The 56,986-nt window shown below is 63.5% G+C and carries 52 protein-coding genes, 1 tRNA gene and 1 pseudogene (2 of these 54 cut by a window edge); 16 read left to right on the forward strand and 38 right to left on the reverse strand.

Annotated features, from left to right (window positions below):
- A protein-coding gene (locus GTP41_RS11840) for a VPLPA-CTERM sorting domain-containing protein (RefSeq protein WP_161025784.1) crosses the window boundary here: on the reverse strand, positions 1-276 show its start. Its footprint begins 378 nt before the window's first position; only the first 276 of its 654 coding nucleotides appear in the window; its start codon is at positions 274-276; its stop codon lies beyond the left edge, outside the window.
- A 174-nt stretch (positions 277-450) separates the two neighbouring features.
- Positions 451-1,542, reverse strand: a complete 1,092-nt coding sequence (gene ychF, locus GTP41_RS11845; protein ID WP_161025785.1) for a redox-regulated ATPase YchF — start codon at positions 1,540-1,542, stop codon at positions 451-453.
- Positions 1,543-1,612: 70 nt separating this feature from the next.
- Between ychF and GTP41_RS11850 the strand changes: the two are divergent.
- From GTP41_RS11850 to GTP41_RS11860, 3 genes and pseudogenes are all read left to right on the forward strand, one after another.
- A pseudogene (locus GTP41_RS11850) lies at positions 1,613-2,152 on the forward strand (DinB family protein).
- Positions 2,153-2,265: 113 nt separating this feature from the next.
- Positions 2,266-5,514, forward strand: coding sequence for a DUF2339 domain-containing protein (locus GTP41_RS11855; RefSeq protein WP_161025786.1), 3,249 nt, complete (start codon positions 2,266-2,268; stop codon positions 5,512-5,514).
- Positions 5,511-6,902, forward strand: a complete 1,392-nt coding sequence (locus GTP41_RS11860) for a DUF3999 family protein (RefSeq protein ID WP_161025787.1) — start codon at positions 5,511-5,513, stop codon at positions 6,900-6,902. The genes GTP41_RS11855 and GTP41_RS11860 overlap by 4 nt, the downstream gene beginning before the upstream one ends.
- On the opposite strand, the gene pth is transcribed toward GTP41_RS11860, so the two are convergent.
- A complete protein-coding gene (gene pth / locus GTP41_RS11865) occupies positions 6,899-7,483 on the reverse strand; it encodes an aminoacyl-tRNA hydrolase (RefSeq protein ID WP_161025788.1) in 585 nt (194 codons plus the stop codon). The two genes, GTP41_RS11860 and pth, sit on opposite strands and share 4 nt — an antisense overlap.
- 193 nt (positions 7,484-7,676) lie before the next feature.
- On the opposite strand from pth, the gene GTP41_RS11870 reads away from it, so the two are divergent.
- Genes GTP41_RS11870 through GTP41_RS11885 form a run of 4 tightly spaced genes read left to right on the forward strand, consistent with a single transcriptional unit; the run spans position 7,677 to position 8,953 of the window.
- The gene (locus GTP41_RS11870) at positions 7,677-7,946 is read left to right on the forward strand and encodes a hypothetical protein (protein ID WP_161025789.1); all 270 of its coding nucleotides are present in this window, start codon (positions 7,677-7,679) and stop codon (positions 7,944-7,946) included.
- A 5-nt stretch (positions 7,947-7,951) separates the two neighbouring features.
- Positions 7,952-8,254 (forward strand): ArsR/SmtB family transcription factor, encoded by a 303-nt coding sequence (locus tag GTP41_RS11875; RefSeq protein WP_161025790.1) that lies wholly within the window; start codon positions 7,952-7,954, stop codon positions 8,252-8,254.
- A gap of 4 nt (positions 8,255-8,258) precedes the next feature.
- A complete protein-coding gene (locus GTP41_RS11880; RefSeq protein WP_161025791.1) occupies positions 8,259-8,516 on the forward strand; it encodes a hypothetical protein in 258 nt (85 codons plus the stop codon).
- Positions 8,516-8,953, forward strand: a complete 438-nt coding sequence (locus GTP41_RS11885; RefSeq protein ID WP_161025792.1) for a hypothetical protein — start codon at positions 8,516-8,518, stop codon at positions 8,951-8,953. Before GTP41_RS11880 ends, GTP41_RS11885 begins: the two co-directional genes overlap by 1 nt.
- A gap of 195 nt (positions 8,954-9,148) precedes the next feature.
- Here GTP41_RS11885 and GTP41_RS11890 read toward each other — a convergent pair whose 3' ends face one another.
- The 6 genes from GTP41_RS11890 to GTP41_RS11915 all read right to left on the reverse strand — a co-directional run bounded on the left by GTP41_RS11890 (position 9,149) and on the right by GTP41_RS11915 (position 14,334).
- Positions 9,149-9,736 carry a 50S ribosomal protein L25/general stress protein Ctc gene (locus tag GTP41_RS11890; protein WP_161025793.1) on the reverse strand — a complete coding sequence of 196 codons (588 nt, stop codon included), beginning with the start codon at positions 9,734-9,736 and terminating at the stop codon, positions 9,149-9,151.
- Positions 9,737-9,847: 111 nt separating this feature from the next.
- Positions 9,848-10,798 (reverse strand): ribose-phosphate pyrophosphokinase, encoded by a 951-nt coding sequence (locus GTP41_RS11895; RefSeq protein ID WP_161025794.1) that lies wholly within the window; start codon positions 10,796-10,798, stop codon positions 9,848-9,850.
- 111 nt (positions 10,799-10,909) lie between these two features.
- Positions 10,910-10,986, reverse strand: a tRNA-Gln gene (locus GTP41_RS11900).
- A gap of 77 nt (positions 10,987-11,063) precedes the next feature.
- The gene (ispE, locus tag GTP41_RS11905) at positions 11,064-11,942 is read right to left on the reverse strand and encodes a 4-(cytidine 5'-diphospho)-2-C-methyl-D-erythritol kinase (protein ID WP_161025795.1); all 879 of its coding nucleotides are present in this window, start codon (positions 11,940-11,942) and stop codon (positions 11,064-11,066) included.
- 2 nt (positions 11,943-11,944) lie between these two features.
- A complete protein-coding gene (locus GTP41_RS11910; protein WP_161025796.1) occupies positions 11,945-12,553 on the reverse strand; it encodes an outer membrane lipoprotein LolB in 609 nt (202 codons plus the stop codon).
- Complete coding sequence (locus tag GTP41_RS11915) at positions 12,553-14,334, reverse strand: tetratricopeptide repeat protein (protein ID WP_161025797.1); 1,782 nt, start codon at positions 14,332-14,334, stop codon at positions 12,553-12,555. Before GTP41_RS11915 ends, GTP41_RS11910 begins: the two co-directional genes overlap by 1 nt.
- Before the next feature lie 63 nt (positions 14,335-14,397).
- Here GTP41_RS11915 and mutM point away from each other — a divergent pair, with 63 nt between their 5' ends.
- Genes mutM through mutY form a run of 3 tightly spaced genes read left to right on the forward strand, consistent with a single transcriptional unit; the run spans position 14,398 to position 18,312 of the window.
- Positions 14,398-15,231, forward strand: coding sequence for a bifunctional DNA-formamidopyrimidine glycosylase/DNA-(apurinic or apyrimidinic site) lyase (gene mutM / locus GTP41_RS11920; RefSeq protein ID WP_161025798.1), 834 nt, complete (start codon positions 14,398-14,400; stop codon positions 15,229-15,231).
- Between the two features lie 15 nt (positions 15,232-15,246).
- Positions 15,247-17,175 (forward strand): dynamin family protein, encoded by a 1,929-nt coding sequence (locus GTP41_RS11925; protein WP_161025799.1) that lies wholly within the window; start codon positions 15,247-15,249, stop codon positions 17,173-17,175.
- On the forward strand, positions 17,176-18,312 hold the full coding sequence (gene mutY / locus GTP41_RS11930) for an A/G-specific adenine glycosylase (RefSeq protein ID WP_161025800.1): 1,137 nt from the start codon (positions 17,176-17,178) through the stop codon (positions 18,310-18,312).
- Between the two features lie 257 nt (positions 18,313-18,569).
- On the opposite strand, the gene GTP41_RS11935 is transcribed toward mutY, so the two are convergent.
- Genes GTP41_RS11935 through GTP41_RS11970 form a run of 8 tightly spaced genes read right to left on the reverse strand, consistent with a single transcriptional unit; the run spans position 18,570 to position 28,725 of the window.
- Positions 18,570-19,700 carry a deoxyguanosinetriphosphate triphosphohydrolase gene (locus GTP41_RS11935; protein WP_202419708.1) on the reverse strand — a complete coding sequence of 377 codons (1,131 nt, stop codon included), beginning with the start codon at positions 19,698-19,700 and terminating at the stop codon, positions 18,570-18,572.
- A gap of 3 nt (positions 19,701-19,703) precedes the next feature.
- Entirely contained in the window at positions 19,704-21,323 is a 1,620-nt protein-coding gene (aroKB, locus tag GTP41_RS11940; protein ID WP_371867349.1) for a bifunctional shikimate kinase/3-dehydroquinate synthase AroKB, read from the reverse strand.
- 41 nt (positions 21,324-21,364) lie between these two features.
- Complete coding sequence (locus GTP41_RS11945) at positions 21,365-23,599, reverse strand: Ig-like domain-containing protein (RefSeq protein ID WP_161025802.1); 2,235 nt, start codon at positions 23,597-23,599, stop codon at positions 21,365-21,367.
- Positions 23,600-23,636: 37 nt separating this feature from the next.
- Positions 23,637-25,793, reverse strand: coding sequence for a type IV pilus secretin PilQ (locus GTP41_RS11950; RefSeq protein ID WP_161025803.1), 2,157 nt, complete (start codon positions 25,791-25,793; stop codon positions 23,637-23,639).
- Positions 25,790-26,317, reverse strand: a complete 528-nt coding sequence (locus GTP41_RS11955) for a pilus assembly protein PilP (protein WP_161025804.1) — start codon at positions 26,315-26,317, stop codon at positions 25,790-25,792. The genes GTP41_RS11950 and GTP41_RS11955 overlap by 4 nt, the downstream gene beginning before the upstream one ends.
- The gene (locus tag GTP41_RS11960; RefSeq protein ID WP_161025805.1) at positions 26,314-27,000 is read right to left on the reverse strand and encodes a type IV pilus inner membrane component PilO; all 687 of its coding nucleotides are present in this window, start codon (positions 26,998-27,000) and stop codon (positions 26,314-26,316) included. The genes GTP41_RS11955 and GTP41_RS11960 overlap by 4 nt, the downstream gene beginning before the upstream one ends.
- 10 nt (positions 27,001-27,010) lie before the next feature.
- Positions 27,011-27,646, reverse strand: a complete 636-nt coding sequence (locus GTP41_RS11965; protein WP_161025806.1) for a PilN domain-containing protein — start codon at positions 27,644-27,646, stop codon at positions 27,011-27,013.
- Positions 27,646-28,725 (reverse strand): pilus assembly protein PilM, encoded by a 1,080-nt coding sequence (locus GTP41_RS11970; RefSeq protein ID WP_161025807.1) that lies wholly within the window; start codon positions 28,723-28,725, stop codon positions 27,646-27,648. The genes GTP41_RS11965 and GTP41_RS11970 overlap by 1 nt, the downstream gene beginning before the upstream one ends.
- Before the next feature lie 349 nt (positions 28,726-29,074).
- On the opposite strand from GTP41_RS11970, the gene GTP41_RS11975 reads away from it, so the two are divergent.
- Entirely contained in the window at positions 29,075-31,342 is a 2,268-nt protein-coding gene (locus tag GTP41_RS11975; protein ID WP_202419716.1) for a penicillin-binding protein 1A, read from the forward strand.
- Between the two features lie 63 nt (positions 31,343-31,405).
- Here GTP41_RS11975 and cyaY read toward each other — a convergent pair whose 3' ends face one another.
- Positions 31,406-31,738, reverse strand: coding sequence for an iron donor protein CyaY (gene cyaY / locus GTP41_RS11980; RefSeq protein ID WP_161025809.1), 333 nt, complete (start codon positions 31,736-31,738; stop codon positions 31,406-31,408).
- Positions 31,739-31,777: 39 nt separating this feature from the next.
- Between cyaY and lptM the strand changes: the two genes are divergently transcribed.
- Both lptM and lysA read left to right on the forward strand, forming a co-directional pair.
- Positions 31,778-31,954: an LPS translocon maturation chaperone LptM gene (gene lptM / locus GTP41_RS27985; protein ID WP_371867346.1), complete on the forward strand. Its 177-nt coding sequence runs from the start codon at positions 31,778-31,780 to the stop codon at positions 31,952-31,954.
- 6 nt (positions 31,955-31,960) lie between these two features.
- A complete protein-coding gene (gene lysA, locus GTP41_RS11990) occupies positions 31,961-33,229 on the forward strand; it encodes a diaminopimelate decarboxylase (RefSeq protein ID WP_161025810.1) in 1,269 nt (422 codons plus the stop codon).
- A gap of 29 nt (positions 33,230-33,258) precedes the next feature.
- Here the strand turns inward: lysA and msrQ are convergent, their stop codons facing one another.
- The 5 genes from msrQ to GTP41_RS12015 form a co-directional block, all read right to left on the reverse strand.
- Complete coding sequence (gene msrQ, locus GTP41_RS11995) at positions 33,259-33,894, reverse strand: protein-methionine-sulfoxide reductase heme-binding subunit MsrQ (protein ID WP_161025811.1); 636 nt, start codon at positions 33,892-33,894, stop codon at positions 33,259-33,261.
- Positions 33,894-34,823 carry a protein-methionine-sulfoxide reductase catalytic subunit MsrP gene (gene msrP / locus GTP41_RS12000; protein WP_161025812.1) on the reverse strand — a complete coding sequence of 310 codons (930 nt, stop codon included), beginning with the start codon at positions 34,821-34,823 and terminating at the stop codon, positions 33,894-33,896. Before msrP ends, msrQ begins: the two co-directional genes overlap by 1 nt.
- A 62-nt stretch (positions 34,824-34,885) precedes the next feature.
- Positions 34,886-36,205 (reverse strand): c-type cytochrome biogenesis protein CcsB, encoded by a 1,320-nt coding sequence (gene ccsB / locus GTP41_RS12005; RefSeq protein WP_161025813.1) that lies wholly within the window; start codon positions 36,203-36,205, stop codon positions 34,886-34,888.
- 28 nt (positions 36,206-36,233) lie between these two features.
- Positions 36,234-38,333, reverse strand: coding sequence for a cytochrome c biogenesis protein ResB (locus GTP41_RS12010; RefSeq protein ID WP_161025814.1), 2,100 nt, complete (start codon positions 38,331-38,333; stop codon positions 36,234-36,236).
- Between the two features lie 103 nt (positions 38,334-38,436).
- The gene (locus GTP41_RS12015) at positions 38,437-39,096 is read right to left on the reverse strand and encodes a c-type cytochrome (protein WP_161025815.1); all 660 of its coding nucleotides are present in this window, start codon (positions 39,094-39,096) and stop codon (positions 38,437-38,439) included.
- A gap of 148 nt (positions 39,097-39,244) precedes the next feature.
- Here GTP41_RS12015 and yihA point away from each other — a divergent pair, with 148 nt between their 5' ends.
- Together yihA and hemB are read left to right on the forward strand one after the other, a co-directional pair.
- The gene (gene yihA / locus GTP41_RS12020; RefSeq protein WP_161025816.1) at positions 39,245-39,949 is read left to right on the forward strand and encodes a ribosome biogenesis GTP-binding protein YihA/YsxC; all 705 of its coding nucleotides are present in this window, start codon (positions 39,245-39,247) and stop codon (positions 39,947-39,949) included.
- Positions 39,946-40,950, forward strand: coding sequence for a porphobilinogen synthase (hemB, locus tag GTP41_RS12025; protein ID WP_161025817.1), 1,005 nt, complete (start codon positions 39,946-39,948; stop codon positions 40,948-40,950). Before yihA ends, hemB begins: the two co-directional genes overlap by 4 nt.
- Positions 40,951-41,029: 79 nt before the next feature.
- Here hemB and GTP41_RS12030 read toward each other — a convergent pair whose 3' ends face one another.
- The 6 genes from GTP41_RS12030 to GTP41_RS12055 form a co-directional block, all read right to left on the reverse strand.
- Entirely contained in the window at positions 41,030-42,463 is a 1,434-nt protein-coding gene (locus tag GTP41_RS12030; RefSeq protein ID WP_161025818.1) for a high affinity choline transporter 1, read from the reverse strand.
- Between the two features lie 117 nt (positions 42,464-42,580).
- On the reverse strand, positions 42,581-43,477 hold the full coding sequence (locus GTP41_RS12035; protein ID WP_229502829.1) for a hypothetical protein: 897 nt from the start codon (positions 43,475-43,477) through the stop codon (positions 42,581-42,583).
- Positions 43,478-43,571: 94 nt separating this feature from the next.
- A complete protein-coding gene (locus GTP41_RS12040) occupies positions 43,572-46,709 on the reverse strand; it encodes an efflux RND transporter permease subunit (RefSeq protein ID WP_161025819.1) in 3,138 nt (1,045 codons plus the stop codon).
- Positions 46,706-47,878: an efflux RND transporter periplasmic adaptor subunit gene (locus tag GTP41_RS12045; RefSeq protein WP_161025820.1), complete on the reverse strand. Its 1,173-nt coding sequence runs from the start codon at positions 47,876-47,878 to the stop codon at positions 46,706-46,708. The genes GTP41_RS12040 and GTP41_RS12045 overlap by 4 nt, the downstream gene beginning before the upstream one ends.
- 9 nt (positions 47,879-47,887) lie before the next feature.
- Entirely contained in the window at positions 47,888-49,258 is a 1,371-nt protein-coding gene (locus GTP41_RS12050; RefSeq protein WP_161025821.1) for an ATP-binding protein, read from the reverse strand.
- Entirely contained in the window at positions 49,258-49,980 is a 723-nt protein-coding gene (locus GTP41_RS12055; RefSeq protein ID WP_161025822.1) for a response regulator, read from the reverse strand. The genes GTP41_RS12050 and GTP41_RS12055 overlap by 1 nt, the downstream gene beginning before the upstream one ends.
- Before the next feature lie 243 nt (positions 49,981-50,223).
- Between GTP41_RS12055 and GTP41_RS12060 the strand changes: the two genes are divergently transcribed.
- Positions 50,224-50,706 carry a Spy/CpxP family protein refolding chaperone gene (locus GTP41_RS12060; protein ID WP_161025823.1) on the forward strand — a complete coding sequence of 161 codons (483 nt, stop codon included), beginning with the start codon at positions 50,224-50,226 and terminating at the stop codon, positions 50,704-50,706.
- A gap of 275 nt (positions 50,707-50,981) precedes the next feature.
- Here the strand turns inward: GTP41_RS12060 and dsbD are convergent, their stop codons facing one another.
- The 9 genes from dsbD to secY all read right to left on the reverse strand — a co-directional run.
- Entirely contained in the window at positions 50,982-52,868 is a 1,887-nt protein-coding gene (gene dsbD, locus GTP41_RS12065; RefSeq protein WP_161025824.1) for a protein-disulfide reductase DsbD, read from the reverse strand.
- 178 nt (positions 52,869-53,046) lie between these two features.
- Positions 53,047-53,442 (reverse strand): 50S ribosomal protein L17, encoded by a 396-nt coding sequence (gene rplQ / locus GTP41_RS12070; RefSeq protein ID WP_161025825.1) that lies wholly within the window; start codon positions 53,440-53,442, stop codon positions 53,047-53,049.
- Between the two features lie 123 nt (positions 53,443-53,565).
- On the reverse strand, positions 53,566-54,543 hold the full coding sequence (locus tag GTP41_RS12075; protein WP_161025826.1) for a DNA-directed RNA polymerase subunit alpha: 978 nt from the start codon (positions 54,541-54,543) through the stop codon (positions 53,566-53,568).
- Positions 54,544-54,645: 102 nt separating this feature from the next.
- The gene (rpsD, locus tag GTP41_RS12080) at positions 54,646-55,269 is read right to left on the reverse strand and encodes a 30S ribosomal protein S4 (RefSeq protein WP_161025827.1); all 624 of its coding nucleotides are present in this window, start codon (positions 55,267-55,269) and stop codon (positions 54,646-54,648) included.
- A gap of 237 nt (positions 55,270-55,506) precedes the next feature.
- Entirely contained in the window at positions 55,507-55,911 is a 405-nt protein-coding gene (rpsK, locus tag GTP41_RS12085; RefSeq protein WP_028101645.1) for a 30S ribosomal protein S11, read from the reverse strand.
- Between the two features lie 14 nt (positions 55,912-55,925).
- On the reverse strand, positions 55,926-56,291 hold the full coding sequence (rpsM, locus tag GTP41_RS12090; protein WP_161025828.1) for a 30S ribosomal protein S13: 366 nt from the start codon (positions 56,289-56,291) through the stop codon (positions 55,926-55,928).
- Between the two features lie 15 nt (positions 56,292-56,306).
- Complete coding sequence (rpmJ, locus tag GTP41_RS12095) at positions 56,307-56,420, reverse strand: 50S ribosomal protein L36 (RefSeq protein WP_082507582.1); 114 nt, start codon at positions 56,418-56,420, stop codon at positions 56,307-56,309.
- Positions 56,421-56,455: 35 nt separating this feature from the next.
- Entirely contained in the window at positions 56,456-56,674 is a 219-nt protein-coding gene (gene infA, locus GTP41_RS12100; protein WP_005663428.1) for a translation initiation factor IF-1, read from the reverse strand.
- Positions 56,675-56,986, reverse strand: partial view of a preprotein translocase subunit SecY gene (gene secY, locus GTP41_RS12105; protein WP_161025829.1) — the 3' portion only. The gene runs 1,023 nt beyond the window's last position; the window shows 312 of its 1,335 coding nt (coding positions 1,024-1,335); its start codon lies beyond the right edge, outside the window; the stop codon is at positions 56,675-56,677. It lies immediately after the preceding gene.

Consider the following 56,986-nt stretch of genomic DNA (forward strand, 5'->3'; position numbering starts at 1 on the left):
GCTGCTGTACAAGGCGTTGCCGGTCGCATGCAGGCCGTTCCATTCGTAGACATACGCCTTGAAATGCACTGGAGCGAATACTTCCCCGGTCAGGTAGAGGGAGAATGCGTTGAGCACATGGTTGCCCGCCAACGAAAAGGTCTGGCCATAGGTCGCGGTATGGGGTTCGCCGAAACTGCCCACGGTGCCGGGGTGGCCGGTGCTGTCGATCACGCCAGCGTGTGCGGTGGCGGCGGCGCTGAGGAGGGCACTGGCCAGCAAGGTTGCAATTTTCATCGTTACTCCTGGGAATTTGAAATTCCCCACAGCAGCAATGTTCGTGCCAGTTATGCAAGTTGTTGATTTAGCTACTACAACCGCTGGGTATCGTTCATAGATGTAAAAGTTATCGACAGCAATAGCAACAAAAAAGCCGCGACATGCGCGGCTTTTTCTGGAACAAAGGTTCGATCAGACGTTGAACAGGAAGTTCAACACGTCGCCATCCTTGACCACGTATTCCTTGCCTTCAGCGCGCATCTTGCCCGCTTCCTTGGCGCCGGACTCGCCCTTGAAGGCGATGTAGTCGTCGAAGGAAATGGTCTGGGCGCGGATGAAGCCGCGTTCGAAGTCGGTGTGGATCACGCCCGCCGCTTGCGGCGCGGTGTCGCCAACGTGAATGGTCCAGGCGCGCACTTCCTTCACGCCGGCGGTGAAGTAGGTTTGCAGGCCAAGCAGCTTGAAGCCGGCGCGGATCAGGCGGTCCAGGCCCGGCTCTTCCATGCCCATGTCGGACAGGAAGGCGGCCTTGTCGGCGTCGTCCAGTTCAGCGATTTCCGCTTCGATCGCGGCGCAGATGGCGACGATCGGCGCGTTCTGCGCTTCCGCGTACTTGGTCAGCTGGTCCAGCAGCGGGTTGTTGGTAAAGCCGCTGTCGGACACGTTGGCCACATACATGGCCGGCTTGGCGGTGATCAGGCACAGCGGCTTGATCAGGGCCATGTCTTCGACGCTCAGGCCCAGGGCGCGCACCGGCTTGGCTTCGTTCAGCTGCGGTACCAGTTTTTCCAGCAGGGCGACCAGCTTGGCGGCATCCTTGTCGCCGGAGCGGGCTTTCTTCTGCTCGCGGTGGATGGCTTTTTCCACGGTGCCCAGGTCGGCCAGCGCCAGCTCGGTCTGGATCACTTCGATGTCGTCCAGCGGCGAGACGCGGCCGGCAACGTGAATCACGTTGTCATCTTCGAAGCAGCGCACCACGTTGACGATGGCGTCGGTTTCGCGGATGTGCGACAGGAACTGGTTGCCCAGGCCTTCACCTTTGGAGGCGCCAGCCACCAGGCCGGCGATGTCGACGAATTCCACGATGGCGGGCACGACGCGCTCCGGCTTGACGATCTCGGACAGCTGCTTCAGGCGCGGATCAGGCACTTCCACCACACCCACGTTCGGCTCGATGGTGCAGAACGGGTAGTTCTCGGCGGCGATGCCAGCCTTGGTCAGTGCATTGAAGAGAGTGGACTTGCCGACGTTAGGCAGGCCGACGATGCCGCATTTCAGACTCATGGAAAACCTTTAAATGATATTGTTCTGCTACGGCATTCGCCGCAAATAGACCGAGATTGTACCCCAGAACATGTCACGAACTGCCCATTTCACCCTGCTGGCCCGCTACAACGAATGGATGAACCACAAGCTGTACGCGGCGGCGGCGGAGCTGCCGCCCGGGGCGTTGGCGGCGGACCGGGGCGCCTTCTTCGGCTCCCTGCAGGCGACGCTCAACCATATAGCGGTGGCCGACACGATCTGGCTCAAACGGATTGCTGCCCATCCGCAGTTTGCGGCCGCCCTGGCGCCGCTGGCGGGCGTGTCCATGCCCGCGGCCCTGGACCAGCCGCTGTTCGACTCGTTCGAGGCGCTGCGGGCGCAACGCGCCTGGCTGGACCGGCTGATCCTGGACTAGACCGCAGGGCTGGTTGAGGCCGACCTGGACGCCGTGATCAGCTACCGCCGCATGAACGGCGAAGCCAACCACCGGCAATTGGGCCTGCTGCTGCTGCACGTCTTCAACCACCAGACCCACCATCGCGGCCAGGCCAGCACGCTACTGTCCCAGGCCGGGGTCGATATCGGCGTGACCGACTTGCTGGTCCTGGTGCCGGACGCGGAAATTTGAGCGGCATCAAATCCCGCTACCCCTGAACACGGTTGACGATACGAGTATCGGCAACCCTTGTGCTATTGTTGCGCATTGCAAATAATGCTTTTAAAACAATACAGGGAGTCCTCATGGAATTGCTATGGTTTATCGCGCTCTGCGTGATTGCCCGCTGGGCCTGGCTGGCCCGGCGCGACGCGCGCCTGGCGAACCATCATGCGCGCCAGCTGGAAAGCGAGCTGATCGCGCTGCGCGAGCAGGTCGGCAGCCTGCAAGGCGAGCTGGCGGGCGGCTTTGGTGCACCGGCGCAGCCGGTAGTCCAGACCGAGGCCGGAGCGCAAGTTGCCGCGAGCACCGTCGAACCCGAACCGCTGGTCGAGCACGACATTGCGCCGGAGCCGGCCCCGCTGCAAGCGCGTGACGCCGCCGCCAGCGTCCCGCTCGCCGACGAGGCGCTCACGCAACTGGCCGCGACAGCGCCAGCAGCAGCGCAGGAAGCCGCCGCGCCGGAGCCGGCGCTTGAGGCGGCACTTGAGCCGGCACCTGAGTCCCTACCTGAGCCCGCACTTCAGTCCGCACCTGAACGCGCGCCTGAGTTCGCGCGCGCCGCCGCGCCCAAAGCACCAGCGCGCGCACCGGCCTCGCCCCCGGCCGCACCACCCGCCTGGCTCACCGCCGCGCGCAACTGGCTGTTCGAAGGCAACCTGGTGGCCAAGATTGGCCTGCTGATCCTCTTCATCGGCGTCAGCTTCCTGCTCAAATACGCCGCCGCCCGCGTTACCATACCAATCGAACTGCGCCTGGCCGGCATCGTGCTGGCCGATGTGGCCGCGCTGGCCTGGGCCTGGCGCATCCGCAACAGCCACCGCGGCGTCAGCCTGCCGCTGCAGGGCACCTGCATGGCCGTGCTGATGCTGGTGGTGTTCGGCGCCTTCCGCATGTACCAGCTGATCCCGAGCGGCATGGCCTTTGCCATGCTCTTCCTGCTGACCATCGGCACTTGCATGCTGGCCGTGCTGCAGAACGCCCAGTGGCTCGCCATCTTCGGCATTGCCGGCGGCTTCGCCGCACCGATCATGACCTCCACCGGCCAGGGCAGCCACATCGCCCTGTTCAGCTACTACACCCTGCTCAACGCCGGCATCCTGGCCATTGCGCTGAAGCGCTCCTGGCGCGTGCTCAACCTGCTCGGCTTCGCCTTCACCTTCGGCATCGGCACCGCCTGGGGCGTGCTGCGCTACACGCCGCAGGACTACCTGTCGGCACAAGCCTTCCTGCTCCTGTTCTTCCTGTACTACGTCGGCATCGCCATCGTCTACGCCCACAAGGAAGCGCCCAAGCTGAAAAGCTATGTCGACGGCACCCTGGTGTTCGGCGCACCGATGCTGGCCGCCAGCCTGCAATACGGCCTGGTGAAAGACTTCGAATTCGGCATGGCCTACTCCTCCCTGGCGCTCGGCCTGTTCTACGGCGTGCTGGCCACCGTGCTGGCCAAGCGCCGCGCCACCTACGGCCTGTTGCTGGACGCCTTCACCGCGCTCGCCGTGGTCTTCGGCACCCTGGCCATTCCGATGGCGCTGGACGGGCGCTGGACCTCCGCCGCCTGGGCGCTGGAAGGCGCCGGCATCGTCTGGATCGGCCTGCGCCAGCGCCAGCCGCTGGCCTGGGGCTTCGGCCTGCTGGTGCAACTGGGCGCGTGGGTCAGCTTCATCGGCTCGGTCAGCGGGCTGGATAAGTCGGCGGCCGTCAACTCCAACCTGTGGCTCGGCTTCCTGCTGCTGGCCGTCAGCGCCTGCATCATGGCCATGCGCTTCCGCAGCCATGCCAGCGAAGAAGGCCGGAGCCGCCTCGGCATCCCGGCCGCCATCTTCCTGGTCGGCGCTGCCGTCTGGCTGGTGGGCGGCGCCTGGGCCGAGATCCTGCTGCGCGCCAGCGGCAACCTGCTGGCCAACCTGCTGGTCGCCAGCGCCCTCGGCGTGGCCGTCGTCATGGCCCTGATCGCGCGTCGCCTGGACTGGCCGATGGCGCGCGGGCTGGCCCTGGCAGCGCAATTGCTGGCCGGCGTGGTGCTGGCCTTCCTGCTGCTCATGGAAGCGCAGGTCGCGCCGGTTTCCACCGATTTGTTCGCCACCCCGTTCCTCGGCAGCCTGATGATCCTGGCCGGCGCCATGTTCAGCGCCTATGTCCTGATGCGCAATAGCGCCCAGGTCCCCGCCCTGCTGCCGAATATCGCACTGGCCTATGGCGGCATGTGGTGGCTGGTGGTGGTTGCGCCGACGCTGGCCAACTGGCTGCTCGCGTTCTACGAACCCAATATCCACTTGCGCGCCAGCGCCTATATGCTGCTGATCGCCGTCACTACGCCGCTCATCATGCAGCTGGCGCAGCGCCTGGCCTGGCCGGCCCTGCGTGCAGCGGCGGTACCGGCCTGGCTGCTGTTCGGCCTGGCCACCGTCGGCATACTCGTCAGCCTGTATGCCGATGCCCGCATGCCGGACAGCGAGGTATGGGTCGCCTTCGGCGCGCTGTGGCTGGCCTCCGAATGGCTCATGCGCAGCACCAAGCTGCCGCAAGCCGCACTGATTCTCCTGCACACCCTGCGCAGCACCGGGCCGTGGCTGATGATCTGGCCGGTCGGCGCCTGGTGGATTGCGCGCGGGCTGGAAGGCAGCGGCGCCGATCCCGCCTGGGCCAACTTCCTGCCAGCCTGGCTGATGATGGCCGGCCTGGCATGGGTCATGCGCCGCGTGCGCGCCGACGGCTGGCCGGTCAAGCCGGTCGCCGGCTGGTACCGCGACGTCCTGCTGCCGCTGGGGTGCGCCTGGTCGCTGCTGCTGGTCGCGGTGTGGAACCTGTCGCAGGATGGCGCCATGGCGCCCCTGCCCTACGTGCCGCTGGCCAACCCGCTCGACCTGACCAGCATCTTCGCCCTGCTGCTGTGCGTGGCCGGCTACCGCATGCGCCAGGAGAAGCTGGCGCCGTACCGCCCGCAGCTGCTGGGCATCGGCGCGTTGGCCGCCTACGCCTGGTTCAACCTGGCGCTGCTGCGCACCGTCTCGCACTACGTCGGCGTGCCGTATGAATTCGACGCCATGTTCGCATCGCAGTTCGTGCAAGCCATGCTGTCCTTGGTGTGGAGCGTGACCGCCCTGCTGCTGATGCGCTACGCCGCGCGCAAAGCCGACCGCAAGCTGTGGATCGTGGGCGCCGTGCTGCTCGGCGTCGTTGTGGCCAAGCTGTTCCTGGTCGATTTGTCCAATGTTGGCGGTGTAGAACGCATTGTTTCCTTCCTCGGCGTTGGTGCGCTGATGGTGGGCATCGGCTATCTCGCGCCTTATCCGTCATCGCGCGATGACGCAACCCAGAAGGAAGCCGCATGAGTGCATTGCTGCTGGCCGCCGCAGTCGCGGCCACCGCCCCCACCGATACCCCGCTCGACTACACGCACGTCATCCCGCTGACGGTGCAAGGCAAACCGGGCGTGGTGCAGCTGCAGTTGCCGCGCGACGCCTACCTGAACGCGCGCACCGCAGGCTTGCACGACGTGCGCGTCTTCGACGCCAACGGCACGGCGCAGCCCTTTGCGCTGCGCCAGCCGCAAGCCACCGCCAAGACCTCGCAGCGCACTTTGCCGGTGCGCGTCTTCCCGCTCATGGCGGAACGCGCGGACGCGCCCTTGGCCGGCCTGGAAGTCAGCACCGCCACCGATGGCCGCGTGGTCTCGGTGCGTCTGCCCGGCGCGCCAAAGCAAACGGCGGCGCAAGCTGGCAGCCGCGAACGCCTGGCCGGACTGGTGCTCGACCTGCGCCAGGAAGGCGCCGCCGAGCCGCCGCTGGTCAATGCGCTGCAGTTCACCCTGCCCTCCGGACGCAGCACCTACACCGGCCAGGTCTGGCTGGAAGCCAGCGACGACTTGAAGCAGTGGGAAGCGGTGGGCGTGGCGGAATTGAGCTGGCTGTCCAACGCCAGCGACGAAACGCTGGCCAACGACAAGCTGGAATTCCCGGCGCGTCCCATGCGCTACGCGCGCCTGAGCTGGCGCGCCGGCGATCCCCTGCAATTCGCCGCCATCACTGCCCAATCGCCGGTGCATGGCCTGGTCACGCCGGCGACCGAATCGCTGCTGCTGCAAGCGCAGCCCGGACGCGAAGCGCGCGACCTGCAATACAGCAAACCGATCGGCATCACACCGACCCGGCTTGGCTTGCAGCTCAGTGGCGGCAACGTCGTGCTGCCAGCGACGCTGGGCAGCTACAGGCAGCAACAGCGCCGCAGCGATCAATACCGCTTCGACCCCGCCGTGCACACCACCTTCTACCGGCTGGAGCAAGACGGCAAAGCGCGCGAATCGGGCGACATCACTGTGCCGGGCTGGCTGGGCGAGCAATGGGTGCTGCGCTTCGAGCAGCCGCCCAGCATCAAGCCGGCCATGCGCATCAGTTGGGAACCGGCGACCCTGGTGTTCGTCGCCGGCGGCACGCCGCCCTACACGCTGGCGGTGGGGCGCGCCAAAGCCGCCCCGGCGGCCCGCGATATCGGCGACGTGGCGCCCGGCTTCACGCCCGCCGAACTACACAGCCTGCAGCGCGCAACGCCCGGCGCCGCGCGCGAACAGGTCGCCGCACTGGCCGATGCCGCCAAACGCAGCAGCGCCGACAGCGCCGCGGCACAGCGCCGCCTGATGCTGCTGTGGGGCGTGCTGCTGCTGGGCGTGGCGGTGGTGGCGGCGATGGTGTGGCGCCTGCTGCGCCAGCCGGAGCAAGCTTAAGGCGTGTGCAGTTCCATCGTCGCCTTGGTGAAGTCGCCGGCGACGGCGGTCGGGATGATGCGCAAGGCCTTCTCGATCGCCTCATCGATCAGCAATTGCTCTTCGCGGCGCGGACGGTGCAGCACAAAGTCCGCCACCGGCTGGTTCAGGTTCAGGGTGCGCGGATGGCCGATGCCGATGCGCAGGCGCCAATAGTCCTGCGTGCCAAGGGCGGCGGAGATGTCCTTCAAGCCGTTATGGCCGCCGGAGGAGCCGCCCTTTTTCAGCTTGGCCGTGCCAGGCAGCAGATCCAGTTCATCGTGCACCACCAGCACCTCGTCCGGATTGATCTTGTAGAAGCGCGCGATGGCGCCGACCGACTGGCCGGAGCGGTTCATATACGTTTGCGGCTCGAGCAGCCAAAGCTGGTTGCCGCCGATGGTGGTTTTCGCCACCATGGCATTAAAGCCCGACTCGCGCTGCAAGCGCGCATTCGGCAGCGAATTCGCCAGGTTATCCACCAGCCAGAAGCCGGCGTTGTGGCGGGTTTGTTCGTAGTCGGGGCCGGGGTTGCCGAGGCCGACGATCAGGCGGATGGGCATGTTCTGCGCTTGCGTGAGCAAAAGCGCAGATTATACCCGCGCCTTTCGCCGCGCCCCACCTCGGGCGGGCGCCCAATTCAAGGCTGAACATTGTTGCATTTTTCACAGCAACTGAACTTTTTGCTTGACTCAGGCTTTCACGTGTAAGATATTTATTACACGTGTCTTCAACCTCAAACAGAAAGGACGTGCCATGAACCACCTTGCCACCCTGCTGCTCGCCGCCAGCTTCACCGCCCCCGCCCTCGCCAGCGACGCCGCCATGACGGACAAAGAGCGCATCGACCAGTTGATCCGGCAAAACAAGGCCCTGCTGGCCCAGAACGCGCAACTGCTCGAGCAATGCGAGCGCCCCAAAACCCGGGAAGAAGCCTTCGCCCAGTGCATGCAAGCGGCGCGCGGCGACAAAGGCGCCATGGCAACGGAATCGGTGGGCGCCAACTGCCGCCAGCTGTTGAAGTGAGCCTGATGCACAATCTGCTGCCCGTGCTGGAGGCACTCGCCAACCCGCACCGCCTGCGCATCATCGCCGCATTGAAAGTGGACGGCCGCAACTACGTCAGCCAATTGGCGCGCGACGTCGGCATCAGCCGTCCCCTGTTGCACCTGCACCTTGCCAAGCTGGAAGCTGCTGGCCTCGTGACCAGCAAGCACGAGCTCTCCAACGACGGCAAGGCGCTGAACTACTTTGAAGTGGCGGACTTCCGCCTGCAACTCGACCCCGCGGCGATTGTGGAAGCCGCCAAACACATCAAACTGGAAAAGGAATAGACGTATGTCCGAGCACATCTACCTGCTGACCCTGGGCCTGCCGCTGGCCACGCTGCTGGTCATTTTTGGCATGAAATACTGGTCCAACGCCCACAAAGCCCGCGCCGAAGCCGCCAGCGCCGAAGCCTACCGCGAACTGGCCAGCAAATCCGCCGCCGCACTGGCCGACAACGCCGCCGCCATGGCCACCATGCAGGCCACGCTGGCCGACATGAAAGGCCGCCTGGCCTCCGTCGAAACCATGCTGAAAGAGGTGGGCTGATGATCGCGCACCTGTGGCACCGCGACGCCCGGCACGAAGGTGTGCGCAGAATCAACATCTACCTGCTGCGCCTGCTGTATGCACTGATGTTCTTCGTGCTCGGCCACAGCACCTGGAATGAAATCCTCACCCACCAGGGCGCCTGGGCGCCGGAAGAAGCCGTCGCCTGGACCGTCTGGACCGCCTTCGCCACGCTGGCCGGGCTCGGCATCCTGCGGCCGGTCAAGATGCTGCCGATCCTGCTACTGGAAGTGTTCTACAAAGTGCTGTGGCTGGCGATCGTCGCCTACCCGCTGTGGACGAACGGCACCCTGGCCGGCTCGCCCGCCGAAGGCACCACCAACGCCTTCCTCTGGGTCGTGCTCGCCATCGTCGCGGTCCCGTGGGGCCACGTGGCCAAAGCCTACCTCACCTGGCCGAAAGTGCAGGCCGCCTGACTAAACCGGTGCCAGGTCTGTCTTTCGGACACGCGTGCACATAATTTGATCTTTCTCAAGACGGAAAAACCTTCAACTTCACGTATTGAGAAAGATCAAAGAAGTGGTTCGAGTGTCCAATTGACAGACCTGGCACCGGTTTTAGAAACAAAAAAACCCGCGTGAAGCGGGTTTTTTCATTGCGGCGAAAGAGGATTACTCTTTGGCGGCTTCTGCCGACACAGCACCAGCTGGTACGGAGGAGGTTGCGATGGTTGCATCGGAACCGTGGGTGACCAGGGTCACGCCTTTTGGCAGCTTCAGTTCGGAAGCGTGCACGGATTGGCCGACGTCCATTTTGGACAGGTCAACAGCGATGAACTCTGGCAGGTCAGCTGGCAGGCAGGAGATTTCGATCTCGTTGGCGACGTGGCTGATGGTGGCCGAGTGCAGTTTCACTGCTGGGGACACTTCTGCGTTTTCGAAGTGCAGGGCAACTTTCACGTGCAGTGGCTTGTTGGCGTCAACGCGCTGGAAGTCAGCGTGCAGAACCAGTTGCTTGAATGCGTGCATCTGGAAGTCGCGCAGCAGCACTTTCTGTACCGAACCGTCGATTTCCATGTCCAGGATGGACGAGTGGAACGCTTCTTTTTTCAGCGCGTGGAACAGTGCGTTGTGGTCCAGGGCGATGTTCACAGCTGGCTCGGTGCCGCCGTAGATGATGCCAGGGGTCTGGCCGGAATTACGCAGGCGGCGGCTCGCACCCGTACCTTGCAGTTCGCGTTTGAATGCTACAACTTTCATGGAATACTCCAAAAAATAAAACAAGGCTTTACGCCTTGTCGTTAAAAAGAAGCGCCCCGCGACCAGGGCGCTTCACGTATTCGGCCGCAACTTGCGCTGCGGCCGAGAAATTTAGTCGACGAACAGGGAAATAACCGAGTCGCCTTTGATGATGCGCTTGAAGGTCTCTGCCAGCAGCGGGGCGCAGGTGACCTGGCGAATCTTGCCGCAGGCCTTGGCCGCGTCGGACAGCGGGATGGTGTCGGTCACCACCAGCTCGTCCAGCGAGGAGCCGGAGATGCGTTCGATTGCCGGACCCGACAGCACTGGGTGCGTGCAGTAAGCGATCACTTTCTTGGCGCCGCGCTCTTTCAGCACTTCAGCGGCTTTCACCAGGGTACCTGCGGTGTCAACCATGTCGTCCATGATCACGCAGTTACGGCCTTCCACTTCACCGATGATGTTCATCACTTCGGAGACGTTGGCTTTTGGACGGCGCTTGTCGATGATGGCCAGGTCGCAACCGAGGCGTTTGGCCAGTGCGCGGGCACGTACCACGCCGCCGACGTCCGGCGACACCACCAGCAGGTCTTCTTCGGCCTTCTTCTGCAGGTCGCCCAGCAGTACTGGCGAGGCGTAGATATTGTCGACCGGAATGTCGAAGAAACCTTGGATCTGGTCTGCGTGCAGGTCCATGATGATCACACGGTCCACACCGGCTTCTTCCAGCATGTTGGCGATGACTTTTGCCGAAATGGCCACACGCGCGGAGCGTGGACGGCGATCCTGGCGGGCATAGCCAAAGTAAGGAATTGCAGCGGTGATACGGCCAGCGGACGCACGTTTCAGGGCATCAACCATCAGGATCAGTTCCATCAGGTTGTCGTTGGTCGGTGCGCAGGTCGATTGCAGGACGAAAACGTCTTTACCACGCACGTTTTCGTTGATTTCGACCATGACTTCGCCGTCCGAGAATTTCGAAACGACGGCTTTGCCGAGTGGTATGCCGAGATTTTTTGCGACCCCTTCTGCCAGAGCAGGATTAGCGTTGCCGGTAAAAACCATCAGGTTTTCGTAAGCCATTGGGAGTCCCGAGAGGTAGTGTTGAATTCTATGAGGCACTCCTGCGTGGCAGGAGCTTTGTTTTCGACCCTGGCTGGAGACTGCTGCCTCGACAGAACCAGGGAAAAACGGTGGCAGGGGAACAAGGATTCGAACCTTGGTATGCCGGAATCAAAATCCGGTGCCTTAACCAGCTTGGCGATTCCCCTACTCTTAACTGACTGCTTTCCGTCAGTAGGCCGACATTATATAGCCTAGTTCACGAAAAGCCAAATCTTTTTTCGCTTCACAACTTTGCGATGATTGGATGCTGTTTCAGCGCCTTCGCTTTCCATCCGGTCCAGGCGGCTGGCACTTTCGCAAGCACCGCATCGGCCTGTTCTTCGCTATGGACTGCGAGGAACACACAAGCTCCGGAGCCAGTCATCCTGGCATCACCGTAAGCGCCCAGCCATTCTACCGCGTCTGCTACTTGCGGGAATAAGCGGCACGCCACTTGTTGCAAATCGTTCTTTCCAAACTGTCGCAGATCATTTCGATTTGCGTAGTGGCTGGAAAAGTCCGACATCTTAACGGGCGCGCTATCCCTTGTCAAATGCTCTGAGGTAAAAATCTGGGCGGTCGGGCATTGCACGCCGGGCTCGATAACAACATACCAACAGTCGGGTGCGGCGACCGGCTGCAGGTCTTCCCCTACCCCTTCGGCAAAGCCGGTCTCGCCGAAAATGAAGAAGGGCACGTCGGCGCCCAGCGGCAGGGCCAGGGCCATCAGCTCCTGCCTGGTCAGGCCGGCTTTCCACAGCTTGTTCAGGGCCATGAAGGTGGTGGCGGCGTCGGACGAGCCGCCGCCCAGGCCGCCGCCCATCGGCAGGATCTTGTCGATGGTGATGTTGACGCCGGGCGGCAGTGCGCCGCTGCGGCGCTGCACTTCGGCTTGCAGCAGGCGGGCGGCGCGGATCACCAGGTCCTGCTCGGCGGGCACGCCTTCGATCTCGTTGGTGCGGTGCAGTTCCTGGTCGTCGCGCAGGGTGAAGTGCAGGGTGTCGCTGCGGTCGATGATCTGGAACACCGTTTGCAGCAGGTGGTAGCCGTCGGCGCGCCGGCCGTTCACGTGCAGGAACAGGTTCAATTTGGCCGGGGCCGGGCAATTCAGCAAACTTTTCATACTTACTCTACTTGTTCAACAAAGACGCGCAGCGCCATTTCCTGGATGTCGCCGTTGCCGGGGTGTTCGGCGTCGAAGCGTTGCGGGCGCGGCGTGGCCGTGCCCGCGCCGTCTTCGCGCCAGCCGGTGTAGCGCAGGCGCCAGCCTTCGCGCGTGGTGACTTCGCTATTGGCGGGGCTGGCGGACCACGGCTTGCCATTGGCGTCAATTGCGTGGCCTTGCAGCCAGCTGCGCATGCCGGCAACGGGCAAGGTCCAGCCCAGGGCGCGCGCGCTCAGGGCGTCGATGCTGGGCGCGCGCACCGGCGGCTTGTTGCCGCCTTCGCGCAGCGTGGCGCCTTGCGGCGTGACTTCAATGGTGGCGACGGTGTTGCCGAACTGGGTGGCCAGCGCGACGTCGGTGCGCTGCGCGTCCTGCTTCCAGGTGAAGTTGACGGTGACCGATTCCTGCTTGCCGTCCTTCAGGTAGCGGGCGTTCAGGCGGCCGGCCAGGGCCAGCGCGTCGGCGTACGGGGCGACGGCGGCGCTGGAGGCCGGCGCGCTCGGCGCGCTGGCGCAGCCGCACAGGATGGCGGCGGCGCCGGCGATGGCGGCGAGGGTTTTAAAGCTCATTAAATTCCTGCGTTGAGGCGCGCCAGGGTGCTGCGCAGCGCGTCGTTTTTCGGGTCTTTGGCGCGCGCTTCGCGCCACAGTTTGGCGGCGCCGGCTTTGTCGCCCTGGGTCCACAGCACTTCGCCCAGGTGCACCGCGATTTCGGCGTCGCCGCGCAGGGCGTAGGCCTGGCGCAGCGACTGCTCGGCCTCTTTCAGCTTACCCATGCGGAACAGGACCCAGCCCATGCTGTCCATGATGTAGGGGTCGCCGGGCGCCATCTTGAGCGCCTTGTCGATCAGCTCATAGGCTTCGTCCAGGCGGATGTTGCGGTCGGCCAGCGAGTAGCCCAGCGCGTTGTAGGCGTGGTGGTTGTCGGGCACGGACTCCATCACCTTGCGCAGGGCGGTTTCCATGGCGTCCACCTTGCCCAGCTTTTCGGCGGCCAGGGCGTAGTCGTACATCAGGTCCGGGCTGTTGGGGTAGCGCAGCACGCCGTCTTCCAGCGTCTTGAAGGCTTCCACAGCGCGGCCGGCGTCGCGCAGCAGCTGGCCTTCGGTCTGCACGATCTGCACTTGCTCGGCCAGGTCGGCCGGCGTGATCTCTTTCAGCTGCGCGCGCGCGCCGTCAACGTCGCCTTTGCGGGCGGTGATGTGGGCGCGTTTCAGGCGCGCCGACAGGGTGGCGCGCGGGTCCTCGGCTTCGATCTTTTCCAGCCAGCCCAGGGCGGCGTCCAGGTCGCCGCGTTCTTCCGCGATCTGGGCCAGCAGCATCAGGGCCTTGTTCGGGTCGCGCTCGGGATCGGGCTGGCTTTCCAGGACGGCGATGTAGCGCTTGAAATAGTCTTCCGCCGCCTTGCTGTCCTGGCCTTGCAGGGACATGATGCCCAGCGCGTACAGGGTGCCGGGGTTGTCCGGCTGGTCTTTCAGCAGCAGCTCGAATTGTTCGCGCGCTTTGTCGTACTGCTTTTGCTCGACCAGCAGGCGGGCATAGGCCGAGCGCACTTCGCGCGCGGCGGGGTATTTTTGCAGGAAGCCGGCAAACAGCTGCTGCGCGCCATCCAGGTCTTGCAGCATCTGGCCCATGGTCAGGATGGCCAGTTCGGAGTCGGGTTTGATCTCGACCGCTTTTTGCGCTTCGGCGCGCGCGCGGTCGGCCTGGCCGGCGGCGTTGGCGCCTTGCGCCAGCACCAGGTGCGCTTCCTGCGTTTTCAGGTAGGGCTGCAGCACGCGCTCCATCAGGGCGAAGGCGCCGGCCTTGTCCTTGGCGCGCAGCAGGAACTGCTGCATCTGGAACATCAGCAGCGGGCGGCCGGTCGGTGCGGCGCTTTTCAGGCGCTGCGCGAACAGTTGTTCCGCCTCGCCCAGGTCGTCGCCCAGCACGGCGAAGCCGAGGAAGTATTGCGCCGCCTCGTCGGAGTCGGGCGCCAGCTCGCGCCACAGGCGGATCGCGGCCAGCGCTTCATTGCCCTGCTTGGCCGACAGCGCCATTTCCGAGGCGCGCCGCGCCAGGCGCGGGTCGCGCGTTTGCTGCGCCAGCACCATCATGGCGACGTAGGCGCTTTGCCACTGGCCGCGCTTGAAATCGAGTTCGGCCTTGGTCAGCTTGTAAAACAGCTCGCTGGTGAGTTCGACGTTGGGCAGCTTTTCGCCCGGCGGCACGGCCTTGGCAATCGCCTCGGCGGCCGGGGTGGGTTCGGCGGCGGCGGGCGCCGCAGCCTCCTGTGCCGGCTGCTGCGGCGGCACGACTGCGCAAGCGGACACCAGGGCCGACAGGGTTACAATGGCGAATGCGTTTTTCAAAGGAAGATCCTGCAAATCGGGCTCAAGACTTGATTCTACGCCAACCCGCAAAAAACCACCCCCATGCCTGAATTACCCGAAGTTGAAGTCACCCGGCGCGGTGTCGCGCCGCATATCGAAGGACGCGTGGTACGCGCCGTGGTGCTGCGGCGCGATGGCTTGCGCTGGCCGTTCCCGGACGATTTGCCAGCCATCCTGGCCGGCCGCCGCATCATCACCACCGACCGCCGCGGCAAGTACCTGCTGGTGTGCTTCGAACATGGCACCCTGATCATCCACCTCGGCATGAGCGGTCACCTGCGGGTGCTGCCACCCGGCCTGCCGCCGGAAAAGCATGATCATTTCGACATGACGGTGGAAGGCGCCGATAGCACGCAGGTGCTGCGCATGACCGATCCGCGCCGCTTTGGCGCCGTGCTGTGGCATGCGGCGGACGAAGGCGCGCTGGAAGAGCATGCGCTGCTGCGCGGCCTGGGCGTGGAGCCGCTGGGCCAGGCCTTCAGCGGCCGCCTGCTGTTCGCGCAGACGCGCACGCGCAGTGCGGCCATCAAGCAGGTCTTGATGGCGGGCGATATCGTGGTCGGCGTGGGCAATATCTACTGTTCGGAGAGCCTGTTCCGCGCCGGCATCAATCCGAAGACGGCGGCCAACCGCATCAGCGCGGCGCGCTATGACCGCCTGGCGCAGGCGATCCGCGAGGTGCTGGCCGAAGCAATAGTTCAGGGTGGTAGCACTTTGCGCGACTTTATCAGCGTAAACGGGCAATCGGGCTATTTCCAGCAGTCATATTTCGTCTATGATCGTGCTGGTGTGCCTTGCCGCCTGTGCGGCGCGCCTGTGCGCCAGATCAAGCAGGGACAACGCTCCACTTTTTATTGTGTAAATTGCCAGAAATAACGAGATAAAACGAAGATGGTAAGGGACCTCGAACAATACAGCGCCTGGCGCCAGGGTGTAATCGCCGCCGTCGCAAACTACCGCGACTGGATCGTACAGGCCGACCTCGCGGATGCAGCGGCTGAGCAGCGCCTGGCGCGCACGCTGTCCAAGCTGTCCGACGACAAGCTGTCGGTGGCCTTTGTGGCGGAATTTTCGCGCGGTAAATCCGAGCTCATCAATTCCATTTTCTTCGCCGATTTCGGCCAGCGCATCCTGCCGTCGGCCGCCGGCCGCACCACCATGTGCCCGACCGAGCTGATGTACGACGCCGCCTACCCGGCCTGCATCCGCCTGCTGCCGATTGAAACGCGCGCCGCCAACCTGTCCACCAGCGATTACCGCGATGATCCGCATGCCTGGACCGTGCTGCCGCTGCAACTGGACTCGCCGGAACACATGCAGGAGGTCTTCAAGCAGGTCAGCCTGACGCGCCATGTGCCGGTGGAGGAAGCCAAGCGCTACGGCCTGTACGATGAGAACGATCCGGACATGGCGGTCACGCTGGACAGCGACGGCCTGGTCGAGATTTCGCGCTGGCGCCACGCCATCATCAACTTCCCGCACCCGCTGCTGAAGCAGGGCCTGGTGATCCTGGATACGCCGGGGCTGAACGCGATCGGCACCGAGCCGGAACTGACCCTGAACCTGATCCCGCATGCGCACGCGGTGCTGTTCATCCTGGCCGCCGATACCGGCGTGACCAAGAGCGACATCGAAGTGTGGCGCACGCATATCGGCAACGGCGCCGGACGCATGGTAGTGCTGAACAAGATCGATTCGATGTGGGACCCGCTGCGCACCGAGGCGGAGATCGACGCCGAGATCCTGCGCCAGCAGGACCACGCGGCGCACATGCTGGGCCTGGATGCGCGCCAGGTGTTCCCGGTGTCGGCGCAGAAGGCGCTGGTAGGCAAGATCACCGGCGACCATGAGCTGGTGCACAAGAGCCGCATGAAACAGCTGGAGAGCGCCCTGTTCAATGAGCTGATCCCGGCACGCAAGGACATCATCCGCCGCCGCCTGGGCGACGAGCTGGCGGCGCTGAGCGGCGCGCAGTATTCGGCGCTGTCGGCCAAGACGCGCGGCATCATGGAGCAGTTGCTGGAGCTGAAGGGCCTGCGCGGCAAGAACCAGACCGTGATCGCGCACATGGCGCGCCGGGTGGAAGTGGAGAAGAAGGAATTCGACGAGAGCCTGTTCAAGCTGCAAGCCACGCGCGCGGTGTTCACGCGCTTGTCCACCGAGCTGTATTCCAGCCTGGGCATGGACGTGCTGCGCGACAGCTTGGTGAAGGCGCGCGCGGGCATGCAGTCGAGCCGTTTCACCACCGGCCTGCGCGACGCGATCGGCGGCTACTTCGACAGCATCCATGCCAACCTGGATGAATCGGAGCGCAAGATCGAAGAGATCCGCTCGATGATGGAAACCATGTACAAGAAGTTCTCGGCGGAGCATGGCCTGTCGTTGGCCTTGCCCATGGCCTTCTCGCTGGCCAAGTACCGCGACGAGATCAACGAGGCGTACAGCATCTACGAAAAGCAGTTCGGCACCGCGACCATGCTGACCACCTCGCGCGTGGTGCTGATGGAGCGCTTCTTTGATTCGGTGGCGTCGGCTGTGAAGCGCTGCTTCAAGGCGGCCAATGCGGATACCGATGCCTGGCTGAAGGTGATCATGGCGCCGCTGGAGTCGCAGATCCGCCAGCACAAGGAACAGCTCAAGCACCGCCAGGCGTCCATCGCGCGCATCCACGATGCGACCGATACGCTGGAGCAGAAGATCGAGGCCTTCGAGGCCACGCAGGCGGCGCTGGAGGCGCAGAAGGCCAAGCTGGCATCGCTGGCAGCAGCCATCAATGATGCGATCGCGGCGGAACCGGTTGTACTGGAGGCGGCGGCGTAAGTGCAGTATGAAGATCCGAGCTTCGCGGCCGACCTGGTCGCGTGGCAGAAACAACATGGCCGGCACGACCTGCCGTGGCAAAACACCCGCGATGCCTACCTGGTGTGGCTGTCCGAAATCATGCTGCAGCAAACGCAGGTGTCGGCGGTGCTGGGCTACTACGCGCGCTTCCTGGAGCGCTTCCCTACCCTGGCTTCGCTGGCCGCCGCTCCCGTTGAAGACGTGATGGCGCAGTGGGCCGGCCTGGGCTACTACACCCGCGCGCGCAACCTGCACAAGTGCGCGCAGCGCGTGGTGGCGGAATATGGCGGCGTGTTTCCATCCGACCCGGCCTTGCTGGCCGAGCTGCCGGGCATCGGCCGCTCCACCGCCGCCGCCATCGCCGCCTTCTCCGCCGGCCGCCGCGCGGCCATCATGGATGGCAATGTCAAACGTGTCTTTGCGCGCGTGTTCGGCATCGACACCTATCCCGGCGAACGCAAGACCGAGGAAGCCATGTGGGCGCGTGCCGAAGCGTTGGCGCCTGCCGACGATATCGAGGCCTACACCCAAGGCTTGATGGACATGGGCGCGACGCTATGCACGCGCAGCAGCCCATCGTGCGAGCGCTGCCCGATGCAGGCGCGCTGCGTGGCGTTCGCCACCGGCCGCACCGCAGAACTGCCGATCCGCAAACCGAAGAAAGCCACCCCGGAAAAATCCGCCCACATGCTGCTGCTGGTCGATCGCGGCCAGGTGCTGCTGGAGCAGCGCCCCGCGACGGGCATCTGGGGCGGGCTGCTGTCCTTGCCCGAGCTGGCCGGCCACAACACAATCGCGCCCCCCGCCAACGCCGGTGCAGCTGCCGCACCCGACGCGTACGCCACCCCGGTGGACGCTGCCGTAGCGGCAGCCGTGAGCCCGTTCGGCACAATGGAGTCGCTGGAACGCATGCTACCCGTAGTGCACATCTTCACCCACTACAAGCTGCACATCCACCCGTTGCTGGTCACGCTCTCGGCCCGCGCCGCGCTGGCCGGTGAAGAGCGCTACGTATGGCTCAACGCCGCCGCCCTGCCCGACGCCGCCCTGCCCGCGCCGATCAAGAAACTGCTGCTCGAGTTGCTCGGCGAACGCGCCCAGGCGCGCATGTTTTGAAGGGCATGGGCCGGTTTAAGGCGCCTTGACGTTTTGGCTGACCAAGTCGCTGGCAGGGGCGCTACTGCTTTCGGTTGGCCTGCTGGGACCGGCTTCAGCCTGGATGGGGCCGCTGATCCTGCATCACTACAAGGCCAAGGACAGGCTCAAGCGGAAAACAGCTTCGCCATATTGATGGCTGTCCCAAGCGCCTTCATCATTGCCGATGTGCGCCCGGCATTCAAGCAAGCCCAAGCGCTGCCTGGGCTTGAGGCAGGTCAAAGGTCTTCCAGGGAGTAGATGCGGCGGTGTTCGGCGATGGCGTAGCGGTCGGTCATGCCGGCGATGTAGTCGGCCACGCGGCGTGCTTGCGCGCTGGCGTCGCCGCGCTCGGTGCGGTAGTCGGGCGGCAGCAGCGCGGGGTCGGCGGTGAAGGCCTGGTACAGCTCGCGCACCATGCGGCTGGCTTTCAGGCGCATGCGGTTGACCTTGTAGTGGCGGTACAGGTTCTCCATCAGGAAGCGCTTGAGTTCCGTGGCGTCCTTGCGCATCTGGTCCGAGAAGCGGATCAGCGGCGGCGCGGCGCGCACCTCGTCGATGCTGCGCGGATCGTGTGCGGCGATGCGTTCCTGCGAGGTGGCGATCAGGTTGTCGGCCAGCGCGGTGATCAGGCGGCGCAAGGTTTCGTAGATGGCGCGGCGGCCAGCCAGGCCGGGATGCGCGGCCTGCACTTCGCGCCACAGGCGGCCGAAGAATTCCACCTCCTCCAATTGCGCGATGGTGATCAGGCCGGAACGCAGGCCGTCGTCGATGTCGTGGCTGTTGTAGGCGATTTCATCGGCCAGGTTGGTCAGCTGCGCTTCCAGCGAGGGCTGGGTCTTGTCGAGGAAGCGCTGCGCCACCTCGCCCAACTGGCGCGCATTGTTGACGGAGCAGTGCTTCAGGATGCCTTCGCGCGTTTCGAACATCAGGTTCAGGCCGTCGAAGGCGCCGTACTGTTCTTCCAGCAAATCCACCACGCGCAGGCTTTGCAGGTTGTGTTCGAAGCCGCCGTGCTCCTTCATGCATTCATGCAGCACGTCCTGCCCCACGTGGCCGAACGGCGTGTGGCCCAGGTCGTGCGCCAGGGCGATGGCTTCCACCAGGTCTTCGTTCAGGCGCAGGTTGCGCGCCAGCGAGCGGCCGATCTGGGCCACCTCCAGGCTGTGCGTCAGGCGGGTGCGGAACAGGTCGCCCTCGTGGTTGAGGAAGACCTGGGTCTTGTATTCAAGCCGGCGGAAGGCGGTCGAATGGATGATGCGGTCGCGGTCGCGCTGGAACTGCGAGCGCGAGGCGTGCGGGGTTTCGGGGACGCGGCGGCCGCGCCCCTTGTCAGAATGTGCTGCGTAGGGGGCGAGCGTCTCTTCCAAGATTTACTCCGTGCAGGCGGCCAGGGTTTGCAGCAGCACGTCCTGCGGGGCGGTCGTGATGCGCGCTTTGCCGAGCGGGTCGAGCAGGATGAATTTGATCGCCCCGCCCTCGTTCTTCTTATCCACTTCCATCAGCTCCAGCCAGCGCTCCACGCCCAGGTCGGGCGCCAGCACCGGCAGGCCGGCGGCGGCCACCAGGGCGCGAATGCGCTCCACGGCGGCGCGGTCGATAAAGCCCAGGCGCTGCGACAGGTCGGCCGCCATCACCATGCCGCAGCCGACCGCCTCGCCGTGCAGCCAGGCGCCGTAGCCCATGCCGGCTTCGATCGCGTGGCCGAAGGTGTGGCCGAAATTCAGGATGGCGCGCAGGCCGCCTTCTCGTTCGTCCTGGCGCACCACGTCGGCCTTGATTTCGCAGGAGCGCGCGATGGCGTAGGCCAGCGCGCCTTTGTCGCGCGCCATCAGCAGGCCGATGTTCTCTTCGATCCATTCGAAGAAGGGCACGTCGATGATGCAGCCGTACTTGATCACTTCCGCCAGGCCGGCCGACAGCTCGCGCTCGGGCAGGGTTTCCAGGGTGCTGGTATCGGCGATCACGGCTTTCGGCTGGTAGAAGGCGCCGATCATGTTCTTGCCTTGCGGGTGGTTGATGCCGGTCTTGCCGCCCACCGAGGAATCGACCTGCGACAGCAGGGTGGTCGGCACCTGCACGAAATCCACGCCGCGCATATAGGACGCGGCGGCGTAGCCGGTCATGTCGCCGATCACGCCGCCGCCCAGCGCCACCAGGGTGGTCTTGCGGTCGGCCTTGTTGGCCAGCAGGGCGTCGAACACCCGCATCAGCGATTCCCAGTGCTTGTGTTCTTCGCCGTCCGGCAGCACCACCTCGATCACGTCCTTGCCGGCGGCCAGCAGCGGCGCGCGCACGCGCTCCATATACAACGGCGCCACGGTCTCGTTGGAGACGATGGCCACCTTCTTGCCGCCCACGTATTTGGCCAGCAGGCTGACGTCATCCAGCAGGGATGGGCCGATGGCGATCGGATAGCTGCGCTCTCCCAGCTCGACATTGAGCAGGATATTGGTCTGTTCGTTCATTGCGGGTTCTGCCTTGGTCACGCAGTTGGGCGCGGCCTGGCAGGCCAGCGCGTCCAGCTGGTTGATGATGGATTGGACCATCGATTGTACGTTGGGGCGGCCGGTGTCGACGACCAGGTCGGCCATCTCCATATACAGCGGCTCGCGCTGCGCCAGCAGTTCTTCCAGTTTCTTGCGGGGATCGGCCGTCTGCAACAGGGGCCGGTTCTTGTCGTGCGCCGTGCGGGCCAGGATCGAATTGACCGATGCGCGCAGGTAGATGACGGTGCCGCGCTCTTTTAGCAGGGCGCGGCTGCCTTCGTTGAGGATGGCGCCGCCGCCGGTGGCCAGCACGATGCCTTGCTGGCAGGTCAGGTCGCGGATCACGTCCGCTTCCCGCCGGCGGAAGGCTGGTTCGCCTTCAATCTCAAAAATCCACGGGATCGAGGCGCCCGTGCGGCTTTCAATTTCGTGGTCGGAATCGATAAACCGCAGGCCCAGCTTGCGGGCGAGCTGACGACCGATTGTCGTCTTGCCCGCCCCCATCAACCCAACTAAATAAACATTTTGCATTCACGCATGATAGCTCAATTCGGGTCGAGGCAGTCTGCGTAGGCGCCACTGTTATTGGTGCCGTATGGGCTGGTGTAGCCCGGTGGGATGACTTTGCGGTCGCTGTAATCGCTGACCAGGCCGATCAGGCGCGGGATGTACGCCTGGTACACGGCTTCCGAACCTTGCACCGCGCCGCGGATGGTCAGGTCCACCGCCAGCCAGTTGGCGCGGTCGCGCGGGTAGGTCAGGGTCACGATGGCGGTGCCGTTGGCATCGGTGGTGCCGCCAGTGGTGACTGTGACCGGAATGCCCGGCTCCAGGGTGCCGTTGCGGTTGACGTCCTCGCCCGGGTTGATGAAACCGTCGCGGTTCAAGTCTTCGTTCGGGCAGCCCCACGGGGTCGGCTTCAGGCCGGTGCCGTTCGGCAGCTGCCATGGGCCGTCGGAACCCAGGTATTCCAGGGTGCCCTTGTAGTAGTAGCGCGGCACCACGGAAGCGGTGACGGTGACGCCCGGCACGGCATTGCCACTGGCATCGGACACGATGACGGTGTAATCCTTGCGGTAGCGGGTCGGGCCGTCGACGCCGATCACGTTGCCGGTACCGGCCGTGATGGACAGCGATTTGCGCGACACGGTCAGGTTGGCCGTGCTGGAGGCGGTGGAGGCGCCTTGCAGCTGGGCGCGGATCACCACGCCGTTCAGCGGGGTGGCCGAGGTGCCGGCCACGTAGCTGACGGTGGCCGAGCCATCGGCGCCGGTGGTCACCAGGGACGGCTGGGTCAGGTAGCCGCCGCTGGCGTCACTCACGATGCTGAAGGAAACGCGGGCGTTCTTGACCAGGTTGTTGGCCGGGGTGCCATCGCGCACCACCGCGCGGATGGTGGCTTGCTGGATGCTGCTGTTGGCGTTGTTGGCAGCGACCACGGCCGGGTCGGCCTGCACGATGATGTTGGACGAGGCCAGCAGCGGCGCCACGAATTCCAGGCTGCCCTGGGTCGTGGTGGAGTTGACGATATTGGCGGTCAGGGTGGCGACACCCGGGCTGCTGGACTGCACGTACACGACCGCGTCGCCATTGTTCAGGCTGACGCCGTTGGTCATCGGGATGGTGCACTGGGCATTGGTGAAGACGCTGCCGCGCGAGCTGCCCACCACCACCACGCCGAAGCGGTCGTTGATGTTGTCGGTGCGGACCGCCACCGGCACGCAGGTGTTGATGTCTGCCACGTCGCCGGCTGCGCCGCGCACCGTGAAGTTGGTGGCGCTGATGGCGATGATAGCCGTGCTGGTTTCACCCTGGGCGCTGACGGTAATGGTGTCGGAGGTGCCGGCGTTGGCCAGGAAGCTCAGGATCAGCTGGCCGGCCGAGTTGGTCACGGCCGGGCCGCCGCCCTTGACGGTCAGCGAGTTGCCGCTGGAGCTGAAGGTGACCGGCTTGCCGCGCAGCGCCACACCAGCCGAGTCCACCAGGTTGACGGTCACATCGCTGGTGCTCTTCAGGCTCACGGTGCTGTTGGCGTTGACGGTCAGCTTGGTGCCCGCGACCACCACGGTGGCCACCACCGGCGTCACGCCAGGCAGGCTGGCGGTCACGCGGATGGTGCGGCTGGTCGCGTCGCCGCCGGTGTTCAGCTTGGCGCTCACGATACCCTTCTCATTGGTGACCGGATTGCTGATGCTCAGGCTGCCCGAGTCGGCCGACAGGTCGACCCGCACGCCCTGCATCACCATGCTCTTGGAATCCTTGACCAGGGCCGTCAGCTCCACTTCCGCGCCTTCGGCGCCGGCCGAATTCAGGGTGCCGGAGTTGGCGGTCAGGGTCAGGGTCTGGGTGGCTGCCACCACCTTGACCACGATTTCGTTGGAGGTCACGCCGTTCACACTGGCGCTGATCTTGATATCGCGCAGCGACGGGTCGCCCTGGGTGCTCAGCTTCTCGGTCACCACGCCGTTGGCGTCGGTGACGGCAGTGCTGGTGCTGATGCTGCCGGAGCTGGCCTTGAACACCACTTTCGCGTTGGGCACGGCGCGGCTATTGCCATCCTTGACGATGGCGGTCAGGGTCACTTCGGTGCCGGCCTGGCCGGAAGAAGCGATGGTGTCGGCGCTGGCCGTCACCACGATGCTGGCCGCGGTCGGCGCAGTCGGGTCGGGGTTGCCCGGCGTGGAACCCGGCGAACCACCGCCGCCGCCGCAGGCGGCCAGCAGGCTGGCGCAGGCTAATGCCCCCACCCAGCCCGATAATTTGCTTAAAACATTGCTCATTTCTCTTACCCTTATACTGGTGACACTGGATTTCGTCTCAACGCGCGGACAAGCGGTCGGTTACGATCTTTGGCGTAATGAAGACCAGCAGCTCGGTCTTGTCATTGGTACGCGAATTATTCTTGAACAGGTTGCCCAGGATCGGTACGTCGCCCAGGAACGGCACCTTGTTCACGGTATTGCGCTCGACCTGCTGGTAGATGCCGCCCAGCACCACCGTGCCGCCGTTCTCCACCATCACCTGGGTCTTCACGTGTTTGTTGTCGATCGCGAAGCCGGCGCGGGTCTCCTGCGCCACGGAATCCTTGGTCACGTCCACGTCCAGCACCACATTGCCGTCCGGCGTGATCTGCGGCACCACGTCCAGCTTCAGGTTGGCCTTGCGGAACACGATCGAGGTCGCGCCGCTGGAGGTGGCCACCTGGTACGGCAGTTCAATACCCTGCTCGATGATGGCGGCCGTCTTGTCGGCGGTCACCACGCGCGGGCTGGAAATCACCTTGCCGGTGCCGTCGGCTTCCAGCGCCGACAGTTCCAGGTTGAGGAAGCGGTTGGCGGCCGAGTTGAACAGGCTGATCGCCAGGCTGCCGGCCTGCGCGCCGCCGATATTGGCCGCCGGCAGGTTGATGAACTGGGTATTGCCGAAGGAGGTGGTGTCGTCCACGCGCACCACGCCGGTGGCCTGGCCCACGCCGTTCTGGTTGCCGCTCACCGCCAGGCGGTTGTTGCCGCCCACGCCCCAGCCGGCGTCGCCGCCGCGGATGCCGCGCATGTCGGCAAAGCCCAGCTTGGCGCCCAGGGTGCGGGTGAAGGTATCGGACGCCTCCACGATGCGCGCCTCGATCAGCACCTGCTTGGTGGCGATGTCGGTCTTCTGGATCAGCTTGCGCACCTCGTCCAGCTTGGCCGCGATGTCGGTCACGAACAGCTGGTTGGTGCGCGGCTCGATGATGGCGCTGCCGCGCTTGGACAGGATGCGGTTCTTGGTATCCGAGCCGTCAACGCCGAACACGGTCTTGAACGCTTCCGCCTTCTGGTAATTGAGCTGGAAGATTTCCGATTTCAGCGGCTCCAGGTCGGCGATCTGGGCGCGCTGCTCCAGCTCCAGCTTTTCCTTGGTCAGCAGCTCTTCTTTCGGCGCGATCCACAGCACGTTGCCGTTCTTGCGCATGTCCAGACCCTTGGCCTGCATCACCACGTCCAGCGCGTGGTCCCATGGCACTTCCTTCAGGCGCAGGGTCAGGTTGCCGCCCACGCTGTCACTGGTGATGATGTTCAGGCCCGAGATGTCGGCAATGGCTTGCAGCGCCGAGCGCACTTCCACGTTCTGGAAGTTGAACGAGATCTTCTCGCCGCGGTAGCCCTGGGAGCCCTGCACCAGCTTGTTCGGGTCTTCCTTGATCGGCTTGACCTCGACCACCAGCTGGGTGTCGCTCTGGTACACGCTCTGCTCCCACAGGCCGTGCGCCTCCACCGTCATGCGCACGTTCTCGCCTTGCGGCACGGTGGTCACGCGGTTCACCGGGGTGCCGAAATCGGTCACGTCCAGGCGGCGGCGCAGGGTTTCCGGCAGGCCGGTCTTGAGGAAGTCCACCACCACGCCGGACACGGTCTGGCGCACGTCCACCGCCACCTGGTTGTGCGGCAGGTCGATCACGACCCGGCCTTCGCCGTTGTTGCCACGGCGGAAATCGATATCGCGCAGCACTTGCTTGCCCTTGGCGACTGGCGCCGGCGCCGCTGCCACCACCGGCAGGCCGCGCGCGTCGACCGCCTGCGCCACGCCGCCGGAGGCGTCGATGGTCAGGATCACGGACTTGCCGTCAATCGCGGTGGCGTAGTTCAGGGTGCGTTTCAGGTTGAACACCAGGCGCGAGCGCTCGCCGGCCTGCACCACGTTCACGCTGGCCAGGTCGCCCAGGTTGAGTTCCTGGCTGGTCTTGCCGGTGGCGTTGGTGGTGGCGCCGAAGTCCAGCGCGATGCGCGCCGGGTTGGTGATGGCAAAGCCGATCGGCAGCTTTTGCGGCGCGTCTTTCATCTGGATCTTCACGATCACATTGCTGCCCTGCTGGTTGGCAGTGATCGATTCGATCGCATTGCCTTGCTGGGCCTGCGCCACGGCGGCACTGCCGGCTAGCGCCAGCACTACGCCCACCTGGCGGCATAGGCGCTTCACGGTTCTGATGGCGATCATTTGGAGCTCTCCTTACTTTCCTGCAGTTCCAGCTTCGATATGCGCTCGACCCAATCGCCGGCCGCATCCTGAACAATTTCCCTGACCGTGATCGCGTCGTCGTCGACCCCGGTAATCAAGCCATAATTTTGTCCCGCGTACTGCCCGGACTTGACCTGGTAGACGGTGCGGTCAATCTGCACCAGGCCGTACACCACGCGATTCTTCTCCATCGTGCCCACCATCTTCATGGCGTCGAGCGGGAAGCTCTCAAGGAACTCCTTGCGCCGGTTCTGGTCCGGGGCCTGCGCGCCGCCCGGGCGGTTCTTGGCCATCTCGGTCAGCAGCTTGCTGGCGTTGAACGGGTCCAGCGCGTCGTTGGCGGCATAGGCAAACGAGGTGAAGGTCTTCGGTTGCGGCAGCGGCTTGACGGTGGGGCGGGTTTCCGCCTCGACCTGCTTCATCCAGCTTCGCACCTGGTCCACATCGCTTTCACCGCACGCGCTCAACAGCAGCGTGCACAGCAGAGGGGCGAACTTCTTCATTTTTTCGCTCCTTTTTTCTTCTTCTCGGCGGCGGCGCTGCGTTGCGCCGCCACTTCTTCCGGATCGAGGTAGCGGAAGGTCTTGGCGATGGCGTTCAGCTGCAACTGGCCGCCGCCGGTATCCTTGCCGTCCTTGGTCTTGGTATCGAGCGAGATATTGTTCAGCGTGACGATACGCGCCATGGCCGCCAGGTCGCCGGCAAAGGCGCCCAGGTCATGGTAGCTGCCGGTCACGCGCAGCTCGATCGGCTGTTCGGCGTAGTACTCCTTGACGTCCACCCGGCTCGGCTTGAACAGGTCGAAGGTCAGGCCGCGGCCGGTGCCGGCCTGGTTGATGTCCGACAGCAGGGCCGCCATTTCGGCTTTGCCCGGCAGCTGCTTCTCCATCTGCACCACGTATTTGTCGACTTGCTCTTTCTGACGCTTGAGCTCCTCCAGGTTGACCGCCTGGCCCACCTTCGTGGTGTACTCGTCGCGCAGCTTCTGCTCCTGCGCCGCGCCTGCCTCCAGCTCCTCGTACTGGGTTTGCCAGTAGAAGAAATAGCCGGCCAGCACCACCAGCGCACCCACGCCCAGCGCGCACAGTACGCGCGGCACGATCGGCCACAGGCCAGGATGCACGCCGTTCAGGTTGCGGAACTGGGCGCTGAGCGACTCCCCTAATTCTTTCAGATCAGTTGCCATGGTTATGCTCTCAGGACTTGACAGCGGCGGGCTTGGCGCCAGTTTTGGCGCCCGGCTTGCCGTCCGGGTTTTCGTCCTTGTCGCGCGGACGCTTGATCATGACCGACAGCTGGAACTCGACGATCTTGTGGCCGCCGGCCTTGCCTGGCCCGCCCAGGGTGCCCGACTTCACTTCCATCAGGTCCGGGCGCTCGAGCCAGGGCGAGTTGCCCGACAGGTTGCGCAGCAGCTCGGAGACGCGCTCCTGCGACTGGGCGTTGCCGGTCAGGGTGACTTTCAGGTTTTCCTGCTTGACGGTGCGCAGGTAGACGCCGGGCGGGGTCTGCTTGACCAGTTCGTCCATCAGGTAGACCGGCTGGTTGCGGTCGGCCTGCAAGTCTTCCACCGCCTGCTGGCGTGCCTTCAGCGCGTCGATTTCCTGGCGCAGGGTGGAGATTTCGGCGATCTTCTTGTCGAGCACGGCGATCGACTCCTTCAGCACGCCGTTGCGTTGCTCCTGGACCGACAGCGCGCGCGCGTTGTAGCCGCTCACCAACAGCACGATGGCCACGCCGGCCACACCGCCCAGCGCCAGCAGCGCGACAAAGGCTTGCTTGCGCAGCTTGCGTTTTTCCTCCCGGTGCGGGAGCAGGTTAATGCGTATCATCAGCCGAACCTCCGCATGGCCAGTCCGCACGCCACCAGGTAGGCTGGCGCGTCGCTGCGCAGCGCCTGCTCACGCACGCCCGAGGCCAGCTGCATGCCCTTGAAGGGCGAGACAACGGCGCTGGAAATGCGGGTGCGGCTGGCGATTATTTCGAGCAGGCCTGGCAGGACGGCGCAGCCGCCGGCCAGGAAGATCTGGTCGATCTTGGTGAATGGGGTCGAGGTGAAGAAGAACTGGATGGCGCGCGTGACTTCCAGCGCGGCGCCTTCCAGCCATGGGGCCAGCACGTCGGACTGGTAATTCTCCGGCAAGTCGCCGCTCTTCTTGCGCGCCTCGGCTTCCTCGAACGCCAGGCCGTAGGAACGCACCACGTCCTGGGTCAGCGAGTTGCCGCCGAAGGGCTGCTCGCGCTCGTACACGGTGACGCCGTCCAGCATGACGGAAATCTGCAACGACACGGCGCCGATCTGGAACAAGGCGATCACCTGGCCGGCGCCGCCATCCGGCATTTGCGCCGTGATGCGGTCGAGCGCGGCGCGCGCGGCGTAGGATTCGATATCCATCACCTGCGCCTTCATGCCGGCCGATTCGGCGATCGCGACCCGGTCCTCGACCTTCTCGCGGCGCGCGGCCGCCAGCATGACTTCAATATCGTCGACCGAGTTGGCCACCGGGCCGATCACATCGAAGTCCAGGCTCACCTCGTCCAGCGCGAAGGGGATGTACTGCGCCGCTTCCGACTCGACCTGCACTTCCAGCTGTTCTTCGCTCATGCCGGACGGCAGCACGATCTTTTTCGTGATCACGGAAGCCGGCGGCATGCCCAGCGCCACATGCTTGGCGCGCGTGCCGCTTTTCTTGATCAGGCGGCGCACCGCCTCGACCACTTGCTCCATATTTTCAATATTGCCGTCGGTAACGGCGCCTCGCGGCAACGGCTCCGAGGCACAGCGCTCCAGGCGCACCCCGTCCTTGCCCGTATCGGACAATTCCACCAGGCGCACGCTCGAGGTGCTGATATCAAGGCCGACCAGAGGCGCCTGGGCGCCACCAAACAGGGCTTTCAGGTCCAATGACATGGATGCACTCCTGACAACTCCATAGACATTTACATATCCAAATTCGTTTAAAAACCCGTGTTTAGACGCCAAACATGAGACAGTACATTAGATGCTAGCAACATTGCATGAGCACTGTAAAGGTATTTCTCCCGTGCACTTGTCAGCGAATAGCCACACTAAATCTTGCAATTTATGGCATATCAATTAACTAAGTTGTTTAGTTACTCACGGACAATATTTCCATCCATCAGGTGCGCGCGGGGGGATGGGGCCTCATTTATAATGCCTTGCATAAAACCTACTGAAGCTGCATATGACTGCAAATAATCACGAAACCCAGGCCAAGAAACCCAGGGGTTTCCTCACGATGGCCCTGATTTCCCTGCTGGGCCTGCTCCTGGCCGGCGTCTTGCTGGTGGTGTTCGGCCTGGCCCTGGCCTACCCCAACCTGCCGTCGCTGGAAACGCTGACCGATTACCGGCCGAAAATGCCGCTGCGCATTTACTCGGCCGACAATGTGCTGATCGGCGAGTTCGGCGAAGAGCGCCGCAACCTGGTGCATATCAAGGACATCCCCGATGTCATGAAGAAGGCCGTGCTGGCCATTGAGGACAACAACTTCTACGAGCACGGCGGCGTCGACTACGTGGGCATCCTGCGCGCCGCCCTGCACAATGCGACCGGCGGCGCGCGCCAGGGGGCGTCCACCATCACGCAGCAGGTCGCGCGCAACTTCTTCCTCTCCAGCGAGCAGACGTTCAAGCGCAAGGCGTATGAAGCGCTGCTGGCGTGGAAGATCGAGCAAAACCTCAGCAAGGACCAGATCCTGGAGGTTTATATGAACCAGATCTACCTGGGCCAGCGCGCCTACGGCTTTTCGTCGGCCGCCCAAATCTACTTCGGCAAGAACCTGAAAGACATTAGCGTGGCCGAGGCCGCGATGCTGGCCGGCCTGCCCAAGGCGCCGTCGGCCTACAACCCGGTGGTCAACCCGAAACGCGCCAAGGTGCGCCAGCAATACATCCTGCAGCGCATGGCTTTGCTTGGCTATATTACGCCTGCCCAATACGAAGCGGCGAAGATTGAACAGCTAAAAGTGAAAACCGACAGCAGCGAGTTCGGCGTGCACGCCGAATATGTTGCGGAAATGGCGCGCCAGCTGGTGTACGAGCAGTTCAAGGAAGAAACCTACACCCGTGGCCTGAACGTTTTCACCACCATCACCAAGGCCGACCAGGATGCCGCCTACCTGGCCCTGCGCCGCGGCGTGATGGATTACGAGCGGCGCCACCCCTACCGCGGCCCGGAAGCCTATGTCGACTTGCCGTCCAATAAGGCCGAAGCCGATGAAATCATCGAAACCGAACTGGCCGAGCATCCCGACAGCGACGATATCGTGGCGGCCATGGTGCTGAGCGCCGGCGCCGACAAGGTGCTGGCAGTCACCGCCTCCGGCGAGGAAATCAGCATCAGCGGCGCCGGCCTGGCCATGGGCAAGAACTGGCTGTCGGACAAGAACCCACCCAATAAGCGCATCCGCCGCGGCGCCGTGATCCGCGTCATGCAAGTCGAAAAGGACTGGCAGATCACCCAGATGCCGGAGGTGGAATCGGCCTTCGTCTCGGCCAGCACCGAGGACGGCGCGATCAAGGCCATGGTGGGCGGCTTCGACTACAACCGCAACAAGTTCAACCACGTGACCCAGGCCTGGCGCCAGCCCGGCTCCTCGTTCAAGCCCTTCATCTACTCCGCCTCGCTGGAGCGCGGCCTGTCGCCGGCCACCCTGATCAACGACGCCCCGATCTCGTTCGACGCCGGCCAGACCGGCGGCCAGGCGTGGGAGCCGAAGAACTACGACGGCAAATATGAGGGTCCGATGAGCATGCGGCGCGGCCTGACCAAGTCCAAGAACATGGTCTCGATCCGCATCCTGCACCGCGTGGGCGCCAAGTACGGCCAGGAATACACCTCGCGCTTCGGTTTCGACCCCGAGCGCAACCCGCCCTACCTGACCCTGGCCCTGGGCGCCGGCGCCGTCACCCCGATGCAGATGGCGGGCGCCTATGCGGTGTTTGCCAACGGCGGCTACAAGATCTCGCCCTACCTGATCGCCAAGGTCACGGACGCCAACGGCAAGGTGCTGTCGCAGGCCAACCCGGACAAGGCCGGCGACGAGAAAAACCGCGTGATCGACGCGCGCAATGCCTTCCTGATGGATTCCATGATGAAGGACGTGGTGCGTTTCGGCACCGCCACCCGCGCCCTGTCGCTCAAGCGCCCGGACATCGCCGGCAAAACCGGCACCACCAACGACTCGATCGACGCCTGGTTCGCCGGCTACCAGCCGAAGCTGGTGGGTGTGGCCTGGATCGGCTTCGACCAGCCGAAGAACCTGGGCAATAAGGAAACCGGCGGCGGCCTGGCCTTGCCGATCTGGATCGGCTACATGGCCAAGGCCCTGAAGAATGTTCCGGTGGAGGAGCGCGCGATACCAGATGGCATCATCGCCCAGGATGGGGAGTATTACTATGCGGAGAACCCGCCGGGCGTCGGGGTTGATAGCCTGGAAGGCGCGACGCGCGGTACGCCGGCGGAGGAAAAACAGAAGGATGCGGTGAAGAACGAGTTGTTCTAAACCCGCGAATTCGGGGTCAGGCCCCAGGGTCTGACCCTTGGGTCTGACCCTGGTTTACCGGGTTCAAGGCGCCACCACCACCGGCGCCCCGCCCTGCTCCGTCACAATCTCCGACAACGCCGCATACAGCTCGGTACCGCGGCGCGTATCGACCCACTTGCCGTCCACCTGGCGATAATGGAAGCCGCCGGAACGGGCCGCCACCCACAGCTCCTGCATCGGCGCCTGCGAGTTGATAATGACTTTCGAGCCGTTGTGCACGAATTCCACCTCCAGCACGTTACCGCTACGGCTGCACTCCACATCCACCATGTCCTGCTCGCACAAGCGGTCCAGCGATGCTTCGATGGCTTCCAGGGTGGCGTCAGCCAGGTCCAAAAATTCTGTTTCGGTCATGCTACACTCCAAGATTCTTATCCAGCCCCTATTTTAATCGTGAAGTCCCGAATCGCACTTGCTGCTGTTGCAACGGCAGCCCTGCTGGCCGGTTGCGGCCAAACCGGCCCCCTCTACCTGCCAAAGCCACCGGCCAAACCTGTTACCGCAGGCAAACCCGGCGTGGCGCCACCGGCGGCTCCGGTTCCGTCCACCCCACCCGCATCCCAACAGTAAGCTCCCATGTCCAACTTCGAATACCAGAATGGCGTGCTGCACGCCGAGGGCGTTGCGCTCAACGCCATCGCAGAACAGTACGGCACCCCGGCCTACGTTTATTCCAAAGCGCAGCTGACCGATAACTTCGACTCATACGCCAAGGCCTGCGCCGGCCGCGATGCCTTGGTGTGCTACGCCATGAAGGCGAACTCCAACCTGGCCATCCTGGACCTGCTGGCGCGCCGCGGCGCCGGTTTCGACATCGTCTCGGGCGGCGAGCTGCTGCGCGTGATCGCCGCCGGCGGCGATCCGAAGAAGGTGATCTTCTCCGGCGTCGGCAAGAGCGTCGAAGAAATGCGCCTGGCGCTGTCGCACGACATCCTGTGCTTCAACGTGGAATCGATCCCGGAACTGCACCGCCTGAACGAAGTGGCCGGCAGCATGGGCAAGCAGGCGCGCGTGTCGCTGCGCGTCAACCCGAACGTCGACCCCAAGACCCACCCGTATATCGCCACCGGCCTGAAAGCCAGCAAGTTCGGCGTGGCCTTCGACGACGCGCTGGATACCTACCGCACCGCCGCCAAGCTGCCGCACCTGGACGTCTCCGGCATCGACTGCCACATCGGCTCGCAGCTGCTGGACGACGCGCCATTGCTGGAGGCGCTGGACAAGCTGATCGAGCTGATTGATGCGCTGGGCGCGGAAGGCATCCACCTGCACCACCTGGACATCGGCGGCGGTCTCGGCGTCGACTACGGCGACGGCGCGCCGGTGCCGGTGGGCGACTACCTGGGCCGCCTGTTCAAGCGCATCGACGCCTGGCGCGCCGCAAAGCACGGCGGCGCACCGATCAAGGTGATCTTCGAGCCGGGCCGCTCCATCGTTGGCAATGCCGGCGTGCTGCTGACGCGCGTGGAATTCATCAAGCATGGCGAGGAGAAGAACTTCTGCATCGTCGATGCGGCGATGAACGATATGGCGCGCCCAGCCATGTACCAGGCCTGGATGGACATGCAGCCGGTGCGCGAGAGCGCTGAAGCGGCCGCCATGTTCGACGTGGTGGGCCCGATCTGCGAATCCGGCGACTGGCTGGCGCGCGACCGCGAACTGAGTGTCGCACCGGGCGACCTGCTGGTGATGAAAACCGCCGGCGCCTATGGCATGACCATGGCCTCCAACTACAACACGCGCGGCCGCGCGGTGGAGCTGATGGTGGACGGCGGCGTGGTGCACGTGGTGCGCCAGCGCGAAAACCCGGCCGACCTGTTCGCGCTGGAATCGGTGATCCGCTAAACCCGCCCCTGGCCGCAAATCACACGGGGTCAGACCCTCGGGTCTGACCCTGGTTTACCGGTTTTCCCAGCGCGCGCCCACCAAACGCGCGCGCCAAGCAGAACCAGCACGATCAGCCCAAACAAAATCGGCTTGTTAAAGTCGCTCTTGCCCGCCCGCATCCACCAGAAATGCAGGATACCCAGCGGCGCAATCACATACACCAGCTTATGCAGCAGTTGCCAGCGCTTGCCGCCCAGGCGGCGCACCATGCCGTTGGTGCTAGTCACCGCCAGCGGCACCAGCAGCACAAAGGCGATGAAGCCGACCGTAATGAACGGCCGCTTGACCACATCCTTCAACATCTCCTGCACCTCGAAGAAGTGGTCGAACCAGAGGAAGGTGGTGAAGTGCAGCAGCGCGTAAAAGAACGCGTACAGCCCCAGCATACGGCGCAGCTTAAGCAGCCAGTTCCAGCCCGAGAGTCGCCGCAGCGGCGTCACCGCCAGCGTGATGCACAGGAAGTACAACGTCCACGAACCCGTATTGCGCGTGATGTACTGCAGCGGTTCAACCAGCTGGTCGGTCGCCACCAGGTACACCAGCGCAAAGAACGGCAGCAAGGCCAGCAAGAAGACGCAGCTTTTGATAACCGCCAGCTGGCGCGGCGTCGGCGCAAATGCCATCAGAAGAACCTTTTCAGATCCATGCCGGAGTACAGCGAGGCCACCTCGTTATAGCCGTTGAACATCAGCGTCTTGCGCTTGCGCGTGAAGAAGCTGTCCTCGCCGATGCGGCGCTCGCTGGCCTGCGACCAGCGCGGGTGGTCCACATTCGGGTTCACGTTCGAGAAGAAACCGTACTCGTTCGGCGCCGACAGGTTCCAGGACGTGCGCGGCATATCGCGCACGAAACGGATCTTCACAATCGACTTGGCCGACTTGAAGCCGTACTTCCACGGCAGCACCATGCGCAGCGGTGCACCGTTCTGGTTGGGCAGCACCTCGCCGTACATGCCGAAAGTGAGCAGCGCCAGCGGATGATTCGCCTCGTCGATGCGCAAGCCTTCCACATACGGCCAGTCCAGCACGCGGCTGCCGACGCCCGGCATTTGCTTGCGGTCGGCCAGGGTGGTGAATTCAACATACTTCGCATTGCCGGTCGGCTCGACCTTCTTGATCAACTCGGAGAAGGAATAGCCGATCCAAGGGATCACCATCGACCAGCCCTCCACGCAGCGCAGGCGGTAGATGCGCTCCTCCAGCGGCGCCAGCTTGAGCAGGCTGTCGATGTCGAGCGTCAGCGGCTTTTTCACCTCGCCCTCGATCTGCACCGTCCAGGGCCGCGTGCGCAGCGTATGCGCATGCTCGGCCGGGTCGGACTTGTCGGTGCCGAACTCGTAGAAGTTGTTGTAGGTGGTAGCGTCCTTGTACTCCGTCGGCTTATCCATGACGGCAAAGGCCGGGTTGCGTTTGGCGGCCAGCCTGGCGCCGCTTCCGCCCTGCGCCAGCGCCAGCTCGGGCCCGAGGATGGCGCCCGCCGCCGCCAGCTTGATGAATTTACGGCGCGACTCATAAACGTCGCGCGGAGTGATTTCCGAAGGGAGGATCAGCATGGTCAGCTCCAGACTGGTGCAAGGTAATAGCTAAACCTTACACCAGTTTGCTGAAGCCGATATTAAAGCTTGCCGTAGGAATGCAAGCCGGAGAGGAACATGTTCACGCCGAGGAAGGCGAAGGTGGTGACCAGCAGGCCGACCACGGCCCACCACGCGGCCGCCTTGCCGCGCAGGCCGGACATCAAACGCATGTGCAGCCAGGCCGCGTAATTCAGCCAGACGATCAGGGCCCAGGTCTCTTTCGGGTCCCACGACCAGTAGCCGCCCCACGCTTCCGCCGCCCACAGCGCGCCCAGGATGGTGGCGATGGTGAAGAAGGCGAAGCCGATCGAGATCGCCTTGTACATCACGTCTTCCAGCACCTCGCCGCCCGGCAGGCGGTCGATGAATTTGCCGCGCACCAGGTTGGTGATGGCGAACAGCACCACCAGGCCGCCCACCATCTGCGTGGTTTTCGCCAGCGCAGCGGTGGTGCTTTCCTGCGCGCCGCCGATGAAGGCGATCAGCCAGCAGGCGGCGACGATGCCGATCGGCGCCACCACCAGCGACAGCCACAGGGTGCGCGCGTTTTCGTATTTGAGCAGGTAGGCCCAGGCCACCATCGAAGCGAGGGCGAAGGTGCCGTAGCCGATGAAGTTGGCCGGCACGTGGATCTTCATCCACCAGCTTTGCAGGGCCGGCACCAGGGGCTGGATCTCCGCCGCGCCGCGCGCCACGGTGTACCACAGCAGGAAGGCCACGGCCGCCGAAATCACCAGCAGCACGAAGGGGCCCAGCGCGCGCGTGGCGTAGTGCTCTTCGTAGTACAGGTAGAACATGGCGGTGATCAGGGCGAACAGGATGAACACTTCATACAGGTTCGAAATCGGGATGTGGCCGATATCGGCGCCGATCAGGTAGGACTCGTACCAGCGCACCAGCATGCCGGTCACGCCCAGCACCACGGCGGCCCAGCACAGCTTGGAGCCCAGCGCGCCACCCAGGGTGGAGCGGGTGAACAGGCCGCCCCAGTAGAACAGGGTGGAGAGGAAGAACAAGGTGCTCATCCACAAGATGGCCGATTGGCTCGACAGCATGTACTTGAGGAAGAAGCGCGTGTCGGCCGCCGCCAGCTGGCCCTGGTACATGCTGATGGCGGCCAGCGCCAGCGCAAAGGAGAGCGGCATCAGCCAGCGCAGCGGCTTCCAATACCAGCCCAGCGCGGCAAAGCACGGCGCCGACGCCAGCAGGATCACCTTTTCATAGATGTCCATATAAGCGCCGAAGCGGTTGAACGCGTACAGCGCGCCCGCGCACAGGGCCAGCGCGAACGCCCAGTCAATAGCGCCGAGGCGCTTGAAATAGCCCGGCTGCTGGGCATAGATTTGTGTTGCTTCCATTTGCTTTCTCCAAAAACCTGGCCACAGCTTACGCCTGTTGCGGCAGTTTTTCCTTCAGTTCCGTAAATTCCTTCTCGAAGTCCAGCGTCTTGCGCTGCGTGCTCATGGCCATCAGCGCTTCGCTGCCGCCCGCACCCGGCTTGATCCAGACCCAGACCCGGCGCTCGCGGATGTAGAACATGGCGAACACGCCCAGCGTCAGCAGCAGGCAGCCAAGATACACGATGGTCTTGCCCGGCGAACGCGTCACCTGGAATACCGATGCTTTGATTTGCGTGAACTCATCGAGCTGCAGGTAGACCGGTGCGCCGTAGAAGAAGCTGTCCGACAGCGCATTGGTGGCCAGCTGCAGGAAGCGGCCATGGGCTTCGTCGGCGGCGGCCGGCGCCAGGCCGGACTGCTCGCGCGCGGCCTGCCACAGCTCCCACATGCTGCCGTTCAGGATCTTCAGGAAGATTTCAGCGGCCTTGGTCTGCTCCGCTTGCGGCACCTTTTCCAGGAAGCGGCTGATGGCGAAGAAGCCGGCGCCGCTGGCGTCGCCGGCAAAGATCTCCAGGCCCTTGAGCGAGGACTGTTCCAGCTGCACGCGCAACGCATCGCCCGCCTTGGTCTGCGGCATGGCGCGCCCGGCGTAGCGCGCGGCGGCCTTCTGGCGCAGGGCCGGGTCTTGCAGGGCGGCGCGCAGGCGCATCCACTCGCGCACGCTGTGCTCGTCGTCCGCCGGGATGCGCAGGAAGCTGAACGGGTCGGACGGGTTGGCGCGCACGCCGGCCAGGAACACGGTGTCGCCGTCGATGGTGACCGGCTGCATATAGTTCTGGTACTCGCGCGCCTGGCCGTTCTTGTCGCGCAGCTTGTACGAGACCGAGGGGCCGACGTTCTTCAAATCCTTGTTGTGGGCGGTCTTGGCCGCCGAGCCCAGCTGCTTGTCCAGCTTGCGGGCAAAGGACTCGTTCAGGTTCTCGCCCTTGGCCACGGCGCGCGCATCCTGGCCCTCGGCGCCGATATTCTCCACGTTGAAGGGGCGGAAGTCGCTCCACTCCACGGTGTAGTCGTCGCTCAGCTTGCTGGTGCCGTTGACTTCGCCGTTCATGGCGAACGTGGCGGTATCGCGGCCCTTCATCGGGTGCCCCAGCAGCTTGAGCTTGCTGCCGCCGTCCTCAAAGCTGGACTGGTAAATCGCCACGCCCTCGAAGATCAGGGGCTTGTTGACCTCGATCACCGCATCCTGCGTCTTGCCGCTCTCGTTGGAGCGCACCGTCACATGGCTGGCGAACAGCTTGGGCATGCCGGTGCTGTAGAAGTCGATGTCGAATTTCTTCAGGTGGATGGAGAAGGGCAAATCCTGCAGCAGGAAGCCATCCGGGCGCGGCAGCAGCGCGGTATTGCCGGCCGTGCCTTCCGGCAGCGCAATGCTGCCACGGTAGGTCGGGTTATGCACGCTCAGGCGGTGCTGGGCGGGGATGTCGGCAATCACGCCGGTGCCGCCAAAGGCGGTCTTGCCGAACAACCACTGCTGGAAGCGCACCGGCAGGTCCGAATCGAGCATGCCGCCCAGCAGGATGATCACGATCGCGCTGTGGGCAAAGATATAGCCGAACTTGTTACCCGCGCCGCGCCTGGCCGCGACCAGGATGGCGCCGCCCTCCTTCGGGATCAGCTTGGTGGCATAGCCCGCGTGGCCCAGGCGCTGCGCGGTCTGGCCGGCCAGCGCCTCGCCCGCCTGCGGCGACGTCCACTGGGTCTTGTGGTGGAAGTTGTGGAGCGAGGCCTCGCGCACCTTTTCACGCCAGCTGCGCATATCCTTCAGCATCTTCGGCGTATTGTGGACAATGCACAGGGTGGTCGACACCACCAGCAGCGCGCACATGGAAACGAACCACCAGGACGAGTAAATCGCGTACAGCCCCAGCTTGTAGAACACCTCGAACCAGAACGGACCGAACTGGTTGATGTAGTTCGGCATGGGCTGGCTTTGCTGCACGATGGTGCCGATGATCGAGGCGAAGATGATCACGACGAATAGCGCGATCGCAAAGCGCATCGAGGACAGCAGCTCGACAGTCTCAGCCAGGGGGCCGCGCCGGTTGCGCAGTTGGATTCCGGAAGTGCTCGGGGCGTTGCTCATTGCTTATGATGATATCAGGAAGATAACAACAAAAAGGGCAGCCAATTTGCGTGGCCGCCCTTTTCATGTCCAGAACCGCCCGTCACGGGGCGACGCATTGCAATTACTTCAAGCCAGCCATGTAGTCGGCGACCGCTTCGATTTCCTTGTCGGACATACGGTAAGCGATGGCGTGCATTTCTGCGCTGGTCTTGCGGGTGTCCGCCTTGAATGCCTTCAGGGTGGCCACGGTGTAGTCCTGGTGCTGGCCGCCCACGCGCGGGTAGGCCGCTGGCATGCCGGCGCCGGCCGGACCGTGGCAGGAAGCACAGGCTGGCACGCGGTTTTCAGCGATGCCGCCGCGGTAAATCTTCTTGCCCAGCTCGATGGTGTCCTTGTTCTTGGCAGCGCCGGCCTTGTTTGGCTCGGTGGCCAGGTAGGCCGCGATGTTTTTCTTTTCTTCGTCGGTCAGGGCCTTGGCGAAGGCGGTCATCACGGTACCGGCGCGGCTTGGCTCGGTGAAGGCCACCAGCTGCTTGTAGATGTAGGCTTCGCCCTGGCCGCCCAGTTTCGGGTTGATGGTGATGGTGGATGCACCCTTGGCGCCGTGGCAGGATACGCAAGCTGCGATGCCGCGCGCATTGTCGCCTTCGGCGTACAGGGTCGCGCCTTTGGCTGGGTCAGCCTTGGCAGCTGGGGCCGGGGCGGAAGCCGAAGCAGCGCCCGAAACAGCCAGCATGGCAACGAACAAGGATTTTACAAATGGCGAAAACGCTCGATTCATTCAGACACCCTGAGACTAGTTATTAATTAGTGTGAATCGCTTTCCTGCGGTGCCTCAATAACAGGCAACATGGCGCATGACAACAATTCGTAACCCCTTATTGTACAATAGCTTTCCTGCCTTATTACCTTCTTTTTGTTGCTCCTCCATGTCCAAACTCTGGCAAGCCCGCTTTTTTACCACTGTGAACCACCTGCGCGACCTGCCGCGCACGACGGTGCCGGAGATCGCCTTTGCTGGCCGCTCGAACGCCGGCAAGTCCACCGCGATTAACATTTTGTGCAACCAAAAAGGCCTGGCTTTCGCGTCCAAGACCCCGGGCCGCACCCAGCACATCAACTTCTTCTCGATCGGCGGCGCGCACGTGGCCATGCACCGCCACGACCCCATCAATATGGACGAGCTGGAGTGCCTGGTGGCCGACTTGCCGGGCTACGGCTACGCCGAAGTCTCGGGCGACGCCAAGAACCACTGGCAGCGCCTGCTGGGCGACTATGTGCAGCGGCGCGACCAGCTGGCGGCCCTGATCCTGATGATGGACGCGCGCCGCCCGTTCACCGAGCTGGACCAGCAGATGATCGAATGGTTCGCCCCGACCGGCAAGCCGATCCACTGCATCCTGACCAAGGCCGACAAGCTCAACCGCAACGAATCCATCAACGTGCTGCGCCAGGCGCAAGCCAAGCTGGACAGCTACGTGGATGAAGACGGCGAAGGCTTCCCCTTCACCGTGCAACTGTTTTCCGCGCTGAAGCGCATCGGCATCGAGGAAGCGACGGCCAAGATCGAAGAACTGGCCGGCCTCACCGGTGGCGACGACGCGCCTACCCCTGATGAAAGCGAAGAAGCATGATCACTCCTGATTTCCCCGCCATCCGCATGCGCCGCATGCGCCGCGACCCGTTCTCGCGCGCGCTGATGCGCGAGAACACCATTACCGTGGACGACCTGATCTACCCGGTCTTCGTGGTGGAAGGCCAGAACCGGCGCGACGCTGTGGCCACCATGCCGGGCGTGGACCGCATCTCGATCGACAACCTGCTGCGCGTGGCGGAAGAGTGCGTCAAGCTGGGCATCCCGGTGCTGTCGCTGTTCCCGAACATCGACCCGGCGCTGAAGACCAACGACGGCATCGAAGCCACCAATCCGGAAGGCCTGATCCCGCGCGCCGTGCGCGAGTTGAAGAAGAACTTCCCTGAGCTGGGCATCATGACCGACGTCGCGCTCGACCCCTACACCAGCCACGGCCAGGATGGCACGGTCGACGAGAAAGGCTCGATCCTGAACGACGAGACCACCGAAATGCTGGTGCGCCAGGCCCTGTGCCAGGCCGCGGCCGGCGTGGATGTGGTCGGCCCGTCCGACATGATGGATGGCCGCATTGGGGTGATGCGCAAGGCGCTGGAGGAGAAAGGCTTCATCCACACCCGCATCATGGCTTACTCGGCCAAGTACGCCTCCGCGTTCTACGGCCCGTTCCGCGATGCGGTCGGCTCCGCCGCCGCACTGGGCAAGGCCGATAAGTTCACCTACCAGATGGACCCGGCCAATACCGACGAGGCGCTGCGCGAAGTGGCGCTGGATATCGCCGAGGGTGCGGATATGGTGATGGTGAAGCCAGGCATGCCTTACCTCGACATCGTGCGCCGCGTGAAGGATGAATTCAAGGTGCCGACCTATGCCTACCAGGTGTCGGGCGAGTACGCCATGCTCAAGGCCGCCGCGCAAAACGGCTGGCTGGACCACGACAAGGTGATGATGGAATCGATGATGGCCTTCAAGCGCGCCGGCGCCGACGGCGTCCTGACCTACTTCGCGCTCGACATCGCGCGCAAGCTGAAAGCAGTCGCGTAAAAATGGGGACGTACCCCATTTAATGCAAAAAAGGGGCCGATGGCCCCTTTTTCATTAAATGGGGTACGTCCCCATTTTTTTATTCCTTGCGGTCGCGCAGCACCTGCGGTGCCAGCGAGCCGACGAACATGCCCAGGAACGCCGCCAGCAGGCCGGCCAGTTGGCCCGGGAATGCCTCGCCCCACGACGACAGCTGCGGGAAGAAGGCGACCCAGGTCGCGATACCGAATGCGGCCGACAGGATCGCGCCCTGCGTGGTGGCGCGCTTCCAATACAAGCCCATCAGCAAAGGCACGAAGGCCGCCACCAGGGTCACCTGGTAGGCCGACGACACCAGCTCATAAATCGAGGTGCCGCGCATCGCAATCGCATACGCCAGCACGGTCGCCGCGAACACCACGATGGTGGCGCGCATGGCAAACAGCTGCTGCTTGTCGGTCATGCCCGGGCGCAGGTTCTTCAGGATGTTCTCGGTGAAGCTGGTGGACGGCGCCAGCAGCGTTGCCGACGAGGTCGACTTGATCGCCGACAGCAGCGCGCCGAAGAACAGGATCTGCATCACCAGCGGCATCTTGGTCAGCACGAAAGTCGGCAGCAGGCGCTGGTAATCGTTCTTGGCCATCTCCAGGCCGCTCTGCCCCATCACGATCACCGCGCAGGCGACGATGAACATCGGCACCGCGGCGAACAGAATGTAGCTGGCGCCGCCGATCACGGCGCCGGTGCGCGCGGTCGGCGCGTCCTTGGCCGACATCACGCGCTGGAACACGTCCTGCTGCGGAATCGAGCCCAGCATCATGGTCACCGCCGCCCCGACGAAGAAGGCGATATCGGTGAAGTTGGCCGCCGGCAGGAAGGTCCACAGCTTTTCTTCGCTGATCATGGTCAGCACCTTGTCCGAGCCGCCGGCCAGGTCGGCCGAGAACATGGCGATGATGGACAGGCCCACCACCAGCACGATCATCTGGATAAAGTCGGTCCAGGCCACGGCCAGGAAGCCGCCGATCACCACATACACCAGCACCGCCAGGGTGCCGACGATCATGCCGGCGGTTTCCGACATGGCGCCGTTGGTCAGCACGGTGAACACCAGGCCCAGGGCGGTGATCTGCGCCGCCACCCAGCCCAGGTAGGACACGATGATGGCGATCGAGCAGAACACTTCGATGCCCTTGCCGTAGCGCTGGCGGTAGAAGTCGCCGATGGTCAACAGGTTGAGCTTATACAGGCGGGCCGCGAAGAACATGCCAACCAGGATCAGGCAGGTGCCGGCGCCGAACGGGTCTTCCACGATGGCGTTCATGCCGCCTTGCACGAACTTGGCCGGGATGCCCATCACGGTTTCCGCGCCGAACCAGGTCGCGAAGGTTGTGGTTACCACCATGATCAGCGGCAGGCTGCGGCCCGCCACGGCGAAGTCGGTCGTATTCTTGATGCGGGTGCCAGCCCAGGCGCCAAGGGCCAAAGTGCCCAGCAGGTACAGGACGACAAAGGAAATCAGGGTGGTGTTCATGCGGGGAAGCTCCGGCTCCAATCGGCAAATTTCGCGATTATAGCGGCAAGAAGCCGGCCAGTTTCAGGAAATTTTGTTGCAATTGCTGCGAAACCAACAAAACCGGTATTACCGACTTCAGCGCACCTTGCCGTAGTTGGGGAAGAACTCCAGCAGCAGGAAAGCCTCCAACTCCTTCTCATTCTCCTTGCGCGCGCTCATCGGAACATTGCGCCCCAGGCGATGCGACTCCCAGACAAAGTCGCCCGGCTTTTCCTTGCGGATCATCTCGATCATGCGCTTGACGATGGCCGTTTCGATATCCTTCTCCGCGCCCTGGTCAACCCGCACCTGCTGCAGCCACTGGCGCTTGAAATTGGTGCTGAAGCCACGGAACTTGATCTCCGCGCTATTGAAGGTCTGGTTCACGATCTGGAACACGCCGCCCGTATCGTTACGCTCGCCGTTCGCGCTGCGCCCCTGGGCGCCCATGATATTGGCAATGGCGCGCGCCTTGGCCACGGCAGCCGGATCCTGCTCCTGCTCCGGTTGCGGCGAGGCGCCGCGCGCACGGCGGCGCATTTCGATCAGGGTGGCCATGTCCGGCGCATCGGGCGGCGGCGGGGTCAGTTTGGCCTCTTCCGGCGGCACAATCCGCTCCTGCGGCTTGACCACCTCGGTAATCGCCGTCTTGCTCGGCGGCAGGTAAGCGCGCGAGGACAGCTGCGGCGTCTTGCTGGCCTTGGTCTCCGGCTTGGGGGCTGGCTTGGGTTTCGGCGCCGGCTTGGCGGGCGGCGTCAGGTAGACCAGCTCGCCTTCCTTGGCCGGCGGCGTCAGCACGATCTTCTCGCTTGGCTTGAACAGGTAGATCGCCACCACCAGCAAGTGCACGAACACCGTGGCAGCAATGCCCCAGCGGTTAGGCTTGTTATTGCCATACTCAGGCACCTTGTCTTCCGGCCAGCGCTGGCCGCAAGTCGGGCACAGCCCGTCTTGGGCCGCGAGCTCGGCGTGGGAATGCGTGTACTGATGCAAGATAATGGCTTTTAACTGAAGATACTGGGGTGGCAGCTTACCGGCTTTCGTCCTTGACGGATGTTACAGCTTGTAAGCGCCGCCCCGCATATTATCAGTGTTTGGCGGCCTTGAATGCCCTCAGTTCCACCGGCTGCGCCGGATCTGTTGCGGATTCGTCAAGCAAATCCTCATCCTTCATCGGGCCGGTGCCGGAATATTTATCCAGGAACAGGTAGATCACCGGGGTGATATACAGGGTAATCACCTGCGAGAAGATCAGGCCGCCGATCACGGCCAGGCCCAGCGGCTGGCGCAGTTCGGCGCCGGCCCCCAGGCCAAGCGCGATCGGCAGCGCGCCCATCAGCGCCGCCAGCGTGGTCATCATGATCGGGCGGAAGCGCAGGATGCAGGCTTCGCGGATTGCTTCCTGCGGCGCCTTGCCCTCCTCGCGCTGCGCCACCAGCGCGAAGTCGATCATCATGATGGCGTTCTTCTTCACGATACCGATCAGCATGAGGATGCCGATGATGGCGATCATGGTCAGGTCCATCTTGAAGATCCACAAGGTCAGCAGCGCGCCCACGGCGGCGGACGGCAGGCCGGCCAGGATGGTCAGCGGGTGGATATAGCTCTCATACAGCACGCCCAGCAGCACGTAGATGACGCCCAGCGCCGCCACGATCAGGATCAGCTGGCTGCCCTGCGAATCCTGGAACACCGCCGCGTCGCCGCCATAGCTGGTGATGATGGAGGCCGGCAAGCCCATTTGCTGTCCCATCTTCTCGATCTTGGCGGTGGCCGTGCCCAGCGGCACATCGGGCGCCAGGTTGAAGGACAGCGTAATCGCCTGCAGCTGGCCCTGGTGGTTGACCGAGGTCGGGCCCACGGTGCGCTCGACGCTGGCAAAACTGGACAGCTGCACCAGCTGGCCGGCGCTGTTGCGCACCGAGAGCTTGGTCAGCGAATCGTCGAACTGGCGGTCTTCGGTGGCCGCCTCCAGGATCACGAAGTAGCTGGCGGCCGAGGAGTAGATGGTCGACACCTGGCGCTCGCCAAACGCGAGGTAGAGCGCGGTGCGCACGTCGGACAGCTTGACGCCCAGCATATTGGCCTTGTCGCGGTCGATCTTGAGCGAGGCCTGCAGGCCCTTGTTCTGCGAATCGCTGGTCACATCGCGGAAGTCCTGGTCGGCGCGCATGGCCTCCTGGAATTTGGTGGCCCAGTCGTTCAGCGCGTCCGGGCTGACCGACTGCAGGGTGTACTGGTAGCGGCTCTTGGACGGGCGGCCACCCAGCTGCAAGTTCTGCACCGGGCTCAGGTAGACCTGGATGCCGGCGATCTTCTTGGTTTCCTTGCGCAGGCTGTCCAGCACCTGCGGCATCTTCGCGCGCTCGCCGCGCGGCTTGAGCACCAGGAACATGCGGCCGGTATTGCCGCCGCCGGTGAAGGAGGTGACATCCTTCACGTTCGGATTGGCCTGGATCACGGCGGCCACTTTCTCCTGCAGCTCCAGCATGGCGGCGGTGGAAATGTCTTCCGAGGCCTCGGTATTGACGCGGATCTGGCCCAGGTCCTCTTCCGGGAAGAAGCCCTTCGGAATCGCGATGTAGAGCCAGGCCGTCAGCGCGAAGGTGCCGAAGGCGATGCCCAGCACCACAAAGCGGTGGTGCAGCGCCAGGTCCAGGGTGCGCGCGTAGAAGTTGCGCACGCCATTGAAGCCGCGCTCGAAGTGGCGGCCGATGAAGCTGTCGTCGCCCGAGGTTTCGTGCGAGTCGGCCGGCATGAAGCGCGCCGCCAGCATGGGCACCAGGGTCAGCGACACAATCGCCGACACCAGCACCGACAAGCCCACCACCACCGCGAATTCATGGAACATCAGCCCCATCACGCCGGGCATGAAGAAGATCGGGATGAACACCGCCACCAGCGACACCGAAATCGAGACGATGGTGAAACCCATTTCGCGCGAGCCGATCAGCGCCGCCTGTAGCGGCTTCTTGCCCAGCTCGATGTGCCGCACAATGTTCTCCAGCACCACGATCGCATCGTCCACCACCAGGCCAACCGCCAGCGTGATGCCGAGCAGGGACACGTTGTCCAGGCTGTAGCCCAAGGCGTACAGCAGGGCCAGCGCGCCCAGCAGCGAGATCGGCATGGTCACCGCCGGGATGAAGGTGGCGGCCAGGCGGCGCAGGAAGAGGAAGATCACCAGCACCACCAGCACCACCGTCAGCGCCAGGGTCAAGTTCACGTCGTGGATCGCTTCGCGGATCGAGACCGAGCGGTCGTTCACCAGGTTGATGGCGACCGACTCCGGCAACTGGGCGCGGAAGCGCGGCAGCAGCTTGCGCACCCCGTCCACCACCTGCACCGTGTTGGCGTCCGGCTGGCGTTGCACCAGCAGCACGATGGAGCGCTCGCCGTTGTAGCTGCCGGCCGCCTTGATCGACTGGAAGCTGTCTTCCACCGTCGCCACGTCTTTCAGGCGCACCGGCTGGCCGTTGCGGGTGGCGATGATCAGGTCGGCGAAATCGGCGGCGCGCATCAGCTGCGCATTGCCCTGGATGGTCAGGGTCTGGCTAGGGCCGTCGATGGTGCCGAGCGGGGTGTTGGCGTTGGCGGCGCGGATCGCTTGCTGCAGCTCGTCGAGCGTCATATTGCGCGAGTTCAGCAAGTCCGGCTTGGCGCGCACGCGCACCGCGAATCGCTTCTGGCCGTTGACCGACACTTGCGCCACGCCCGGCAAGGTGGAGAGCGACGGCGCCACCAGGTTTTCCGCGTAATCGTTCAGCTCGGACAGGCTCAGCGACGGCGAGGTCATGGCCATGAACAGCACCGGCGCATCGGCCGGATTGACCTTGCGGTAGGACGGCAGGTCCGTCATTTCCTGCGGCAGCGAGCGCTGGGCGCGCAGCAGCGCGGCCTGGACGTCCACCGCCGCCTCGTTGACGTTGATGGACGGGTCGAATTCCAGGGTCAGCGAGGTGCTGCCCAGGGTGCTGGTGGAAGTGATCATCGACAAGCCACCGATGGTCGAGAATTGCTTCTCCAGCGGCAGCGCGACGGACGACGCCATGGTTTCCGGCGAAGCGCCCGGCAGGTCGGCGCTGACGTTGATGACCGGGGTGTTATAGCTTGGCAGCGCCGCCACCGGGATGTGGGCGTACGCCAGGATACCGGCCAGGATCAGGCTCAGCGAGAGCAGCACCACCATGACGGGGCGCCGGATACTCAGCTCGGACAGGTTCATTCTTGTTTGCCCTTCTTCTGGCCTTTGCCGTTCTGCGCCACCGCCGGTTCGGCAATGCGGATCTTGCCGCCCGGACGCAGGTTCTGTTTGCCCTCGACAATGATCTTCTCATCGCCATTCAGGCCCGTCACCACCGCCAGCGCGCCAAAGCCGTGCACGCGCTTGACGTTGCTCATCTTGGCGGTCTGGTCCGGCGCCACGGTGTAGACGAAGGTGCCCTTGGTATTGCTAATAATAGCGTTCTGCGGCACAACCAGCGCGTCTTTCAGCGTGTTGACGGTCAGCTTGGTGTTGACGTACTGGCCCGGCCACAGGCGGGTGTCAGCATTGTCGAACTGGGCTTTGACGCGGATCACGCCGGCCACCGGGTCGACCGTGTTGTCGACAAAGCTGAGCTGGCCGTTGATCGGCTTGTCCGAATTGTTCTGGAACGCTTGCACCGGCACTTTGCCGGCGCGCTGGGCGTCGAGCAGGGCGGCCAGGCTCGATTCCGGCACGGTGAAGGCGACGTTGATCGGGTTCAGCTGGGTCACGGTGGCGAGCGATGTGCTGAGCTGCACCAGGCTGCCCGGATAGACATTGATGGCGCCCACGCGCCCGCTCAGCGGCGCGCGGATCTGGGTGTAGCTCTGGTCCACCTTGCTGGCGCGCGCGGCGGCGATATCGGCTTCCAGCACGGCGCGCGCCGACTCCACCTGGCTCCTCAGGGTATCGACCGCGCTTTGCGCCAGGAAGTTCTGCGCGAGCAATTCCTGCGCCCGCTTGTACTGGCGTTCCAGGTCGGCCAGGGTGGCGCGATCCTTGGCCACTTGCGCGTCGGCCTTCGCCACATTGGCCGCCTCGGTGCGCGCATCGAGCGAGAACATCAGCTCGCCCTGCTTCACGAACTGGCCTTCCTTCACATGCACTTTGACGATGGTGCTGGTGGTTTGCGGGTGCAGGTCGACGGTGGAAATCGGGCTCACCGTGCCGTTGGCCGACAGGTTCACCGGCACGTCCTGGCGCTGCGGCGCCACCACGTTGACCGTGGTCGGGCCCTGCTCGCCCTTGCCCTTGCCGCCGCCCTGCCCCGGCGCGCCCTGCTCGGCCGTGCCCTTGCTTGCATACCAGGCGCCGCCGCCGATGAGGACGGCCAGGCCCACCACTACTGCCAGAGTTTTCTTCTTCATTTGGGATGACTACTTTCCTGCATAAAATTCAGGGAACACGAGGGTGGCTTCCAGGCCGCCGCTCGGGTGATTCGCCAGGCTCAGGCTGGCGCCGTGCTGTTCAGCGATATTGCGTGCAATCGTCAGGCCGAGGCCGGTGCCGCCGGAGGCGCGGTTGCGCGAGGTCTCCAGGCGGTAAAACGGTTCGAACACCTGCGCCAGCTGGCCGGGCGGAATGCCCGGCCCCTCGTCGCGGATGCGCACGCGCGAAGCGCCGGCCAGGCGCTCGACCGTGACGTGGGCGCGCTGGCCGTACTTGACGGCGTTGTCGATCAGGTTGACCAGGCAGCGCCGGATGTCCAGCGGGCGGCCCATCAGGTCCATGGCGGCGCGCCCGGTCAGGTCGACTTCCTGGCCGGCGTCGGTGGCGTCGGCGCACACGCTGTCGAGCAGCGCATCGAGATCGACGCGCTGCATCGCCTCCGTGGTGTCCATGCTGCGCGCCAGGTCCAGGCCTTCCTTCACCATTTGCTGCATGGCCGACAAGTCTTCCAGCAGCTTGCCCTGCAGCTCGGCGTCCTGCACTTTTTCCAGGCGCAGGCGCATGCGGGTCAGCGGGGTCTGCAAATCGTGGGTGATGGCGGCCAGCATTTCCGTGCGCTGGGCAATGTGCTGGCGGATGCGCGCCTGCATGGCGTTGAAGGCGGCCGAGGCGGTGCGGATCTCGGTCGCGCCGCGCAATTTGAGCGGGGCGTGGTTGATGTCGTTGCCGAGCTTCTTGGCGGCACCCGCCAGTTGCTTGAGCGGGCCCATGGTCATGCGCGCCACCAGGTAGGCCAGCACGGCAATGCTGAGCAGGAAGGGCACGAAGGTGGCGTATTCATTATGGCCGGTGGGCGCCGGCTGGCGCGGCGGCAGGATCGACAGCTTCAGGTGCTGGCCGTCCGGCATGGTGACCGCCAGCGATTCGCAGGTGCCGCGCCAGGTGCCGGTGCCGGCGCCGAACACGGAAAAGGCCGAATACACCGACGTCGGGCGCTCGCAGGCCGACGGGCGCTCGGCCAGCGTTTGCAGCTTGTATTCGCTGCCCAGGCGGTTGGCCAGGGTGGCGGCAAACTCGCTCAGTTGCGGCGCCACGCCCGGCACGCGGTTCAGCACCTCGAGCTTGATGGCGCCCATGCTGGCCACCTTCAGGTACTGCATGCGCGATTCGGGCAGCACCACGTCGGCGGTGGAAATGATCTGTTCGGAACGCTCGAGCGCGTGGAAATCGCGGTAGCGCTGCAGGGTGCGCTGGCGTTCATTGATCGCCAGGTACTGCGTCAGGGCGGCCGAGGCGAGGATGCCCAGCATCAGGACCAGGAAGACGCGGCCGGTCATGCCCTGGAAAAAGGCTTTCATCAGTCCGGCTCCACGGCCACCGTGCCGGCCAGCACATAGCCGCCGTTACGCACCGTCTTGATGATTTGCGGCAGGCGCGCGTCCTCGCCCAGCTTCTGGCGCAGGCGGCTGATCTGGATGTCGATCGAGCGGTCGAAAGGGTCGGCGTCGCGGCCCTGGGTCAGGTTCAGCAGCTGGTCGCGGTTCAGCACGCGGTTGGGATGCTCCAGGAACACCTTGAGCAGGCGGAACTCGGCGCCGGACAGCATGATGACCGTGCCTTCCGGGTTGACCAGGTGGCGCGCGGTCAAGTCCAGCACCCAGCTCGAGAAACGGATGCGACTTGCCTTTTCAACATTATTGGCGGCGGCCGTGTTGCTGCGGCGCAGCACGCTGCGGATGCGCGCCAGCAGCTCGCGCGGCTCGAACGGTTTCGGCAGGTAATCGTCGGCCCCCATCTCCAGGCCCAGGATGCGGTCCAGCGGCTCGCTGCGCGCGGTCAGCATAATGACCGGCAAGGTCGAATGGGCGCGCAGCTTGCGGCACAGGGTCAGGCCATCCTCGCCCGGCAGGTTAAGGTCGAGCACGATCAGGTCCGGCTTGGCATTGTCGAGCAGCTTCCACATGGCCGAGCCATCGGCCGCGCCATGGGTGCGGTAACCATTGGTCTCCAGGTAATCCTGCAGCAGGGTGCGGATATCGCGGTCGTCGTCGACGATAAGGATAGTGGCGGCATTTTCCATGCCTACAATTATCCCTTGCTATGCCGGCGGCGGGTAGACAGTTTGTATCGCCATGTTTAGAAAAAGCTTGTCGAAACATGGCGTTACAAATCAATTGCAGTCTGCGGACAGCCTGCCTCACGGCCTGCAACAGCCGGATACAAATTCCCGCCTCCCCGACACTTCCGTGTTACAGGTCGCTGCCAAGATAATCCCATGTGCAGTGCGAGTGCACATTTTCATGAATTGTTTCTGAAAGGATTAATGATGAAAGCCTTGCATAAAGCATTGATTATCGGCGCCACTGCCATAAGTTTTAGCGCCGCCGCATTACCAGCCATGGCAGCAGAAGGCGAACCGCGCCAATATGCCGCCACTAAATTCGATCCTGCCAAAATGCAGGAGCATATGGAGCAACGCGCCAAGCGCATGCATGAGGCGTTGAAAATCACCCCCGCCCAGGAAGGCGCATGGCAGGCCTATTTAAATGCGCTTAAATCCAATATGCCGCAGCACGGCCAGTTTGACCGCGCGGCATTTAAACAAATGCCGGCGCCGGAGCGTATGGAAAAACGGATAGAAATGTCCCGCAACCATATTACCCGGATGGAAGCCAACCTGGCCGCGACTAAAACTTTTTATGCCCAGTTGACGCCGGAGCAGCAAAAACTGTTCGATGAAAAGGCTGGCCGCTTCGGCCAGCACCGCCATCACGGCCATCACCGCGCGAAGCACCAGCAGCAGTAAGTCGCAATTGCATCATGCAGCCGAGATGGGTCACGCCATCCCGGCTTTTTTTCGTCCGAAGATTGCCGAATCACGCTAGACGTTGGCATGAACTAGCCAGATCTGAGTTTAAAGCACCCCGCCAAGCCGCATTGGCCCGTCGTGCGGCCAACGGCGCCGCCAATTCACCGCGCCATGGCAAGCGCGCGCGACGTGTCATGTCGGAGGCGGGCAACGGCGCGGGTGCGCCCGGAGGGGGACAAAAAGAAAGGGCGCCATGGGCGCCCTGTGGGGATTTACTTCAGTTTTTCCAACGATCTCAGGAATTTCTCGGTATTCTGGAATCCTATTACCCGCGAATCGGGAATCTCCTGGCCGGCGGCATTAAACATGATAATGCCGGGCGGGCCGAATAAATTAAATCGCTGCAGCATCGCCTTATCAGCGTCATCATTCGCCGTGACGTCCGCCTGCAGCAGAATGGTATTCGCCAGTTTTTGCTGCACCATGGCATCCACAAAGGTCAGCTTTTCCATTTCCTTGCACGACACGCACCAATCCGCATAAAAATCCAGCATCACGGTTTTGCCGCCGGTTTGCGCCAATATCGCATCCAGGTCGGCCACGGTTTTAATGCGCTTGAATTCCAGGTGGCGCTCAGCGCGGCCCAACAGTTTTTCAACCGGATGCGACGGATCAGCGCTGCCAGTCATCAGTCCGGCTATTTGAAGCAGGCCAAACACAGCGAATACCGCTGCAATAACTTTAGGAACCCATTTACCGTTTTCATGGGTCAGCAGGAAAAATGCATAACCCACGCCCAGGATTGCCCAGCCAATCATCTGCACTTTACCCGGCAATACCGGCGCCACCAGCCACCACGCCATCACCAGCATCAGCACACCGAAGAAACGCTTCACCGCCTGCATCCAAAGACCAGCGCGCGGCAGCAGCGCACCGGCCGAAAGTCCGACCAACAACAGCGGAATACTCATGCCCACCGCCATCGAAAACAGGGCGCTGCCGCCCACCACCACATCGCGCGTCTGGCTGATATAGACCAGGGCGCCGGCCAGCGGCGCGGCCACGCAAGGGCCAACGATCAGGGCCGAGATGGCCCCCATGGCGAACACGCCGGCCAGTTTGCCGCCCGACTGGCGGTTGGAAGCGCTCGCCAGGCGCGATTGCAGGGCCGCCGGAACTTGCAATTCGAACACGCCAAACATGGACAGGGACATGCCCGCCATCAGCAAACCGACCGTGCCCAGCACCCAGGGATTTTGCAGTGCAGCAGCAAGACCCTGGCCGATCAGGCCAGCGGCAATGCCGAGCGCGGTATAGACGATGGCCATGCCCAGCGAGTAGCTGAGCGACAGCACGAAGCCGCGCGAACGGTTGCCGGCCGCGCCGTCGCCCACGATGATCGAGGACAGGATCGGCACCATCGGCAGCACGCAAGGCGTGAACGACAGGCCCAGGCCGAGCAGGATGAACAAGGGCGCGATGACCAGGAGGCTGCCCCCCTTCAGGGCCGACTCGATGCGGCCCATTTCGCTCTGCGAAGCGGGGGCGGCAGCGCCTTCGATCGCGGTCGTGATGCCGGTTGCCGCGCTGGCCGTGGCGGGCGCCGCCACCGTGGCCGCCGTATCCAGCGCCGGCGCAGCGCCTGGCACGCTTTGCGCACCGTTGCTGGCGCCCTGCTCCGCCCCCAGCGCCAACAAGCCGCCCGGCGCGCTGGCCGCGCCGCCGACCGCCATCAGGCGCGCCGACGACTCCATCGGCGAATAGCACAGGCCCTTGTCCGAGCAGCCCTGGCTGGTCACCTTCAAGGTGAACGGCCCCGGCGCCTCGACCGGGATGGTGATGGTCACCTGGCGGCGGTAAGTCTCCACATCCTTGGCGAAGGTCTCGTCGTATTTCACCTTCCCGGGCGGGATTTGCGGCGTACCCAACGTGGCGCCATCAGCCGCGAACTTGAAGCGTTCGCGGTACATATAGTAGCCATCTGCGATATCAAAGGTGACCGCCACCGCCTTCCCGTCGACCACCTTGGCGGAAAACTTAAAGGCCACCAAGGGATCAAGGAATTCGTCCTCCGCGCGCGCCCCGGCGGCGCACAGGAACACAAAGAGCGAAAGCGCGGCCAGCAGCCACGCGCGGAAGGGAGACACGATGCGGAACATAGGAGACTTTGTGGTGTAACTTGCAGACGGCAAATAGTACACCAGACTTTGTCCACTTGGGGGTCAGGAAGAAAAGTGGACATTTTTCTTAAGAAATGTCCACTTTTCTTCCTGACCCCAAAGTGGACAGGCGAAAAAAAAGCCGGGCATGCCCGGCTTTTCAATCGACCAACTGCTATTACTCAGCGGTTGGTGCTTCTTCAGCGGTGGTGGTCTCTGGACGGTCCAGCAGCTCGATGAAAGCCATTGGAGCGTTGTCGCCCTGACGGAAACCCATTTTCAGGATACGCAGGTAGCCGCCGTTGCGGTTTGCGTAGCGTGGGCCCAGTTCAGCGAACAGCTTCAGAACCATCTCGCGGTCGCGCAGACGGGCGAATGCCAGGCGCTTGTTGGCCAGGGTGTCGGTCTTGCCCAGGGTCAGGATCGGTTCCACGACGCGACGCAGTTCCTTTGCCTTTGGCAGGGTGGTCTTGATCGCTTCGTGACGCAGCAGCGAAACAGTCATGTTGCGCAGCATTGCCAGACGGTGGGACGAGGTACGATTCAGTTTACGGAGGCCGTGACGGTGACGCATGGTACTTCCTTTCAATAATGTTTAAATCCGAGATCTTCGATCGCCAATGCCAGGCAATGGCGCGGTCCGGTTATCAGTTAAAGCCGTCCGGCGCAAAACGCGCCAGACGGGTACAGCAAACGATTACTTCTCGAGGCCGGCAGGTGGCCAGTTCTCGAGTTTCATGCCCAAGGTCAGGCCGCGCGATGCCAGCACTTCCTTGATTTCGTTGAGCGACTTGCGGCCCAGGTTCGGGGTCTTCAGCAGCTCGTTTTCGGTACGCTGGATCAGGTCGCCGATGTAGTAGATGTTTTCCGCTTTCAGGCAGTTGGCCGAACGCACGGTCAGTTCCAGGTCGTCCACTGGACGCAGCAGGATCGGATCGACCATTGGAGCGCGGCTTGGCGCTTCAGCGGCGGTTTCGGTGCCTTCCAGGGCGGCGAACACGTTCAGCTGGTCGACCAGCACGCGCGCCGATTGACGGATCGCTTCTTCCGGGGTGATCACGCCATTGGTTTCAATGTTGATGATCAGCTTGTCCAGGTCGGTACGCTGTTCCACACGCGCCGATTCGACGGCGTAGGACACACGGCGCACTGGCGAGAACGAGGCGTCCAGGATGATGCGGCCGATCGTCTTGTTGGCGTCTTCCGACAGGCGGCGCACGTTACCAGGAACGTAGCCGCGGCCTTTTTCAACCTTGATCTGCATGTCCAGCTTGCCGCCTGCGGTCAGGTTGGCGATCACGTGTTCCGGGTTGATCAGCTCGACGTCGTGCGGCAGGTCGATGTCCGACGCCAGCACGGGGCCTTCGCCTTCCTTCTTCAGGGTCAGGGTCACGGAGTCACGGTTGTGCACCTTGAACACGACGCCCTTCAGGTTCAGCAGCAGGTCGACCACGTCTTCCTGCACGCCGTCCAGCGAGGAGTACTCGTGAACGACACCGGCGATGGTGACTTCGGTCGGCGCGTAGCCGGTCATCGAAGACAGCAGCACGCGGCGCAGCGCGTTGCCCAGAGTGTGGCCGTAGCCGCGCTCGAATGGCTCCATCACGACTTTGGCGTGACCGTGGCCCAGGGCTTCAACATCGATAATACGTGGTTTCAACAAGCTATTTTGCATGTAAATGTCCTTTTCATTACCCTCGGCTCGTTACACCGATAAGGCTGATGGCATTAAATGAGAAAGGCGGGACCATGTCCCGCCTTGGTGCAGCTTCCCGGATTAACGGGAATACAGTTCGACGATCAGCGATTCGTTGACGTCGTTGGCGATTTCGTTACGCTCTGGCAGGGACTTGAAGGTGCCTTCCATTTTCTTGGAGTCGACCGACACCCAAGCTGGCATGCCGACTTGTTCGGCCAGCGACAGCGCTTCCACGATACGGGTCTGCTTCTTCGACTTTTCGCGCACGGCGATCACGTCGTTGATCTTCACGTTGTACGAAGGGATGTTCACCACTTGGCCGTTCACGGTGAACGCTTTGTGGGAAACCAGCTGACGCGCTTCAGCGCGGGTCGAGCCGAAGCCCATGCGGTAGGCAACGTTGTCCAGGCGGGTTTCCAGCAGGGACAGCAGGGTCTCGCCGGTGTTGCCCTTGCGACGCTCAGCTTCAGCGAAGTAGCGACGGAACTGGCGTTCCAGCACGCCGTACATACGCTTGACCTTCTGCTTTTCGCGCAGCTGGTTGCCGAAGTCGGAGGTGCGGGCGCCGGATTTCACACCGTGCTGGCCTGGCTTGACATCCAGTTTGCACTTGGAGTCCAGGGAGCGGCGTGCGCTCTTCAGGAACAGGTCGGTGCCTTCACGGCGGGACAGTTTTGCTTTAGGTCCGATATAACGTGCCACAGTAATTTCCTTTGAATGATAAATGACGCCCCAGCCGCATCGGGATGCGGTTAGGCGCTAGCCTGGCTCACTTTCAGCCGAGGCGGTGGCTCAACATTGCCAACGCGGCCACAAATGTGGCGCGAGAAGGCAAAAATAGCCGGACAGTATAACCGTTTCCGGTTCACTGTTCCAGCAATTTTGAGTGCAGAAGACGGTGGCCGGTACACACCATACCGGCCAATGTCAGGCTGACTATTAGATACGGCGACGCTTTGGAGGACGGCAGCCGTTGTGTGGCACTGGGGTCACGTCCTGGATCTCGGTGATCTTGATGCCCAGGTTGTTCAGTGCGCGCACGGCGGATTCGCGGCCAGGACCAGGGCCCTTGATGCGAACTTCCAGGTTCTTCACGCCGCATTCCTGTGCAACTTTACCAGCGGCTTCAGCAGCAACCTGCGCTGCGAACGGGGTCGATTTACGCGAACCCTTGAAGCCAGCACCACCGGAGGTCGCCCACGACAGAGCGTTGCCCTGGCGGTCGGTGATGGTGATGATGGTGTTGTTGAAGGAAGCGTGAACGTGTGCGATACCTTCAGCGACGTTCTTCTTGACTTTCTTGCGTACGCGAGCGGCTGCCGCGGAGCTTTGTTGCTTAGCCATAGTAGTTCCCTAGATTATTTCTTCAGCGATTGAGCGGCTTTGCGCGGGCCCTTGCGGGTACGTGCATTGGTGCGGGTGCGCTGACCGCGGACCGGCAGGCCCTTACGGTGACGCAGACCACGGTAGCAGCCCAGGTCCATCAGACGCTTGATGTTCATCGACAGTTCGCGGCGCAGGTCACCCTCGACCACGAATTTGCCGATTTCTTCACGCAGCTTCTCGAGTTCGCTGTCGTCCAGGTCCTTGACCTTCTTGTTGGTTGCAACGCCGGCTTGTGCGCAGATGAACTGCGAACGTGGACGGCCGATACCGTAGATCTCGGTCAGGCCGATAACGGTGTGCTTGTGATTTGGGATGTTAACCCCTGCAATACGTGCCATTCGTTATTCCCTCGATTAACCTTGACGCTGCTTGTGACGAGCTTCCACGCAGATTACGCGGACCACGCCCTTGCGCTTGATGATCTTGCAGTTGCGGCAGATGCGCTTAACTGAAGCGTTAACTTTCATGATTGCACTCTCTTATGTTCGAAATTGCTAATTAATTACTTTGTCCGGAACACAATACGGGCCCGGGACAGGTCGTACGGCGTCAGTTCAACCGTGACCTTGTCGCCAGGGAGAATGCGGATGTAGTTCATACGCATTTTACCCGAAATGTGGCCGAGTACCACGTGGCCGTTTTCCAGCTTTACTCTAAAAGTTGCGTTGGGCAAGTTCTCCAGGATCTCGCCCTGCATCTGAATGACGTCGTCTTTTGCCATTTATCGTGTCGGAAGCCCGCCCTTGAAGTTAGCTTTGCGCAGCAGCGATTCATATTGCTGCGACATCACATAGTTTTGCACTTGAGCCATGAAGTCCATGGTCACAACTACAATAATCAACAGCGAAGTACCACCAAAATAGAACGACACTTTCCACTGCGCTTGCATAAACTCAGGCAGCAAGCACACGGCAGTGATATACACCGCGCCCGCCAGGGTCAAACGCATCAGGATCTTGTCGATGTAACGGGCTGTCTGCTCACCGGGACGAATCCCTGGCACAAAGGCCCCGCTCTTCTTCAAGTTCTCTGC

Origin of the sequence: Pseudoduganella guangdongensis (assembly GCF_009857475.1) — a bacterium.
GTDB lineage: Bacteria > Pseudomonadota > Gammaproteobacteria > Burkholderiales > Burkholderiaceae_D > Rugamonas > Rugamonas guangdongensis.

Coding starts and splice junctions, on each gene's coding strand:
- ychF (WP_161025785.1), bottom strand. CDS start 1,542: ATGAGTCTGAAATGCGGCATCGTCGGCCTGCCTAACGTCGGCAAGTCC.
- GTP41_RS11855 (WP_161025786.1), top strand. CDS start 2,266: ATGGAATTGCTATGGTTTATCGCGCTCTGCGTGATTGCCCGCTGGGCC.
- GTP41_RS11860 (WP_161025787.1), top strand. CDS start 5,511: ATGAGTGCATTGCTGCTGGCCGCCGCAGTCGCGGCCACCGCCCCCACC.
- pth (WP_161025788.1), bottom strand. CDS start 7,483: ATGCCCATCCGCCTGATCGTCGGCCTCGGCAACCCCGGCCCCGACTAC.
- GTP41_RS11870 (WP_161025789.1), top strand. CDS start 7,677: ATGAACCACCTTGCCACCCTGCTGCTCGCCGCCAGCTTCACCGCCCCC.
- GTP41_RS11875 (WP_161025790.1), top strand. CDS start 7,952: ATGCACAATCTGCTGCCCGTGCTGGAGGCACTCGCCAACCCGCACCGC.
- GTP41_RS11880 (WP_161025791.1), top strand. CDS start 8,259: ATGTCCGAGCACATCTACCTGCTGACCCTGGGCCTGCCGCTGGCCACG.
- GTP41_RS11885 (WP_161025792.1), top strand. CDS start 8,516: ATGATCGCGCACCTGTGGCACCGCGACGCCCGGCACGAAGGTGTGCGC.
- GTP41_RS11890 (WP_161025793.1), bottom strand. CDS start 9,736: ATGAAAGTTGTAGCATTCAAACGCGAACTGCAAGGTACGGGTGCGAGC.
- GTP41_RS11895 (WP_161025794.1), bottom strand. CDS start 10,798: ATGGCTTACGAAAACCTGATGGTTTTTACCGGCAACGCTAATCCTGCT.
- ispE (WP_161025795.1), bottom strand. CDS start 11,942: ATGAAAAGTTTGCTGAATTGCCCGGCCCCGGCCAAATTGAACCTGTTC.
- GTP41_RS11910 (WP_161025796.1), bottom strand. CDS start 12,553: ATGAGCTTTAAAACCCTCGCCGCCATCGCCGGCGCCGCCGCCATCCTG.
- mutM (WP_161025798.1), top strand. CDS start 14,398: ATGCCTGAATTACCCGAAGTTGAAGTCACCCGGCGCGGTGTCGCGCCG.
- GTP41_RS11925 (WP_161025799.1), top strand. CDS start 15,247: ATGGTAAGGGACCTCGAACAATACAGCGCCTGGCGCCAGGGTGTAATC.
- aroKB (WP_371867349.1), bottom strand. CDS start 21,323: ATGGGGGCGGGCAAGACGACAATCGGTCGTCAGCTCGCCCGCAAGCTG.
- GTP41_RS11945 (WP_161025802.1), bottom strand. CDS start 23,599: ATGAGCAATGTTTTAAGCAAATTATCGGGCTGGGTGGGGGCATTAGCC.
- GTP41_RS11950 (WP_161025803.1), bottom strand. CDS start 25,793: ATGATCGCCATCAGAACCGTGAAGCGCCTATGCCGCCAGGTGGGCGTA.
- GTP41_RS11955 (WP_161025804.1), bottom strand. CDS start 26,317: ATGAAGAAGTTCGCCCCTCTGCTGTGCACGCTGCTGTTGAGCGCGTGC.
- GTP41_RS11960 (WP_161025805.1), bottom strand. CDS start 27,000: ATGGCAACTGATCTGAAAGAATTAGGGGAGTCGCTCAGCGCCCAGTTC.
- GTP41_RS11965 (WP_161025806.1), bottom strand. CDS start 27,646: ATGATACGCATTAACCTGCTCCCGCACCGGGAGGAAAAACGCAAGCTG.
- GTP41_RS11970 (WP_161025807.1), bottom strand. CDS start 28,725: ATGTCATTGGACCTGAAAGCCCTGTTTGGTGGCGCCCAGGCGCCTCTG.
- GTP41_RS11975 (WP_202419716.1), top strand. CDS start 29,075: ATGGCCCTGATTTCCCTGCTGGGCCTGCTCCTGGCCGGCGTCTTGCTG.
- cyaY (WP_161025809.1), bottom strand. CDS start 31,738: ATGACCGAAACAGAATTTTTGGACCTGGCTGACGCCACCCTGGAAGCC.
- lysA (WP_161025810.1), top strand. CDS start 31,961: ATGTCCAACTTCGAATACCAGAATGGCGTGCTGCACGCCGAGGGCGTT.
- msrQ (WP_161025811.1), bottom strand. CDS start 33,894: ATGGCATTTGCGCCGACGCCGCGCCAGCTGGCGGTTATCAAAAGCTGC.
- msrP (WP_161025812.1), bottom strand. CDS start 34,823: ATGCTGATCCTCCCTTCGGAAATCACTCCGCGCGACGTTTATGAGTCG.
- ccsB (WP_161025813.1), bottom strand. CDS start 36,205: ATGGAAGCAACACAAATCTATGCCCAGCAGCCGGGCTATTTCAAGCGC.
- GTP41_RS12010 (WP_161025814.1), bottom strand. CDS start 38,333: ATGAGCAACGCCCCGAGCACTTCCGGAATCCAACTGCGCAACCGGCGC.
- GTP41_RS12015 (WP_161025815.1), bottom strand. CDS start 39,096: ATGAATCGAGCGTTTTCGCCATTTGTAAAATCCTTGTTCGTTGCCATG.
- yihA (WP_161025816.1), top strand. CDS start 39,245: ATGTCCAAACTCTGGCAAGCCCGCTTTTTTACCACTGTGAACCACCTG.
- hemB (WP_161025817.1), top strand. CDS start 39,946: ATGATCACTCCTGATTTCCCCGCCATCCGCATGCGCCGCATGCGCCGC.
- GTP41_RS12030 (WP_161025818.1), bottom strand. CDS start 42,463: ATGAACACCACCCTGATTTCCTTTGTCGTCCTGTACCTGCTGGGCACT.
- GTP41_RS12040 (WP_161025819.1), bottom strand. CDS start 46,709: ATGAACCTGTCCGAGCTGAGTATCCGGCGCCCCGTCATGGTGGTGCTG.
- GTP41_RS12045 (WP_161025820.1), bottom strand. CDS start 47,878: ATGAAGAAGAAAACTCTGGCAGTAGTGGTGGGCCTGGCCGTCCTCATC.
- GTP41_RS12050 (WP_161025821.1), bottom strand. CDS start 49,258: ATGAAAGCCTTTTTCCAGGGCATGACCGGCCGCGTCTTCCTGGTCCTG.
- GTP41_RS12055 (WP_161025822.1), bottom strand. CDS start 49,980: ATGGAAAATGCCGCCACTATCCTTATCGTCGACGACGACCGCGATATC.
- GTP41_RS12060 (WP_161025823.1), top strand. CDS start 50,224: ATGATGAAAGCCTTGCATAAAGCATTGATTATCGGCGCCACTGCCATA.
- dsbD (WP_161025824.1), bottom strand. CDS start 52,868: ATGTTCCGCATCGTGTCTCCCTTCCGCGCGTGGCTGCTGGCCGCGCTT.
- rplQ (WP_161025825.1), bottom strand. CDS start 53,442: ATGCGTCACCGTCACGGCCTCCGTAAACTGAATCGTACCTCGTCCCAC.
- GTP41_RS12075 (WP_161025826.1), bottom strand. CDS start 54,543: ATGCAAAATAGCTTGTTGAAACCACGTATTATCGATGTTGAAGCCCTG.
- rpsK (WP_028101645.1), bottom strand. CDS start 55,911: ATGGCTAAGCAACAAAGCTCCGCGGCAGCCGCTCGCGTACGCAAGAAA.
- rpsM (WP_161025828.1), bottom strand. CDS start 56,291: ATGGCACGTATTGCAGGGGTTAACATCCCAAATCACAAGCACACCGTT.
- rpmJ (WP_082507582.1), bottom strand. CDS start 56,420: ATGAAAGTTAACGCTTCAGTTAAGCGCATCTGCCGCAACTGCAAGATC.
- infA (WP_005663428.1), bottom strand. CDS start 56,674: ATGGCAAAAGACGACGTCATTCAGATGCAGGGCGAGATCCTGGAGAAC.